Origin of the sequence: Histophilus somni, assembly GCF_014202395.1 — a bacterium.
Taxonomy (GTDB): domain Bacteria; phylum Pseudomonadota; class Gammaproteobacteria; order Enterobacterales; family Pasteurellaceae; genus Histophilus; species Histophilus somni.
Window position 1 is genome coordinate 1 of record NZ_JACHGQ010000010.1, and the last position, 57462, is coordinate 57462.

A 57462-nucleotide genomic window follows, 5' to 3' on the forward strand; every position below is an offset into this window, starting at 1 on the left:
AAAATAACGACACACTGCTTAACCTCTCACAACAGCGTGTCGTTGTGTGCCGTGCATTATAGGCATTTTATATTTCAATGCAAGCTTTTTTTATATTTTTTATCAAAATTTGATTAATTTTCTCTTTTTTTAATCTTTTTGTTTAGTTATTAAACAATTATAATAATAATGTAAACCATCGGTGGCATATTTTATCATTTCTCTAAAAAATCTAAAGAAAATAGCAAACTTTTTTATAAATTCTCGATCTCTATCACAAACTTTAACAAAATTAGAAAGTTATTTAAAATAAAATCCACTCTCTGTGTTATAACTTATCTTGATTGGAGATTTTTTCTAATCAAAAGGTTTTTATTTATTTTGTCACAATAAATGAGGTTGAATTATATATGACCAAATCATTAAAAGACACTGAAAATATTAGAAGTGAACTTACCGAATTGATAGGAACTATAACTGTGAAAAATCTTTTTTCTGGTTATGGTTTATTTAAGAAAGGTCTTATGTTTGGTTTATACCAGCAAGGAAAATTTTATATTCGAGCAGAGAAGGAATTAGCTAAATACCTAGAAAGCCTAGGTGCTTTATCATATTTAGCTTTAACCCCAAACCCTCAACTAAATATAGGAAATTATTATCTATTGCCAAAAGAAATTACACAGAATAAGGAACATTTTCGTCAAATTCTCTATCTATCTATTGCTCAAACTAGAGCAAAGAAAATTGCACAAGAACTTGCTCGGAAAAAAAGAATAAAAGATCTCCCAAATCTTTCGATAAAACACGAAAGGCTTCTTTCTAAAATACACATTAAAGATATAAAATCCTTTAAATTAAAAGGAGCAGCAAATTGCTACATAGAGTTAAAACTCTCAGGTATTCCTGTAAATCTCATTTTATTTTGGAATCTTACTGCCGCACTTTTATACAAGAATGTCAATGTATTGACTAAAACAGAAAAAGAACAGGCTTTAAAGAAACTTAATAAAGGTCTAGAGAGAGCAGGATTAAAACCTGTTGAGATTATACTTTTACAATAAAATCACCCTCCCCTGTTTAAAAGCAGGGGATTCATCACTAAATCAATATAAAATCATTTTTTATTTCATATCAAGTTTTGGGATTTTTTCATTGTCACAAAACTAAAACTAGACTCAAAAAATTATTAAGGTTAAATCAGTTATTAACCAAAGAGTATGTTATCAAAAAACTCCACCGCACTTGCGATACTGTTTTCGTTTAACTTGGTTGATGATGACCAATGATGAATCAATACCCATCCCATGAACTCACCTTGAAAATTGCTATTTCAGCATAATTTTACTGTCATCACTCATGCGAGAATAGATGATGGTTAAGGAATTTATAACCTACTACTATTAATATGAAATCATAAAAAATCTGCACTTTAATCAGATGGGAAATTAACCCTATCTTTTAGAGTGCAGATCAAAGTGCGGTATTTTTATTTGAAATTTATCATTCTTTAGGTAATCTTAATATTGATACAACTAATCCACCCCAAATAATTACCAAAGAGATGATCATCATAATAGCGCTGTTACTCATTTTTATTCTCCTTTTTTGTGTGTTAATGCTTCATCTTTCCATTTCAAACGGGAAAGTAAGAATGCTGCAACTAATAAACTTAACGACATACCCCATCCAAAAATATTTACAAACCAAGCAGGATAACCTTCATAACCTTCAGAAAATACTTTTGCACCTTCGCTAAATAACATAAAAGCTAGAATACCTGTTGTTAAAACAATACATAAACGCCAGATAAAACCAACTTTAAAAGAAGATGTTTCATTTAAGTGATTACCCAATGAAGTTAATTTTTCGTTGGAAACAATAGCAACTAATGAAACAAATGCTACAGCCACAATACCAAAATAGTTTACAAATTTATCTAACACATCAAGCATTGGTAAACCTGTAGTAGTACCAAACAAAATCACTGAACAAAACATCATTGGTAAACCAACAATAAAAGTAACTTTTACTCGACGTATTCTTAGTTTATCTTGTACTGCGGAAATAATTACTTCAATAACAGAAATAAATGAAGTTAAAGCTGCAAAAGTTAAGGAACCGAAGAATAATACACCAATAAATTCACCAAAAGGTGATTGATTAATAATTGTTGGGAAAGCAAAAAATGCTAGACCAATTCCTCCTTTTGCTACATCACTAACTTCCTGTCCTGCTGTCGCTGCCATAAAACCAAGTGCAGCAAAAACGCCTATGCCTGCTAACAATTCAAAGCTACTATTTGCAAAACCTACAACTAATCCACTACCTGTTAAATCGGAGTCTTTTTTGAGATAAGAAGCGTAGGTAATCATAATACCGAAACAAATCGAGAGTGAGAAAAATATTTGTCCGTATGCCGCAATCCATACACTAGGATCGGATAATTTAGACCAATCTGGTGAAAATAACGCATCTAATCCTTTTTCCGCACCGGGCAAAAATAATGATGAAACAACGAGAATTACAAACATTATGACAAGAATAGGCATTAAAATACTTGATGATTTTGCAATTCCTTTTTGTACACCTAGTGCTAATATTCCTAAAGCAATCAGCCAGACAGCAATTAATGGACCTGTCACCATTCCTACAAATTCAAAACTAACACCTTGAGTAATATCACCCATTTTTAAGAATTCATTCAGGAAAAACTCTATAGGCTTATCTCCCCAAAAGTTATTTATTGAAAAATAGGTATAGCTAGCAGCCCAACCCAAAATAACTGCATAATAAATACCAATAATAAAATTAACCAATACTTGCCACCAACCAAATGTTTCAAAGTGCGGGTTAAAACGACGGTAAGATAAAGGTGCACCACCACGATGACGATGTCCAATAGCATAATCTAAGAAAAGTAATGGAATACCTGCGGTTAATAACGCAATTAAATAAGGAATGATAAATGCACCACCCCCATTTTCATAAGTAGTATAAGGAAAACGCCAAATATTTCCTAAACCAACGGCAGATCCAATCGCTGCTAAGATAAATGCACGACGACCGGAAAATGTTTCTCGCTTTTGTGTTGTATCTTTCATTTTATAGACCTTTTATATTTTTTATTTCATTACAGAAGGTTTAGCAATATAACAAAATATTTTATCCAGTCAACAACAAAAATTTAGATTAAATATCTTTTTTTATTAATTAATTATATTTAATTGGAATTAAATATTGTTTATTTTTAATTATTCAGTTTTTTATATTGTTTTATTTTATATTCTAATTTTTGTTGCCAAAAACACAGTGTAACAACAGAATAAAAACTCAATTTTAGTTAGTTGAAATTTACGAGAAAAATTTACATTTCCAGTAATTTTTCTAAATGCCACAATTCAGCAAACTCCTCTCGACGTTTAATTAAATGAACTTGCTCTCCATCAACCATTATTTCAATAGCTCGTGGACGAGAATTATAAGTTGATGCCATACTTGCACCATAAGCACCGGCTGATCGTTGTACGATAAAATCTCCTTGTGCAATTGCAAGAGAGCGTTGTTTTCCTAGAAAATCCGATGTTTCACAAATTGGACCGACTACATCATATACTTTAGTTTCTCTCGACAAAGTGCGGTCAACTTCAATGATATTCATGTAAGCCTGATATAAAGCCGGTCTGATCATATCATTCATTCCTGTATCAACGATGGCAAAATGACGACTTTCATTACTCTTTATATATTCCACTCTAGTGAGTAAAATACCTGCATTTGCGGTAATTGCCCTACCTGGCTCCAAAATAATTTCCAAATTTTGATAATTTTTTAATTTTTCCAGCAAAGCTGTAGCATATTCACTTGGATGTGGTGCTTTCTCATCACTATAAGTTACCCCTAAACCACCGCCTAAATCCACGTGTTCTAATGTTATTCCATCTTTTTTTAATTGCTCCATAAGAACAATTAAACGATCTGTAGCATCTAAAAAAGGTTGAAGTTCTGTCAGTTGTGAACCAATATGGCAATCTATTCCTACAATTTTTATATTTTCCAATTGACTTGCTTGGCGATAAACTTCTCGAGCCTGTTCAACACTTACACCGAATTTATTTTCTTTTAGACCAGTCGAAATATAAGGATGAGTATGAGCATCAACATCAGGATTTACTCGCAAAGAAATAGAGGCAATTTTCCCCATTTTTCTTGCAACCTGATTTATTCTTATTAATTCAGCCGCACTTTCCACATTAAAACAGCGAATACCTACTTCCAATGCACGTGCAATTTCTTGTTCTGATTTTGCCACACCAGAAAAAACCACTTTTTTAGGATCACCTCCAGCAAATAATACTCGCTCAAGTTCACCTTGAGACACAATATCAAAACCTGATCCCAACTTTGCCATAATATTTAAAATGGCTATATTAGGATTGGATTTAACAGCAAAACAAATTAAATGAGGGTGATCTCCTAAAGCATTATCAAAAGCATGCCAATGACGCTCTAGAGTTGCTCGTGAATAAATATAAGCAGGTGTGCCAAATTGCTCTGCAATTTTTTTCACAGAGACATTTTCTGCCATTAAGTGTCCATCTTTATATAGAAAAAAATCCATAATGTTATCCTTACATATTGATTACTTTAATTTTGAATTAACTTTTTGTTGATTTTGTTCTGTTTCTGGAAAATATAATGATCCTTTAACACCACAACCTGACACACCAAAAGCTATTGCACTAAGTAATAAAATTGAAATTATTTTTTTCATTGCTTATGTCCTTGTTAATTAAAAAACTTGCACTTTTTACCATTAAAAATGCCTTTGTGCTATCACTATCTTATAAAAATATTTATAATCTTTTGTTATTCTTTTTTATTAATAGGTAAACTTTATGAACATAGCAGAATATCACCAAAATATCGAACAAGTTTGGTTGCAAATAGAAGAACAATTAGAAGAACAAGGTTGTGATGTAGACTGTGATACTCAAGGTTCGGTTTTTACTATTACTTTCGTTGATCGTAGCCAAATTGTTGTAAATAAACAAGAACCATTATTAGAATTATGGCTTGCAAGCAAGGCTGGAGGTTTTCATTTTGCCTTTAAAAATAATCAATGGATTGCTCAGGATGGAAAATTGTTTTGGCAATGTTTAGAACAAGCTTGTTTGGCTCATGGTGAACAGGTGAGTTTTTCTTAATGTCAGTTGAAGAATGGAAGCAACAAAAAAGTGCGGTAGATTTTAGCCAAGATTCTGTGGAAAAATCTACCGCACTTGATATTTTACATTCTGTTTTTGGGTATCAGTCCTTCCGTAAAGGACAACTGGAAGTTATCGAAGCAACTTTAGCTAAAAAGGACAGTTTAGTTATTATGGCAACAGGTGGCGGAAAGTCCTTATGCTATCAAATTCCCGCTCTTTGTTTCTCCGGTTTAACTTTAGTGATTTCTCCTCTAATTTCATTAATGAAAGACCAAGTAGATCAGTTATTAGCAAATGGTATAAATGCTGATTATTTAAATTCCAGTCAAACATTTGAACAACAACAGTTGGTTCAAAATAAAGCAATGTCAGGAAAATTAAAGTTGCTTTATATATCTCCAGAAAAAGCCTTAACAACCAGCTTTTTTCATTTTATTTCTCATTGCAAAGTCAGTTTTATTGCCGTTGATGAAACCCATTGTATTTCACAGTGGGGACACGATTTTCGCCCAGAATATACTCAATTAGGAGGATTGAAAGCAAGTTTTCCTGATGCACCAATAATGGCACTAACCGCAACAGCAGATCAGGCAACCCGACAAGATATCCTTATTCATCTTAAATTATCTAATCCCCATATTTATATCGGTAGTTTTGATCGTCCAAATATTCGTTACTCCTTAGTTGAAAAATTTAAACCTATGGAGCAACTTTCTCAATTTATCGCAAAACAAAAAGGGAAAAGTGGAATTATTTATTGTAACAGTCGTAATAAGGTTGAACGAATTGCAGAAAGTCTACGCCAAAAAGGAATATCAGCTGAAGCTTATCATGCTGGTATGAGTAATGAGCAACGAGAATTTGTTCAACGTGCTTTTCAACATGATAATGTACAAATTGTTGTTGCAACAATTGCTTTTGGAATGGGAATTAATAAATCTAACGTGCGTTTCGTCGCTCATTTTGATCTACCTCGAAGTATCGAGGCATACTATCAGGAAACAGGACGAGCGGGGCGAGATGATTTACCAGCTGAAGCTGTCTTATTTTACGAACCTGCAGATTACGCTTGGTTACAAAAAGTACTTTTAGAAAAACCAGATATACCGCAACGTCAAATAGAACTACATAAATTACAATCCATAGGGGAATTTGCTGAAAGCCAAATTTGTCGGCGTTTAGTTCTATTAAATTACTTTGGTGAATATCAACAAAAACCTTGTAATAACTGTGATATTTGTTTAGATCCTCCGAAAAAATATGATGGATTGGTTGATGCACAAAAAGTGATGTCAGCAATCTATCGAGTGGGGCAACGTTTCGGGGCAATGTATATTATTGCTGTACTGCGTGGTTCCCAAAATCAAAAAATTAAAGAATATCAACATGATAAACTAAGCGTTTTCGGCATTGGTAAAGATCGTAGTAGAGAATATTGGCAATCAGTTATTCGACAATTAATCCATTTAGGTCTGATAAAACAAGTAATTGACCATTTTAATATAACATTACAACTCACATTAGATTCATTGCCTATTTTACGAGGTGAACAACCATTGCAATTAGCAACACCAAGGATATCTTCTATTACTAATGCCGTTACTATACCAAAAAGAGCGGTCACAAATTACGATAAAGATCTCTTTGCTCGATTACGTTTTTTGCGTAAAAAAATAGCAGACAAAGAAAATATTCCTCCTTATATAGTATTTAACGATGCAACATTACAAGAAATGGCACAATACCAACCAATAACAGAACAAGAAATGATACAAATTAATGGTGTCGGCGATATTAAATTAAAACGTTTTGCTCAACCCTTTCTTGCGTTAATTAAAGAACATCAATTTTTTAGAACAACAAAAAAATAAAGATCCCCCTTTTTAAGGGGATCTTTTTATTTACAAATAATATTCATACAAATCAAGAGTTTATTTATTATGCTTATCACCTACGCATAATATTTATGAACAGGCTGACCTATATATTTATCTTTGATATTCTTCACTATCATTGATAAGAGATTATAATCAATGTCATCATGATGAGTACTATACAAATCATTTTTTAATTTAATCAAATAATTCTGATCCTCATTATTTTCTGCTTTAGGTTCTATTATTACATTGATCGTAGCCATAGTATTAGCAATCATTTCAATTAATACATCTTTCTGCATAACTGTACACATCAAAAACCTCTATTAATTCCAAAATTGATAAATAAAAAATAAAATTAAATATCTAAATTAGCTCTTAGTGCATTCATTTCAATAAATTCACGACGAGGTTCTACTTCATCTCCCATTAAAGTGGTAAATAATTGATCTGCTGCAACAGCATCTTTAATCGATACTTTTAACATTGTACGCTTATTTGGATCCATAGTTGTTTCAAATAACTGATCTGAATTCATTTCTCCTAGCCCTTTATAGCGTTGAATAATCAGACCTCGGCGAGATTCTTTCGTCAGCCATTCGATAGCTTGTTCAAAAGACGAAACCGATTGTTGACGTTCACCACGAGATACATAAGCTCCTTTTTCTAATAAACCCTGTAGTTGGTTACCTAATTTAACAATACGGCTATATTCAGTTCCATTTAAAAATTCAAAATTCAAAAAATAATTTTTTTCTATACCATGGGTACGAATAATTATAACTACTTCATATAAATGACGTTCATTGTTAAAAACAATACGATATTTGTAACTACTACCACTTATTTTTTTGTCAGTTAAAATATTAACTAAAGATTTAGCCCAAAAATCAACCGCACTTTCATCAGTCATCATTTCATTAGTTAATGCTTTTTGATAAATTAATGATTTCAATAATATTTCTGGATAATGAAAAGATAAACGGCTAATCATCTTTTGTACTGAATTATATTCCGAAATAAGTTTTTCTAATGCTATTCCGTTCATTGCAGGAGCATTTTCATTTACATAAAGAGAGGATCCTTCTAATGCCAAATTTAACTCAAACTGTTGCATTTCTTCATCATCTTTAATGTATTGCTCTTGTTTACCTTTTTTCACTTTATATAAAGGAGGTTGTGCAATATAAACATGACCACGTTCAATTAATTCCGGTAATTGACGATAAAAGAAAGTCAATAACAATGTACGAATATGAGAACCATCTACATCTGCATCGGTCATAATAATAATACTATGATAACGTAATTTATCAGGATTATATTCATCTCTGCCTATACCACAACCAAGTGCGGTTATTAAAGTTCCCACTTCTTGAGAAGATAACATTTTATCAAATCGAGCTTTTTCTACATTAAGTATTTTTCCTTTTAATGGCAAAATAGCCTGATTTTGACGATTACGTCCTTGTTTAGCAGAACCTCCCGCTGAATCACCCTCTACAAGATATAATTCAGATAAAGCAGGATCACGTTCCTGACAATCAGCTAATTTTCCTGGAAGACCTGCTATATCCAAAGCACCTTTTCTACGTGTCATTTCACGAGCTTTGCGAGCGGCTTCTCTTGCCCGAGCAGCTTCAATAATTTTCATTACAATAATTTTGGCATCATTTGGATTTTCTTCCAAAAATTCTTGTAAATAATCACTCATAACAGACTCGACTGGAGCTCTTACTTCAGAAGACACAAGTTTATCTTTTGTTTGTGAAGAAAATTTTGGATCCGGTACTTTAACAGAAACAATAGCAACCAACCCTTCTCTCGCATCATCACCTGAAGTTGCTATATCCTTTTTGTCTTTTTTATTCGAATTTTCTTCTACATATTTGTTTAAAACCCTAGTTAATGCACCACGAAAACCGGCTAAATGAGTACCTCCGTCTCGTTGTGGAATATTATTAGTGAAACAATAAACATTTTCTTGATAACTATCATTCCACTGTAAAGCTACTTCTACACCAATATCGTCTTTTTCCGCACTAAAATAAAATATTTTTTGATGAATTGGTGTCTTATTTTTATTTAAGTATTCAACAAAAGCCTTAATACCGCCCTCGTAGTGAAAATGATCTTGACGATTATTCCGCTTATCCAATAATTTTATTGATACACCTGAATTTAAAAATGAAAGTTCACGTAAACGTTTTGCCAAAATTTCGTATTCAAAATCAATATTAGTAAAAATAGTGGGACTAGGCCAAAAGCGTACAGTTGTACCTGTTTTTTCCGTTTCACCAATAACGGATAAAGGTTCCTGTGGATCACCTAAATGGTAAAATTGTTCATGCACTTTTCCTTGACGGCGAATAGTGAGTTGTAATTTATCCGACAAGGCATTCACAACAGAAATCCCTACTCCATGCAATCCTCCTGAAACTTTGTAGGAGTTATCATCAAATTTTCCACCAGCATGCAATACTGTCATAATAACCTGTGCTGCTGAAACACCTTCTTCAGGATGAATATCAACAGGAATACCACGTCCATCATCTTGCACAGAGACAGAGTTATCTGCATGAATAGTAACAATAATATCTTTACAATAACCTGCTAAAGCTTCATCAATTGCATTATCTACAACTTCAAAAACCATATGGTGTAAGCCTGTACCGTCATCAGTATCACCAATATACATTCCAGGTCGTGTACGTACTGCTTCAAGCCCTTTTAAAACTTTAATGCTTCCTGCACCATAATTTTCAGTTGTATTTTCTGACATAAAATTTCTCTTTTTTATAAATAAAAATTAGCTCGGATTATAGCAAAAATTTGCTTAATAGGCTAATTTTTATCAACTTACTGCTGATGTTATACTCCAATAAAACATAAAGAGCGGTATATTTTCTATTACAAATAATGGATTGATTACACAATGCCATACAACATATAAAATTTTCATAAATTTCCTTAAAAATAATAGACAACTGAGTTAGAATAACTACGCAAATTAGTTTTATTTAAAAGGAAACCATTATGTCTTTAGAAATTTTAGACCAACTAGAAGAAAAAATTAAACAAGCTGTTGAAACAATCCAATTACTTCAATTAGAAATTGAAGAATTAAAAGAAAAAAATGAGCTATCTCGTCAAACCAATGAGCAATTACGTAGCGAAAATGAACACTTAAAAACAGAACATCATAACTGGCAAGAACGATTACGTTCATTATTGGGTCGTATTGATAATATTTAAATTCATAAAATCAATGGCTTAGATTAATTCTAAGCCTATTTTTTTAGCTAAAATTAAGGTATTAAGATGAATAAACAAATTTGCATTCTAACAGGAAGTACTTTAGGAGGTGCAGAATATGTAGCCGAACATATTCAATTATTACTAGATAAGAAAGGTATATCGACTAATCTATTACATGGCCCTTCACTAAATGATGTAATTAAACATAAAAATTGGTTAATAGTGAGTTCAACACATGGTTCCGGTGAACTACCTGATAACTTAAAACCCCTATTTGAAGAAATTACACAAAAAAACTTAGATCTTTCTCAAATACGTTTTGCTGTTATTGGTTTAGGAAGCTCCGATTATGATACTTTTTGCTATGCTGTGAATCAAATTGAAGACACTTTACTGAATAAAAAAGCTATAAGAATTACAGAAAGTTTAAAAATAGATGTCATGAATGTTGATGATCCTGATCATTTTGCTGAAAACTGGTTAAAAAATGTTAATCTAAATTTATTCAATTAATTTACATTACTCTGTGGATAACTTTAATAAAAAACAAAAAATTTCCTGTTATTAAGATAAAAAAATTTTTTTATTTAAAAAGAATTGTGGATAAATCATAAAAATATCCACAGTTCTTTTACTGTAAAAGATCTAGATCATAACAATAAAAAAAAGATCCAACTTATTAATTTAAAAAATAAAAAAATACTTATTAACAAAAAAAAAGATCCTAATAATATACATAATAATACTTTTATATATAAAAAGATTCTATTTATATTAGGAAGAAGATCAACTGATGATCTTTTACTTCTTTCTTCTTTTTGTTTATCTTGTAATTTAATGTAGAATAGATCGCTATTTTGAACTCTAAAACCTTTAATAACACTTAGGCTATTATGTTTTATACAGAAAATTACGATGTCATTGTAATCGGTGGTGGACATGCGGGAACAGAAGCTGCTTTAGCGACAGCTCGTATGAAACTAAAAACGCTTTTATTAACTCATAATATAGATACTTTAGGACAAATGTCTTGTAATCCGGCTATTGGTGGAATAGGTAAGGGACATTTAGTAAAAGAAATTGATGCTATGGGCGGATTAATGGCAACTGCTGCAGATAAAGCAGGTATCCAATTTCGCACTTTAAATAGTAGCAAAGGTCCTGCTGTGAGAGCTACACGAGCCCAAGCAGATCGTGTTCTTTACCGCCAAGTTGTACGTATTGCTCTTGAAAATCAACCTAATCTAGATATTTTTCAACAAGAGGTAACCGATATTATTTTAGAAAAAGATAGAGTTACAGGTGTTGAAACAAAAATGGGATTAAAATTTAGGGCAAAGTCAGTAGTATTAACTGCAGGTACATTTTTAGCCGGTAAGATCCACATAGGATTAGAAAACTATGCTGGTGGTCGAGCAGGTGATCCTGCATCTGTAAATCTTGCTAAAAAACTTAGGGATCTAAATTTAAGAGTAAATCGCTTAAAAACAGGAACGCCGCCGAGGATCGATGCTCGTACTATTAATTTTGATATTCTAGCTAAACAATATGGCGATGAAAAATTACCTGTTTTTTCTTTTATGGGATCTGTAGAACAACATCCAGAGCAAATTCCTTGCTATATAACGCATACCAATGATCAAACGCATGATGTGATTCGCAAAAATTTAGATCGTAGTCCTATGTATACAGGAGTTATTGAAGGTATTGGACCACGCTATTGCCCATCTATTGAAGATAAAGTAATACGTTTTTCTGATCGTAATTCTCATCAAATTTATTTAGAACCGGAAGGTTTAACAAGTAATGAAGTTTATCCAAATGGTATTTCAACAAGTTTGCCGTTTGATGTTCAAATGAAAATTGTTAATTCAATGAAAGGATTAGAAAAAGCAAGAATTGTTAAACCAGGTTATGCAATTGAATATGATTATTTTGATCCAAGAGACTTAAAACCAACTTTGGAAACAAAAGCTATTTCTGGTTTATTTTTTGCTGGTCAAATTAATGGTACAACGGGCTATGAAGAAGCTGCTGCACAGGGTTTATTAGCTGGTATTAATGCAGGTTTATTTGTTCAAGAAAAAGAAAGTTGGTTTCCTCGTAGAGATCAAGCCTATATAGGGGTTTTGGTTGATGATCTTTGTACTGTAGGAACTAAAGAACCTTATAGAGTATTTACTTCAAGAGCAGAATATCGCTTATTGTTGCGTGAAGATAATGCTGATATTCGTTTAACTTCAATTGCAAGAAAATTAGGATTAATTGATGATATTCGCTGGGCAAGATTTAATCAAAAAATGGAAAATATTGAACTGGAACGTCAACGTTTGCGTTCAATCTGGTTGCATCCTCGTTCTGAATATTTAAATGAGGCTAATGAAATATTAAAAAGCCCACTTATCCGTGAAGTAAATGGGGAAGATTTATTACGTCGTCCTGAAATAAATTATCAAATTTTGACCGCACTTACTCCTTTTAAACCGGCAATGGAAGACAAAGAAGCTGTTGAACAAGTTGAAATTGCAATTAAATATCAAGGTTATATTGAACATCAACAAGAAGAAATTGAGCGTCAAAAACGCCATGAAAATACGGCTATTCCTGCTAATTTTGATTATAAAAATATATCGGGATTATCCAATGAAGTTTGTGCTAAGTTGGAACAATACCGCCCAATTTCTATTGGTCAAGCGAGTCGAATTTCAGGTATTACGCCTGCAGCTATTTCTATTTTACTCGTTAATTTAAAAAAACAAGGTATGCTGAAACGAGGTGAATAATGGCTGATTTACAAAAGAATTTAATGGAAAAACTAAATTTTTTGTTAAAAAATACCGCTCTTTTACCCACTAATTTACAAAAAGAGCGGTTAGTTCAGCTGGTTTTATTATTAAACAAATGGAATAAGGCTTATAACCTAACATCTGTGCGTGATCCCATGGAAATGTTGGTAAAACATACTTTGGATAGTATTGTTGTAAGTCCTTATTTACAAGGAAATATTTTTATTGATGTTGGAACTGGCCCAGGATTACCTGGATTACCTTTAGCTATAATTAACCCTGACAAAAAGTTTTTTTTATTGGATAGTCTCGGTAAACGTATTAGTTTCATTCGTAATGCAGTTCGTGAACTTGAATTAACTAATGTTGAACCTGTTTTAAGTCGAGTTGAAGAATTTAAACCTGATCATCAATTTGATGGGGTTTTAAGTAGAGCTTTTGCATCTTTAAAAGATATGACGGAATGGTGTCAACATTTACTAACGGATCAAGGTTTTTTTTATGCTTTAAAAGGTCAATATAATATGGAAGAAGTTTCGGCTTTATCTGCTCAATTTTCTGTGGATAAAATCATAGAATTGAATGTTCCTGAATTAGTTGGTAAGCGTCATTTAGTTTTGTTAAAAAAGATTAGAATAAATTTAATGAATTATTTATAATATGGTCGAAACTGTCATTTATAAAATGATTTTAAGTTAAAAATTCGCAAAAATAGGCTTGTAACTGGCAAAACTGGCAAGATTTTTGTAAGTAGCAAATTAGAACGATAAGATGTCTGCTGTAATAAAAAAAACTCAAAAAAGATATAAAACTTCATTATTAATTGAGTTTTTTATTTTTGTGTTTTCTTTTGTTTTACTGAGTATAGGCGGTATGAGTGATCATGAAGTGTATTTATCTTTCTTATTTGGTGCACTTTCAGTTTTTATTCCATATTGCCTTTTTGTGTACTTAATGTTTTTTACTAACAAAAAGTATAAAAATAACCTAAAAATGTTTTATAGTGGAGAATTGATTAAGTTTATCTTAACAATTATTTTGGTTGTATTCATTTTTAAAACATTTAAGGTTGATTTTAAAGTTTTTTTTGTAGGTTATCTTATAAGTATTGTATTGAATAATCTTTTGCCTTTTATGGTAAATAAATACCTTAAAATTTAGTTTTAAAAAGGATTAACTATGGCTGGCCATACTACTGCTGACTATATTAGTCACCATTTAACATTCTTAACTACCGGACAAGGTTTTTGGAATGTCCATCTTGATACTTTATTTTTTTCTTTAGTATCTGGAGTTTTGTTCCTTTTCTTTTTCTATCGTATTGCTAGTAAAGCAACATCAGGAGTTCCTGGAAAATTTCAATGTTTAGTTGAAATGCTAGTTGAGTGGGTTGATGGTGTTGTTAAAGATAATATTCACGGAAGTGATGTTCGTCATCAAATTGGATCATTGGCATTAACAATATTCTGTTGGGTGTTTATTATGAATGCTATTGATTTGATTCCTGTTGATTTTCCGCCGCAGTTTGCCGAGTTATTAGGTATTCATTATTTACGAGCAGTTCCTACAGCCGATATTAGTGCGACATTAGGTATGTCTGTTTGTGTGTTTGCATTAATTATTTTTTACACGATTAAGTCTAAAGGGTTAGGCGGTTTTGTAAAAGAATATACCTTACATCCATTCAACCATTGGGCATTTATTCCTGTAAACTTTTTATTGGAAGCAGTCACCCTTTTGGCTAAGCCTATTTCATTAGCCTTCCGTTTATTCGGTAATATGTACGCAGGGGAGCTTATTTTTGTCCTTATTGCTGTTATGTATATGGCAGATAATATTATTCCGCAAGTATTAGGTATTCCTTTGCATTTAATTTGGGCTATTTTTCATATTCTAGTTATTACTTTACAGGCATTTATTTTTATGATGCTGACTGTAGTATATCTAAGTATAGCTTATAATAAATCAGATCATTAAATCTGTTTTATGAAATTATTTTTACTAAACATTTTCGATTGATTTTTTAACAACTTAGCTTTTGGCTAAACTTTTATCTACATCTATAGGAGAATATTATGGAAAACATTATTACTGCAACTATTTTTGGTTCTGTAATTTTATTAGCAGCTGCTGCACTTGGTACTGCTATAGGTTTTAGTCTTTTAGGCGGTAAATTCTTAGAATCATCTGCTCGTCAACCTGAATTAGCAGCTAGCTTGCAAACAAAAATGTTTATTGTAGCTGGTCTTTTAGATGCTATTTCAATGATTGCAGTAGGTATTGCATTACTATTTATTTTTGCAAATCCATTCATTGGTTTATTAAACTAATTAAAGTTGGATAAATAATCATATTATTCTTTAGAAGAATAAATCCAATTTTAGGGAGGGCATTGTGAACTTAAATGCAACATTAATAGGTCAGCTGATTGCTTTTGCTATTTTTGTGTGGTTCTGTATGAAATATGTATGGCCACCGATTATTAAAGCTATAGAAGAACGTCAAAGATCTATTGCAAATGCACTAGCTTCGGCTGAAGCTGCTAAAAAAGAGCAATCCGATACAAAGGTTTTAGTTGAGCAAGAAATTAATCAAGCTAGAATTAAAGCTCAGGAAATAGTGGATCTAGCGAATAAACGTCGCAATGAAATTTTGGAAGAAGTCAAAATTGAAGCTGAGGCATTAAGAGAGAAAATTATTGAACAGGGACATGCAGAAATAGAATCTGAACGTAAACGTGTTCAAGAAGAGTTGCGTATTAAAGTCGCATCTCTCGCTATTGCCGGTGCTGAGAAAATTGTGGGTCGCAACATTGATGAAGCGGCGAACAATGACATTATTGATAAATTAGTTGCAGATTTATAGGAAGGTTGAGACTATGTCGGAATTAACTACGATAGCTCGCCCCTATGCGAAAGCGGTATTTGATTTTGCAGTAGAGCAGTCTGAAAAAGATAAAAGTGCGGTAGAAAAATGGGCTAATATGTTAGAGTTTTTGTCTGGGCTTATTCGTCATGATAAAGTTCAAACTTACTTAACAAGCACTAGTTCTACTTTTAAACTTGCTGATACTGTTATCTCAATTTGTGGCGAACAACTTGATCAATATGGGCAAAATTTAGTTAGGTTGATGGCTGAAAATAAGCGTTTAGCTGTACTTCCAGCTGTATTTAACGAGTTTAAATCTTATGTTGAAGAATATAAATCTCTATCACAAGTTGAAGTTATTTCTGCTCAACAGTTAAATGATGCACAGCAACAGAAAATTATTACCGCAATGGAAAAAAGACTTGCTCGTAAAGTAATATTAAATTGCAGAATAGATAGTTCGTTAATTGCAGGAGCTATTATTCGTACAAATGATTTTGTTATTGATGGTAGTTGTCGTGGACAAATCAACCGTCTAGCAAATGAGTTGCGATTGTAAGAGGAATAAAATATGCAACTAAATTCGACAGAAATTAGTGAATTGATTAAAAAACGTATAGCTCAGTTTGAGGTGATAAACGAAGCACGTAATACAGGGACAATTGTTTCTGTAAGTGACGGAATTATTCGTATACATGGTTTAAGTGATGTGATGCAAGGAGAAATGATTGCATTACCGGGTAATCGTTATGCCATGGCACTTAACCTTGAACGTGATTCTGTAGGTGCGGTAGTGATGGGACCTTACTCTGATTTAGCGGAAGGTATGGAAGTTCAGTGTACAGGTCGTATTCTTGAAGTACCGGTCGGTCGAGGGTTATTAGGTAGAGTAGTAAATACCCTTGGACAGCCAATTGATGGTAAAGGTGAAATCAAAAATGATGGTTTTTCACCGGTAGAAGTTATCGCACCGGGTGTAATTGAACGTAAATCTGTTGATCAACCTGTACAAACTGGTTATAAGGCTGTTGACTCAATGGTTCCTATTGGTCGTGGTCAACGTGAATTAATTATCGGTGACCGTCAAACAGGTAAAACAGCATTGGCTATTGATGCCATCATTAATCAGCGTGATTCAGGTATAAAATGTATATATGTCGCTATTGGTCAAAAAGCATCAACAATTGCTAACGTAGTACGTAAATTAGAAGAACATGGAGCATTACAAAATACTATTGTTGTTGTAGCTTCTGCATCTGAGTCAGCAGCTTTACAATACCTTGCTCCATATTCAGGTTGTGCAATGGGTGAATATTTCCGTGATCGTGGTGAAGATGCGTTAATTGTTTACGATGATTTATCTAAACAAGCAGTTGCTTACCGTCAAATTTCATTACTTTTACGTCGTCCACCGGGTCGGGAAGCTTTTCCTGGAGATGTATTCTATCTTCATTCTCGTTTACTTGAACGAGCTTCTCGTGTGAGTGAAGAATATGTAGAAAAATTCACAAAAGGTGAAGTGAAAGGAAAAACAGGTTCTTTAACCGCTCTTCCTATTATTGAAACTCAAGCAGGAGATGTTTCAGCGTTTGTCCCAACTAATGTAATTTCAATTACGGATGGTCAGATTTTCTTGGAATCCAATTTATTTAATTCGGGTATTCGTCCCGCAGTGAATCCGGGTATTTCGGTTTCTCGTGTAGGTGGTGCGGCACAAACCAAAGTAGTTAAAAAATTGGCTGGTGGTATTCGTACCGCACTTGCTCAATATCGTGAATTAGCTGCCTTTGCTCAATTTGCATCAGATCTCGATGAAGCTACACGTAAACAATTATCACATGGACAAAAAGTAACTGAATTATTGAAACAGAAACAGTATTCACCGTTAAGTGTTGCTGAACAGGCTTTGGTATTATTTGCTGTTGAATTTGGTTATTTAGATGACGTTGAATTAAATCGTATAGGTACTTTTGAAACCGCACTTTTAGAATATGCAAACTACAACTATGCTGATTTTATGGCTGAGTTGACTAAAACTGGTAATTATGATGATGAAATTAAAAATACATTGAAAACCGTTTTAGATCAATTTAAAGCAAATGTTGCATGGTAATAGTTAATTAACGGAGAAATAAAATGGCTGGTGCAAAAGAGATAAGAACCAAAATATCCAGTGTGCAAAGTACGCAAAAAATTACTAAAGCAATGGAAATGGTTGCAGCATCGAAAATGCGTAAAACGCAAGATCGTATGTCGTCTTCACGTCCGTATTCTAAAGCAATACAAGGTGTAATTAGCCATATATCAAAAGCCAATATTGATTATCAACATCCATTTTTGATTGAACGAGAAGTTAAAAACGTTGGCATCTTAATTATTTCAACCGATAGAGGTTTATGTGGCGGTTTAAATGTTAATTTATTTAAGACCGCACTTTCTGAAATAAAAAACTGGAAAGAACAAAATGTTGAAGTTTCATTAGGTTTAATTGGAGCAAAAGGTATAGGTTTTTTCCAATCTCTTGGTTTAAATATTAAAGCTCAGCATTCAGGTATGGGAGATACCCCTGTAGCTGAAGAATTAATTGGTATAGCAAATCGTATGTTTGAGGCTTATAAAGAAGGTAAAATTGATGCAATCTATGTTACTTATAATAAGTTTATCAATACGATGTCGCAAAAACCAATAATGGAAAAACTCGTTCCATTACCGGAATTAGATAATGATAGCTTAGGCAAAAATAGTGATAATTGGGAATACATTTACGAACCAAATCCTCAAACTTTGTTGGATAGTTTATTAGTCCGTTATTTGGAATCTCAAGTTTATCAAGCGGTTGTTGAAAATTTGGCTTCTGAGCAGGCGGCTAGAATGGTAGCAATGAAAGCAGCAACAGATAATGCAGGTAATTTAATTAATGACTTGCAGTTGGTGTATAACAAAGCTCGTCAAGCAAGTATTACAAATGAATTGAATGAAATTGTTGCGGGTGCAGCAGCAATTTAATGGAGATAAGGTAATGTCAGCAGGAAAAATTATACAGATTATCGGTGCGGTAATTGATGTTGAATTCCCACAAAATGCAGTACCAAAAGTTTATGATGCATTAAAAGTTGAATCAGGATTAACTCTTGAAGTTCAACAACAGTTGGGTGGCGGTGTAGTACGTTGTATCGCATTGGGTTCATCTGATGGTCTAAAACGTGGTTTAAAAGTAGAAAATACAGGAAATCCAATTTCTGTTCCTGTGGGAACAAAAACACTAGGGCGTATTATGAACGTTCTGGGAGAGCCTATTGATGAAAAAGGAGAAATTGGTGCGGAAGAATATTGGGCTATTCACCGTGCTGCACCAAGCTATGAAGAACAATCAAATAGTACAGAACTTTTAGAAACAGGTATCAAAGTTATTGACCTAATTTGTCCTTTTGCTAAAGGTGGTAAAGTTGGTTTATTTGGTGGTGCTGGTGTAGGTAAAACTGTAAATATGATGGAATTAATCCGTAATATTGCAATCGAACATTCAGGTTATTCAGTATTTGCAGGTGTAGGTGAGCGTACTCGAGAGGGTAATGATTTCTACCATGAAATGACAGAATCTAATGTATTAGATAAAGTATCGCTGGTTTATGGTCAAATGAATGAACCGCCGGGTAACCGTTTACGTGTTGCTTTAACAGGATTGACTATGGCGGAAAAATTCCGTGATGAAGGTCGTGACGTATTATTTTTCGTAGATAATATCTATCGTTATACCTTGGCAGGTACAGAAGTATCCGCTCTTTTAGGTCGTATGCCTTCTGCGGTAGGTTATCAACCGACATTAGCAGAAGAAATGGGTGTTTTACAAGAGCGTATTACTTCAACAAAAACGGGTTCTATTACTTCCGTTCAGGCTGTTTATGTTCCGGCGGATGACTTGACAGACCCTTCTCCGGCAACAACCTTTGCTCATTTGGATTCAACAGTGGTGTTAAGTCGTAATATCGCTTCTTTGGGTATTTATCCAGCTGTTGATCCTTTGGATTCTACTTCACGTCAATTAGATCCATTAGTAGTAGGACAGGAACATTATGATGTAGCTCGAGGTGTGCAGGGTATTTTGCAACGCTATAAAGAATTAAAGGATATTATTGCTATCCTCGGTATGGATGAGCTTTCCGAAGATGATAAACTAGTGGTAGCACGAGCACGTAAAATAGAACGTTTCTTGTCACAACCGTTCTTCGTTGCAGAAGTATTTACTGGTTCTCCTGGTAAATATGTATCATTAAAAGATACTATTAGTGGTTTCAAAGGTATTTTAGATGGTGAATACGATCATATACCGGAACAAGCGTTCTATATGGTTGGCTCAATCGAAGAAGTGCTAGAAAAAGCCAAAAAAATGTAGTTACTTCAAGACTGATTAACAGCAAACTTGAAGGAGAAAAAGATGGCGACATTTAAATTAATCGTAGTAAGTGCAGAACAACATATTTTTAATGGTGAAGTTAAAGGCATTCAAGCTACAGGTTCTGAAGGTGAGTTGGGTATTTTAGCCGGACATTTACCCTTACTTACCGCTATCAAGCCGGGTATTATAAAAATTACTCTTGAAGATGATACTGAGGAAGTTATTTACATTTCAGGAGGTTTTTTGGAGGTTCAACCAACAATTGTAACTGTTTTAGCTGATGTTGCTATTCGTGGTAAGGAACTTGATAGAGAACGTATTTTGGAGGCGAAACGTAAGGCTGAACAAAATATTGTTTCTGGTGCCAAAGATGCTAATTATGAAATGTTGGTATCTAAACTTTCAAGAGAATTGGCAAAATTACGTGCTTATGAATTAACAGATCGTTTAACACAAAGAAAACGTTAATCTTATAAATAAGAAAACCGCCAAAAGGCGGTTTTTTGTTGATGTAATGAAAGAGTATGCAATAAAAAAACAGAGTTGAGTAATAAAAAATCTATTTTTGATGTAAGATAAAAATAAAATCTGTTTTTTATTAATGAAAATATAGTGTTATACATCAAATATCAAATAGTAAAAATAAGGATAAACTTATGTCGATACAAAAAGTCCTAGAAAAAAAGCTATTACAAGAATTTTCACCGCACTTTTTACAGATAGAAAATGAAAGTTATATGCACAGCTCAGGTCGAGGTGCTAACTCTCATTTTAAATTAGTTGTTGTGAGCAATAGGTTTTCATCCTTGACAAAAGTCGCTCGTCATCGTTTAGTTTACTCATTGTTTAGTAGTGAGTTACAACAAGGTATTCATGCTTTAGCTTTACATTTATATAGTCCTGAAGAATGGGAAAAATTAGGCAAAGTTTTTCCAAAGTCGCCTAATTGTTCAGATATTGGTCAGTAACTCTTTAGCAATATTTTGGTTTAGAATTGATTTTTTTACAAAAATAGATCAAAAATTTCATAAAAAAACATAAAAAAAGGTGTCTAAAGTGGAATCGGAGTCATTATTTAGTTAAAATGACTCGTTGATTTTTAGTAAATTTTTAATTTATTGTTTCTATCATTAAGCTAGGTACAGTAAAAAACAGAATTTGAGTTTTATTTTTATGTGATTGATGCGGATAAATTGATTTTTAGTAGTTCGTCGGCTGAAATCATTACTCAAGACGCGGTTGTTACTTTTTTGTTACAACTATATTTTAATCTAACGAAAAGTAGTGCAAACAATATGATTACAATTAAAAAAGGCTTGGATCTTCCTATTGCAGGAAAACCAGAACAAGTAATCCATAACGGCAATGCTGTTAAAGAAGTTGCTTTGCTTGGCGAAGAGTATGTGGGTATGCGACCTTCGATGAAGGTGCGTGAAGGTGATGTAGTGAAAAAAGGTCAGGTACTTTTTGAAGACAAAAAAAATCCTGGTATTGTATTTACCGCACCTGCAAGTGGTACTGTAACTGCGATCAATCGTGGTGCTAAGCGAGTTTTACAATCTGTGGTAATTAAAGTGGAAGGTAATGAACAAATTACCTTTACTCAATATAATGAAGATGAATTGAAAAAATTGACTTCAGACCAAGTTCGTCAAAATTTACAATCTTCTGGTTTATGGACCGCACTTCGTACGCGTCCTTTCAGTAAAGTACCTGCGAGTGATGCGGTACCTTCTTCTATTTTTGTTAATGCAATGGATACAAATCCATTATCAGCAAATCCTGAAATTGTTTTAAAAGAACATTGGCAGGATTTTACTGATGGATTAACCGTTTTAAGTCGTTTACATGAAGGCAAATTACATTTGTGTAAAGCTGGTGATAGTAATATCCCAACGATTGATTTACCTAACTTAGCTGTTCATGATTTTAGTGGACCACATCCAGCAGGATTAAGTGGTACACATATACATTTTATTGATCCTGTTAGTGCAACTAAATCAGTTTGGTATTTAAATTATCAAGATGTTATTGCTATCGGTAAATTATTTACTACAGGTGAAATTTATACTGACCGAGTGGTTTCTTTAGCTGGACCACAAGTTAAAAATCCTCGTTTAATTCGTACGCAGTTAGGTGCAAATCTTTCACATTTAACGGAAAATGAATTAAGTGCGGGTGAAAATCGAGTTATTTCCGGTTCAGTGTTAAGTGGTAATACAGCAATCGGTCCATATAACTATTTGGGACGTTATGCTTTGCAAGTATCTGTTATTGCTGAAGGTCGTGAGAAAGAATTTTTAGGCTGGATTATGCCTGGAAAAAACAAATTTTCCATTACTCGAACAGTACTAGGACATTTCAGCAGTAAATTATTTAATTTTACTTCCGCAGTAAATGGTGGCCATCGTGCTATGGTACCGATTGGTGCATATGAGCGTGTTGTTCCTCTAGATATTATACCTACATTATTATTACGTGATTTAGCATCAGGTGATACGGATAGTGCACAGGCTTTAGGCTGTCTTGAATTGGATGAAGAAGATTTGGCTTTATGCACTTTCGTTTGTCCGGGTAAAAATGAATATGGTCCGATGTTACGTGCAGCATTAGATAAGATCGAGAAGGAAGGTTAAAAATGGGTTTAAAACATCTTTTAGAGAAAATGGAACCTGCTTTTTTGCCGGGTGGTAAATATGAAAAATGGTATGCATTGTTCGAAGCGACAGCGACATTTTTATATACGCCGGGTACAGTAACAGGTAAATCTTCACATGTTCGTGATGCATTGGACTCAAAACGTATGATGGTGCTTGTTTGGCTTGCATTATTCCCTGCAATGTTTTACGGAATGTATAATGTTGGTGCACAATCAATTCTTGCATTAAGTGTTGGTGATTTTTCTGCAAACTTAGCTCAAAATGTAGCTAATGATTGGCACTTTGCATTAGCAAACATGCTTGGTTTAGTGTCTATTGATGCTGGTGTTTTAGCTAAAATGGCATTAGGTGCAATTTTCTTTTTACCAATTTACATAACTGTCTTTTTGGTCGGTGGATTTTGGGAAGTTTTATTTGCAATGGTGCGTAAACATGAAATTAATGAAGGTTTCTTTGTTACATCTATTTTATTAGCATTGATTGTTCCCCCTACATTACCATTATGGCAAGCGGCATTGGCAACAACCTTTGGTGTTGTCGTTGCAAAAGAAGTGTTTGGCGGTGTTGGTAAGAATTTCATGAATCCAGCATTAGCAGGTCGAGCGTTTTTATTTTTTGCTTACCCGGCTCAAATTTCTGGAGACTTGGTTTGGACAGCTGCGGATAGCTTCTCTGGTGCGACCGCACTTTCTCAATGGGCTGCAGGTGGACAAGTTGCATTAAAACATGTTGCAACAGGCGAGCCTATTACTTGGATGGATGCTTTTTTAGGTAATATTCCAGGTTCTATAGGTGAGGTTTCTACTTTTGCTTTATTAATTGGAGCTGCAATTATCGTTTTTGCTCGAATTGCATCTTGGCGGATTATTGCTGGTGTGATGATTGGTATGATTGCAACTTCAACTTTATTCAATATTATTGGATCTGAAACTAATCCATTATTTGCAATGCAATGGTATTGGCATTTTGTATTAGGCGGTTTTGCATTAGGTATGTTTTTTATGGCAACAGATCCTGTTTCAGCCGCATTTACTAATAAAGGTAAATGGTTATATGGTGCATTAATTGGTGTGATGGCTGTAATTATCCGTGTGGCAAATCCAGCATATCCTGAAGGTATGATGCTGGCTATTTTATTTGCTAATTTATTCGCACCGTTATTTGACTACCTTGTTGTTCAAGCAAATATTAAACGTCGGAGATCTCGCAATGGCTAAATTTAATAAAGATAGTGTTGGAGGAACAATTTCGATTGTTGTTCTGTTGAGTTTAGCTTGTTCTGTTATTGTTGCTGGTTCTGCGGTATTGTTAAAACCAACACAAGAAGAACAAAAACAACTTGATAAGCAAAAAAATATTTTAAGTGTTGCAGGATTATTGCAAAAAGATACAAAAGCCGGTCAAATTAAAGATATTTTTACTAAGAATATTGAAGCTCGTTGTGTGGAATTAAATTCTGGTGATTATGTAAAATGTCCTACCGGTTTTGATGCAAAATCTGCAGCGAAAGATTCCGCTCAAAATGTTTCTATTGCCCCTCAAGATGATAAAGCTGGTTTACGTCAACGTGCTAAATTAGCGGAAGTTTATCTTGTTAAAGATGAGAACAATCAGATAAACCAAATTGTTTTACCTGTGTATGGTACGGGTTTGTGGTCGGTAATGTATGGTTTTGTTTCAATTCAACCGGATGGTAATACAATTAAAGGTATTACATTCTATGACCATGGTGAAACACCTGGGTTGGGAGGCGAAATTGAAAATCCAAAATGGCAAGCTAAATTTGTTGGTAAATTACTGCTTGATGAAGAAAATCAACCGGCTATTCGTGTAGGTAAAGGCGCATCGTCTGATGCACAACATGGAATTGATAGTCTTTCCGGTGCAACATTAACTTCTAAAGGAGTTCAAGGTACGTTTGATTATTGGTTTGGTGCTAATGGCTTTGGTCCATATTTAGCAAAACTAAAAAAGGGGGCTAACTAATGGCAAATGCAAATATTAAAAAGTTATTATTATCACCGATTACTGATAATAATCCGATTGCATTACAAATTTTAGGTATTTGTTCTGCGTTGGCGGTAACAACCAAACTTGAAACAGCAGTTGTTATGGCAATTGCGGTAAGTCTTGTTACAGCTTTTTCAAGCTTTTTTATTTCTTTAATCCGTAATTATATTCCGAACAGTATTCGTATAATTGTCCAAATGGCAATTATTGCTTCGTTAGTAATTTTGGTTGATCAAATTTTACGTGCGTATGCTTATGGGTTATCAAAACAACTTTCAGTTTTTGTGGGGTTGATTATCACAAACTGTATTGTGATGGGACGTGCGGAGGCTTTTGCAATGAAATCTGCACCAATAGAAAGTTTTGTTGACGGTATTGGTAATGGTTTAGGCTATGGAGCAATTTTAGTTACTGTCGCTTTTATTCGAGAATTAATTGGTTCAGGTAAATTATTTGGTATGACTATTTTTCAAACTATCCAAGATGGTGGATGGTATCAAACCAATGGTTTATTCTTATTAGCACCAAGTGCATTCTTTATTATCGGTTTCATTATTTGGGGTCTGAGAACATGGAAACCGGAACAGGTGGAGAAATAATTTATGGAACATTATATTAGCCTTTTCGTAAAATCCGTATTTATCGAAAACATGGCTCTTTCTTTCTTCCTTGGTATGTGTACATTCCTTGCAGTTTCAAAGAAAGTATCAACAGCTTTTGGTTTAGGTGTTGCGGTGACTGTTGTATTAGGTATTTCTGTGCCTGTAAATCAATTGGTTTATTCTCTCATTCTTAAAGATGGAGCTTTAATTGATGGTGTTGATTTAAGTTTCTTAAATTTCATCACTTTCATTGGGGTAATTGCTGCATTAGTTCAAATTCTTGAAATGATTTTAGACAAATATTTCCCCGCACTTTATAACGCATTAGGGATTTTCCTTCCTTTAATTACGGTAAACTGTGCAATCTTTGGTGGGGTATCTTTTATGGTTCAGCGTGACTATAACTTTGCCGAGTCTGTTGTTTATGGTATTGGTGCAGGGACCGGTTGGATGTTAGCTATAGTTGCTCTTGCCGGTATTACAGAGAAAATGAAATATGCTGATGTTCCGGCAGGTCTTCGTGGGTTAGGTATTACTTTCATCACTGTTGGCTTAATGGCTCTTGGGTTTATGTCATTTTCCGGTGTTCAGTTGTAATAGGGGATACTTAAATGGAAATTACTCTTGGTATTGCAATGTTTACTGTTATCGTTTTAGCTTTAGCTGTACTTATTTTGTTTGCTAAATCTAAATTGGTAAATTCAGGGGACATTACTATTGAAATTAATGATGATCCTGGTAAAGCTATTAACTTACCAGCAGGTGGTAAATTATTAGGTGCATTGGCAAATAAAGGTATCTTTGTATCCTCTGCTTGTGGGGGCGGTGGTTCTTGTGGTCAATGTATCGTGAAAGTTACTGAAGGTGGAGGAGATATTCTGCCGACAGAACTTTCACATATTTCAAAGCGTGAAGCTAAAGAAGGTTATCGTCTTTCTTGTCAAGTAAATGTGAAGAACAGTATGAAGATTGAGTTACCAGAAGAAGTTTTTGGTGTGAAAAAATGGGAATGTACTGTTATTTCTAATGACAATAAGGCAACTTTTATCAAAGAGCTTAAACTTCAAATACCTGAAGGTGAAGAAGTACCATTCCGTGCTGGTGGTTACATCCAAATTGAAGCAGAACCACACACTGTTCACTATAAAGATTTTGATATTCCAAAAGAATACCACGAAGATTGGGATAAATTTGATTTATGGCGTTATACTTCAAAAGTGGACGAGCATATTATTCGTGCTTACTCTATGGCTTCATATCCAGAAGAGAAAGGTATCATAATGCTAAATGTTCGTATTGCAACACCTCCACCACGTAATCCTGATGTACCGCCAGGTCAAATGTCTTCTTACATTTGGTCTTTGAAAGAAGGAGATAAAGTTACTATTTCAGGTCCATTTGGTGAATTTTTTGCTAAAGAAACTGATAATGAGATGGTCTTTATCGGTGGGGGTGCGGGTATGGCACCAATGAGATCACATATTTTTGATCAATTAAAACGTTTAAAATCAAAACGTAAAATGTCATTTTGGTATGGTGCTCGTTCTAAACGTGAAATGTTCTATGTGGAAGATTTTGATATGCTTCAAGCCGAAAACGATAACTTTGTATGGCATGTGGCTCTTTCTGATCCACTTCCTGAAGATGATTGGGATGGTTACACAGGCTTTATTCATAATGTTCTTTATGAAAACTACTTGAAAAATCATGAAGCACCGGAAGATTGTGAATACTATATGTGTGGACCTCCGGTGATGAATGCTGCGGTAATTAAGATGTTAAAAGATCTTGGTGTTGAAGATGAAAATATCTTATTAGATGATTTTGGTGGCTGATCTTAAATGATCAATAAAGTGCGGTCAGATTTCATAAATTTTTGAAGCTGACCGCTTTGTATTTTATTTAAACTAATTATATACTTGCATAAAGGGAATTACGTATGAGCAACAAAGCTATTTATCTTGCGGGAGGTTGTTTTTGGGGAGTAGAGGGCTATTTTCATCGTATTGATGGTGTGTTGGATGCTATTTCAGGTTATGCAAATGGTAAAACTGAAAATCCAAGTTACCAAGATGTGTTATACAATAATACTGGTCATGCGGAAACGGTTAAAGTGATCTATGAGCAAAATAAATTAAGTTTAGAGGATATTTTGCAATATTATTTCCGAGTAATTGATCCTACTAGTTTAAATCAACAAGGTAATGATAAAGGAACACAATATAGAACAGGTATTTACTATACCGATCCACAGGATAGAGAAATTATTTTAACCGCTCTTACACAAGAACAGAAAAAATACAGTAAACCAATTGTTGTTGAGGTGTTGCCTTTACAACGATTTGATCCAGCGGAAGAATACCATCAGGATTATTTATTAAAAAATCCTAATGGCTATTGTCATATTGATATTAAAAAGGCTGATGAACCTTTAGTAAAAACTTATAAATAGGATAAACCGCACTTTATGACTAAGAAATTATTATTAAATTTAATAAATATATTTGCGTTGGTATTTTTACTTAGTGCTTGCCAAAAAGAAGCTGAGTTAGTGTCATTAAATGGTAGAACCATGGGTACAACTTACCATATCAAATATATTGATAATGGCAAGACTAAGTTAAGAGTACAAAAAATGCACGAAGGCATTGAAGGTATCTTACAAGATGTAAATGCTAAAATGTCCACTTATATTCCTAATTCAGAGTTAAGTGTGTTCAACAAAAACAAGGAGATAAATAATCCTATTGAAATTTCCGCAGATTTGGCTTTTGTAGTTGCTGAAGCAATAAAGTTAAATCAAATTACTCAAGGTGCTCTAGATGTAACAGTTGGTCCTATTGTGAACTTATGGGGGTTTGGACCGGAAAAACGGGTAGAAAAAGCACCCACACCGGAGCAAATAGCTGAACGAAAAGCCTGGGTAGGTATTGAGAAAGTTAGACTAACACAAAAAGACAATAAATTCTTTTTGACCAAATCTGTGCCGCAGATTTATATTGATTTATCTTCTATTGCTAAAGGTTTTGGTGTCGATAAAGTTGCTGATTATATTGCTGAGCAAGGTATTACTGACTACTTAGTGGAAATTGGCGGTGAGATTCGAGCAAATGGTCATAATGCTGAAAATAAAGCTTGGCAAATAGCTATTGAAAAGCCAACCTTTGATGGAACTCGATCTGTATCACAAGTTGTCGGTTTACAAGATTTGGCTATGGCAACTTCCGGGGATTATCGCAATTATTTTGAGCAAGATGGAAAACGTTTTTCCCATGAAATAGATCCTACAACTTGCCAGCCCGTTCAGCATAATTTAGCCTCAATTACAGTCTTATCTAAAAGTGCTATGACTGCAGACGGCTTATCCACAGGTTTATTTGTTTTAGGTGCGGAAAAAGCACTGGAAATTGCTGAGCAAAATGATTTACCTATTTATTTAACGGTCAAAACTCCACAAGGGTTTGAAAATAAAATGTCCTCTAAATTTGCTGAAATATTATCAACTCAGAAAAAATAAGGAGTTTCTATGAAATTATTTTTAGTCACTTTTGCTATTTTTGTTTTAGTTATTTTAGGTATGTCTCTTGGTTATATCATAAAGCGTAAGTCCATTGCTGGAAGTTGTGGTGGTATATCTGCTTTAGGGATGAAAAAAGTCTGTGATTGTGATACTCCATGTGATAACTTGCAGGCTAAACTTGCTGCTGGTGATGAAGATGCAAAAACTGAATATGAAGAAAAATTTGCGAAAAAACAACCGCAGTTTTATGAGTTGAAATAACGTTAATATTCTTGATATTTTTTATCTGGAGAAGCTTTTGTGAAAAAATTACTTTTTTTGATACTTGTAATTTCTCAAATTTTTTCTATTGCTTTCGCTGTAGAAAAGAAGACTAACCCAAAGGAAATAAAGATTGATGGTTCAAGTTATGCACTTATTGCACCAGTGAAGGATGCTGAAAAAATAAAGTATAATTTTATTAAGTTAGATGAAATTTTGGCTGAGAAATGGAAAATTTCAGAGAAAATTAGTTCCACAGAAGATAAGAAAATTATTGAAGAACAATTTGATAATATTAACAAATTAATGATCGAGCAGGACAATATTTTAAAGGATATTTTTCAGCAAGGTTATTATTCTCATACATTATTAGTCAAATTTATTAATATGAGAAAATCTTTTTCCCACAGTTTGAAGAAAGATTTTGAACGATTTGTTCAAAAAGAAATTGCAGATAGAAAAGCGGCTGACAGATTTTTACAGATGTTTGATGTAAACACCTCGCAATATGAAAGCGTATTTATGTTTTTATCTAAAAATTACCTTCAATAAAAAATTAACTTGATTATTAAAAATAAATAAAAATATGAAATCCATTGTTTATGAAAAAAAACTACCAAAACTTACCGCACTTGAAATTGCTAAAAATAGTAAAAAGAAAGTGATTTGCGGTATGTCTGGTGGTGTTGATTCCTCTGTGTCCGCTTTTATTCTTCAACAGCAAGGTTATCAAGTTGAAGGATTGTTTATGAAGAATTGGGAAGAAGATGATGATACGGATTATTGTACTGCCGCTAACGATTTAGCTGATGCACAGGCAGTGTGTGATAAATTAGGAATAAAGCTACATAAAATTAATTTTGCTGCTGAATATTGGGATAATGTATTTGAGCATTTTTTAGCTGAATATAAAGCCGGAAGAACACCAAATCCTGATATTTTATGCAATAAAGAAATTAAATTTAAGGCTTTCTTGGAATATGCGGTAGAAGATTTAGGTGCTGATTACATTGCAACAGGACATTATGTTCGTCGATCCGATGTAAATGGACAAACAAAATTATTACGTGGTCTGGATAGTAATAAAGATCAAAGTTATTTCCTTTATACCTTGAGCAAAGATCAAGTGGCTCAAAGTCTATTTCCCGTAGGTGAAATTGAAAAACCGATTGTTAGGGCTATAGCAGAAGATCTCGGTTTGATTACGGCAAAAAAGAAAGATTCTACGGGGATTTGTTTTATTGGAGAACGTAAATTTAAAGAATTTTTGGCAAGATTTTTACCTGCACAACTGGGTGAAATTCGTATGGTTGACGGTAAAGTCATCGGCAAACATGATGGCTTAATGTATTACACCTTAGGTCAACGTAAAGGATTAGGTATTGGAGGAGTAAAAGGGTTAAGTGAAGATCCGTTTTATGTGGTAGAAAAAGATTTAATTAACAATGTACTAGTAGTTGCACAAGGAAATGATAATTCTGCCCTGTTATCACAAGGTTTAATGGCTACTCAGCTATATTGGATTGATCGTTTGCCAATTCGTCAAAATTTACGTTGTACAGTCAAAACACGTTATCGTCAAAAAGATGTTGATTGTGAAGTTATTCCTATAAATGATGATTGTATTGAAGTGCGGTTTGATGAGCCACAAATTGCTGTTACGCCGGGACAATCAGCTGTTTTTTATCAAGGTGAGGTATGTCTCGGTGGCGGTGTGATTGAAAGGCAAATTAAATAAAGTAAAAGCTAATCTTTTAAGATTAGCTTTTTTATATCCGGCATAAAAATCACTAACTAATTTGTTGATGATTTTGTTAAATGCTATGAGAGTTTTACATTTTTATTTAACAGCGTGATTAATATTTCTGTTATGGCTTGGTAGAACGAGGTTTCTGTTTTAATTTTTTGTACTTTTTTATTAAAAGGAATAAGCCAAGCTAATAAATAATGTTGAATAAAGTTAAAACTTTTCTCTTTTTGACCGCTCTTTTCAAGGGTTATCAGTAATTCTAAATAAACAGCGAGATGATCGCTGGGTTCACGTAGATTGTGATCAAACTTTAGCTGGTATTTAAATAGTAAATGGTCAATAAATGCAATATGTTGATTTAGTTCTTTTTCCGATAAGTAAGCGGAGGCGTAAGGCAAAGCACTATTTTCTCCATTCAACAAGAAAAGTTGGGCAAAATCCGCAGCTAATTCTAAATGAGCTAAAGGCAAATTAGATAATTGCATGAGTGAGTTTCGAACAGTATTTATTTGCTTCGCCAAATCTTGTTCTGACAAAAAATCAAACAAGGGAGTAAAAACCCCTTGTTGATATTGTTGTAGCTGCTGTTCAGTTAATTCATGGCTTAATATATTTTTAAGCCATGAATAAATAAAGATTTTTTCTTCGGTATTCAACGTTATCATAATGCAATTTCTATTGGACCTTTGAAACCATTAGGTTCAGGAGCAATGCCTTTATATTTTTCAATATTAACAAGGCATGTATTGGCAGAAACAGCTTGAGCTAAGCTAGAAGAACCTATGTCAAGAGTCATAGTATTCGGATCGCCATAAGTATCAATAGAGCCGATTTTTTCATCTAACGGTGAATACCATGCACCTTCTTGTAACCGCACTACACCGCTTGGATAGTCCTCTGAAAGGTGTGCACCTACAATAGCTTGACCTCGATCATTATAAACTCGCACAAGATCTCCATGAGCAATGCCTAGTTCTTTTGCATCATTTGGATTGATAAATAAAGGTTCTCTACCCTGAATAGTATAAGTTTCACGTAATTCTTTTGATTCACAAAGTTGTGAATGTAAACGTTGATCAGGGTGAACTGATTGCAACCAGAATTTAAATTTATCTGATTTTGGTCCGCCATGAGAACGTTCCGTTTTTTCAAACCACATTGGATGACCTTTGCAATCATCATAGCCATAAGAAGCGATTTTATTGCTATAAATTTCAATAAAACCAGAAGGAGTACCAAGTGCATGAAGTTCAGGATCTTCTCGGAAATCAGCATGTCTTACCCAAGGTTTACCTTCCGGGAAAAGTACAAATCCTGTTTTCCAAAATTTTTCAAAGGTTGGCATAGCAAATTTGCCTTCATTTTCTTTACGGCAGTCTTCGTAAAGTTTTTCTACCCATTCCATCTCGTCCATGTTACGACAATATTCTTTCTCTTTACCAAATCTGCGACAAAGTTCTTTGAAAATTTCAAAATCTGAACGGGAATCGTAAAGCGGATCGATTAATTTTTGCATAGCAATAACGCCTCGGTTGCTATATGAACCGTAAGCATCAATGTCATTACGTTCAAAAGGCGTACAGGCGGGTAACACAATATCGGAAAAACGACAAGTAGCTGTCCAGCTGTAATTAATTGATACTATGGTTTCCAGCTTTTGGAAGGCTTGTTTCATTTTATTGCGTTCAGAATGACGATGCCATTGGTTACATCCGGTGAAGATTGCCATTTTATAGGGAGCATAAACCACTTTTTGTCCGTTAAAATGAATTGTCTTATCCGGATTTAACAAGGAATCGGATAATCTTGCTACAGGAATGACCGCACTATAACCGTTATAATCGGTGCTTTCGTATTTCGGTTTTTGTCCTTCATCCACATTCAATGGAAAAGCACCAGGCATGGCTGCTCCGGATTCCGGTATACCGATGGAACTATAATGATGGGCATAACTGATACCACCTCCCGGTAGACCGATTTGTCCGAGCATAGCCGCTAAGACGGCACCCATCCAGTAAGGTTGTTCACCGTGTTGTTGACGTTGAATAGCCCAACCAAAAATTAACTGTGTCCGTTTTCCGGCAAGCATATGTGCAAACTCACGAATTTTACTTGCAGAAATACCACAGATTTTCTCTGCCCATTCAGGAGTTTTTGCTGTTTTGTCTTCCTCTTCACCCGTTAAGTAAGGTACAAATTTTTCAAATCCTATCGTGTACATTTTAAGGAATTTTTTATCGTAAAGATTTTCCGTATAAAGCACATAGGCTATGGCGAGCATAAAAGGAACATCAGTTTGCGGATTGATATATTGTTGTTGGCAACCCAAATAATTTTGAGTTTTACTTTTCACAGGATCAACACAAATTACATTAATTGAATTATCTGCTACTTTTTGTTTGAGTTGGGCTAAATATTTATAGGCTTCATGGGTTTCACAGTTCCAACCGACCTGTAAATTTTTTACCGGATCGCTTGCCCAAAAAATGATGTTTTGACTCTCTTTAAGTAAAATCTCCCATGATGTTCCTTGAGAATAAACCTCTGTTGAGCCTAACACATAAGGCATGATAATTTGTCCGGCACCGGTAGAGTAATCTCCGGCAGTACTGACACTGTGTCCGTGCATGCCGATTGCTCGGATCATATGGTTACCACAGCTGTGGAATTGTCCTGTTGAACGCCAACCTACGTTACCCGTATGCAAAGCCCAAGGTCCGTAATTTTGTTGAATTCGTTCTAACTCTTCATAGAATAAGTCAAGGGCTTCGTCCCACGTCACACGTACAAAGCGATTATCTCCTCGTTGCTCTGTATTGCTGTTGTGTCTATTTTTAAGCCAATCTAATCGTATCATTGGATAGCGAATGCGAGATTCGCTATAAATTAACCCTTTGATTCCTTTTATCATCTCGGTTGGGTATTCATCATACTCAAAAGGTTTAATTTCACTTACTCGACCATTAACGACTTTGGCACGAATTGCACCCCAATGGGAGCCGGTAATTTTCCATTGTGATAAATCTTGTTTATTTTCCACCGCACTTTTAGCAACGAGGAAGTTAGGCATTGCAAAAGTCGCAGCCATAACAGACATATTTTTCAAAAATTGACGACGTGATTGTTGCATAGTTTTATTCCTCATTAATGATTATTATCGTGTGGTTGAAAATCGGATGAATGCATTTGTAAATAGCGTAAAACACGTTTTCCTGTTGGTTTATCAATATTAGTAAAACCGACCATACCATTAAACAGTCCAATCCAAGTATTTGAATCAAAATGTTTTACATCAGGTTGTCTATGACAAGTACTACATTGCGTTTTATAAATTTTTTCCGCTTCAGCCCATAAATTATCAATATTTTCAATAAGTTGATTTTTACCAATCCATACAGAAAGTTTTACTTTTTGCCAAGTTAGACCGGTAATAGGATCTTCAACACTTTCCAATACATCATATTTAGGCTCCGCCGACATAAATTCTTTAGTTAGTATGGCATCGGTAATATTTTTTCCGAATTGGTTATACCAAATTCGTCCAAAGCCTTTGTCTTTTCGCCACATTTCCAGTTCAACCAAATCCGCGTTTGGTGTTGTTTTCACAAAATGTACTGGTACGCCAGTTTCTAACTGCCCGATTTCTTGCCCCATTGTTTCATCTGCAAAAAGAGCGACATTATTTTCCGTATAATAGATTTTATTTGCTTGTAAAGAGCTTGATGGTAAACCATTGCCTTTTGATGATGAATGTGACATTTCAGGAAGATGATGTGCAATTCCTTTATGGCAATCAATACAGCTTTGATCTTTTTCAGCTGCAGGTATCATGGCATTGCGTGCAATCTCCGACATTTTATCAAAATCCATTCGATCATAGCTGTGACAAGCTTTACATTCCGCCGAACCGTTAGCGGACATTCTCGCCCATTCCCTTTCTGCCATTTCTAGACGGTGTTTTTCAAAGTCTGTTTTCGAAGAAATTTTACCGCTTAATTCGGCAAAAATTTCCTTTGTTGCTTGAATCTTACGAATATATTTATCCACCGTATTGTGAGGTAAATGACAATCAGGGCAACTTGCGGAAACCCCTTTATCATTGGACCAATGAGCGGTTTGTTTGAGTTCTTCTAATGGATATTGCATAGAATGGCAACTTATACAAAATTCTTCTTGACTGGTATGGTCAAGAACGGCATTAAAGATAATCCAACCTACAATTCCTGCAAAGGCACCGCCGACCAAAAGGATACCTAACCCTATTTTTGCAGATGGCTTAACAAAGAATTGTTTTATTGATTTAAATATTCTCATTATTCCCCCAAAAAAAAGAAATTATTCTTAAAATTAAGAAGTTAAGAAAAAAATTAACTAACTAACCACTTAATTATACTGTTTTTTCATACTACTTTAAATTAAAAAAATAAATTACAAACAAAAACAGATCTATTTGAGAAAACGAAATAAAAGTTTTCAATAAAGTCAATTTACGCAATAGCAAATTTATGTATAATGCTTTTACCGTAAATTTTAATTTGGTTATAACCAGCGGAATATTACATAAGGAGATTGGAAATGGGTAATTATTTCAATACATTAAATTTGCGTCAACAACTTGACCAGTTAGGTCGTTGTCGCTTTATGGATCGTGAGGAATTTGCCGATGGGGTTAATTTCTTAAAAGGTAAAAAAATTGTCATTATCGGATGTGGTGCTCAAGGATTAAATCAAGGTTTAAATATGCGAGATTCCGGTTTGGATATTGCTTATGCTCTTCGTCCGGAAACTATTGAGGAAAAACGTGCTTCTTTTCAGCGAGCAAGTGAAAACGGATTTGTTGTAGGAACTTATCAGCAATTAATTCCTACGGCGGATTTGGTGATTAATTTAACACCAGATAAACAACACTCTAAAGTCGTTGCTGATGTTATGCCGTTAATTAAACAAGGAGCAGCTTTGGGATATTCGCATGGTTTAAATATTGTTGAAGTGGGAGAAAAAATTCGTCAGGACATCACTGTGGTAATGGTCGCTCCTAAGTGTCCTGGGACGGAAGTGCGGGAAGAATTTAAACGTGGATTCGGTGTGCCGACGTTAATTGCTGTTCATCCTGAAAACGATCCGAAAGGTGAAGGGTTAGCCATTGCTAAAGCATGGGCTGCGGCGACTGGTGGACATCGTGCTGGTGTTTTGGAATCTTCTTTTGTTGCGGAAGTAAAATCCGATTTAATGGGAGAGCAAACAATTTTATGCGGTATGTTACAGGCTGGTTCTTTAGTATGTTATGACAAGTTAATCGCTGATGGTAAAGATCCGGCATATGCGGGTAAATTAATTCAATATGGTTGGGAAACAATTACTGAAGCCTTAAAACAAGGCGGTATTACCTTAATGATGGATCGGTTATCTAATAGTGCTAAGTTACGTGCATTTTCCCTTTCCGAGCAAATTAAAGAAAAATTGGATTTTCTATTTAAAAAACATATGGATGATATTATCAGCGGTGAATTTTCCCGTGTCATGATGGAAGACTGGGCAAACGGTGATGCTAATTTATTGAAATGGCGTGAACAAACCGGTAAAACAGCATTTGAAAATGCACCGAAAGGAGAAAATATTAAAATTTCCGAACAAGAATATTTCGATCATGGCGTATTAATGGTAGCAATGGTTAAAGCTGGCGTTGAATTGGCTTTTGATACAATGGTAGAAACGGGAATTTATGAAGAGTCTGCCTATTATGAATCACTACACGAGTTACCATTAATTGCCAATACAATTGCTCGTAAGCGTTTATATGAAATGAATGTAGTCATCTCTGATACTGCTGAGTATGGTAATTATTTATTTGCTAACGTAGCGGCTCCAATTTTAGCTAAAGAAATTATTCCAACGTTAAAACGTGGTGATTTAGGTGAGTCAACACCAGCAACGGAAATCGATAATATTTTGTTACGTGATGTAAATGATGCAATTCGTCAGCATCCGATTGAATTAATCGGTCAGGAATTGCGTGGTTATATGACAGACATGAAACGTATTTCTTCACAGGGATAATTTTAACTGATTTTGCTGTAAAACTACCGCACTTTTGTTTCGTTATTGAGATAAAAGTGCGGTGATTTTTATATGGAGTCGATAAAATAACAGGTAGGTATAAAACGTGCTTTTGTGTTTATGCTAAATTAGCAATCCTGTTTTCCGTACTTCTCTTGTCGGAGGATTTGGCGTACGTTCTCATCAAACTCCGCTAATACTTCGTCTGCATTTTTCGGATCTGTACCGCACACATCTAAGTAGAACTTCACTTTCGGCTCGGTGCCGGATGGACGAACAATAAGGCGACTACCATTTTCAAGCACAAACACGAGAATATCGCTAGCACGATCAGTTTTACTGTGATCAATAAATTGTGTAACTTTGAAACCGCCTAATTCTGTTAGTGGTTCTTTACGAAGTGCGGTCATCATTTTGCCGATATCCGATAATTCGTTCACACGAATAGAGATTTGTCCGCTTACATATGCACCGAATTCCGCAGTAAAGTCATTAGCGTAATCTGTTAGTGTTTTACCCTCTTTTTTCAGGCTACGGACTAAATCTAAGAAGGCAATAGCTGCTGAAATCCCGTCTTTATCACGTACTTTGTTTGGATCGACTAAGTAGCCCAATGCTTCTTCAAAGCCGAACAATAAGTCGTTCACTTTGCCGATATATTTGAAACCAGTTAAAGTTTCTTCGGATTGGAAACCGTATTTTTTCGCAATTTCCGCCAGAGCAGGACTAGAAACCAGTGAGCAAGCTAATTTGCCCTGTTTGCCCTGTGCGTGGTATTGTTTTGCTAGATACCAACCTAAGAAACAACCAATCACGTTACCGTGCAAAGGTTTCCAGTTGCCTTCCGAATCAGGTACCGCAACTGCAAGACGGTCTGCGTCAGGGTCGTTGGCAATGATGAACTCGGCATTTTTTGCTTTTGCCAGTTTAATTGCTAAATCTAACGCACCTTTCTCTTCTGGATTTGGGAAATTGACCGTTGGGAATGATCCATCAGGTTGAATTTGCTCTTCGACCAAATATGGTTGTGGTAAGCCTGCTTTCGCTAAGGTTTTACTCAACACTTCATAGCCTACTCCGTGCATTGCGGTGTAAACGTAGTTAATATTTGCTTGTGGCTCTTTGGCAATAGAGGCAGTTTTTGCGATATATGCCTCTACGATCTCATCGTCTAACACTGTGTAGTGTTGGCTACGTGGTAAGTCACGAATATCGCCGTTAGCCACTTTGTCAATCAGTTTAGCGATGTCAACATCGGCTGGGGAGACGATTTGTCCCCCGCCGTTCGCTTTACCTAAATAAACTTTATAGCCGTTATCTTCAGGAGGGTTGTGGCTTGCAGTGACCATCACGCCCGCCGTAGTGTTGAGGTATTTGATAGCGTAAGCCAGTACAGGTGTTGGCAATTTTCGTGGCAAAAGGAAGGTTTTGATGCCCGCACCAGCCATAATTTCAGCGGTATCTCGTACGAACACATCAGAGTTTTTACGACCGTCATAACCTAATACGATAGAGGGTTCACTATCATAGCCTTTTAGGTATTCCGCCAAACCGCCCGCTGCTTGAGCCACGAGTACACGGTTCATACCCATAGAACCAGCTTGTAAGCGACCGCGTAAACCAGCGGTACCGAATTGCAACCGACCGTTAAAACGGTTATGTAACTCTTTCTGTGCATTCATATCGCCTGCTTTGGCTTGGTTGAGTAATGTTTGTAATTCTGCACGAGTTTCCGCATCAGGGTCTTGAGCGAGCCAGTTTTGAGCAGTGGTAAAAAGGGCAGTCATAACAGTTCTCCATGAATAAGTTTAATGAAAAGTCAGTTAAGTATATCTTAGCTTTTAAGCATGCGTAACTTAATTATTCTTTTGTTATGGTTTATTAAGGCAAATCAGATTTGCTATTCTTAATCACCCTATAACTTTTTTGTGCTTTATCTACTTTGAGTAAATAATTTCTTGCTTGCTCAGAGGGGTGCATAGTAGTAAGAATACGATATACTTGCTCCGGATATAAGCGATTAATTTTGTTAATTGCTATATCTCGATCATTATGAAACACTCGTAGTACTGCTCCGGCACCGCTATTGTAAGCGGAAATCATTGCAAAACGTTTTGAAGTTGGATTTGTTATACCATCTAAATATTTATCCCGTAATAAAGTCAAATAGGCAACACCTGTATCAATATTTTTAGCGGGATTAAAGAGATATTTTTTTGACGGTTGCCCGTTTAACCCTTTTAAATGGAATACATCTCGCCCTGCAGTATGAGGTACAACTTGCATTAAACCTATTGCGTTAGCATAACTAATTGCATAAGGATTGAAACTTGATTCCGTTTGCATAATACCAAGAATTAAACTTTCATCTATCCCATAACGTCCGGCGGCTTTTCGAATTAGAGGTAAATAGCGTTGGGCACGCACTGCAACATGGTTTGCAACCATTGGAATAATAACATACTGTACAGGATTCCCATTAGTGAGGTAACGTGTTTGCAACTTATTTTGTAAAAGATAATTTGCAAAATTACTTGCCGTCGCAATATTTTTAACTTGTGCACCTTTATGATCAACAACTAATCCGACGAGGAATGGACGAGAACTGATAGGCACATCGCCAGAGGTAAATAAATCGATTCCTTTTGCATCCGCACCCATTAATAAAGTATGAATAATCGAATGATATAAACGACTTTTATCACCCAATGTTTCAATCATAATAGAACCTTCATCAAAGCTGATATGACTGCGAGTGTAAAAATTATCTGTGTATTTTACATAGTCTTTTCTGCTTGCCACGAGGAGTTCATTTACTCCCCAAATTTGATCGATATTATGAGAAAATTGTCCGGTTAAAATATCAAGTCCTTGAGTATCTTTTGCAAAAGCTTCATCATAGTCATCATTTAGCGTAGAACTACTACAAGCAAAAAGAAAAGGAATAATCGCAAATACAATATATTTTTTCATGTTAAATTATTTTTCTGTCGGAGGCACATAGCCCTCAATATGAACATCTTTCCCTTCAAAAAGAAAATTTGTCATTTCTTGTTCTAATAACTGGCGATGTTCGGAATTCATCATATTTAATTTTTTCTCATTAACTAACATGGTTTGTTTTTTCATCCATTCCGCCCATGCCTGTTTACTGATATTGTCAAAAATCCGTTTACCTAACTCGCCGGGATATAGCTGAAAATCCAATCCTTCAGCCTCTTGATTTAAGTAAGTGCAAAACACATTTCTTGCCATAATTATTTCCTTTTTTGAAATTCGATCAATAAATTTTTAACCGGCACAGCCAAACCAATTTGGCTTGGATTGGTAGGATCATACCAATATTTGACCGCACTTGATATAGGAGAACCATATTCTACGTTATTTTCTGCAATTTTTTTCCAATCTGTGCGATCAAATTCTACTTCCTGAGTTTGTATTTGTGCATAAATTGGATAAATATCTAAATGAAAATGGCTGAATGTATGACGAAATGCCGTCCATTGTTGATATTGTTGAATACCTTGCTGAGAAAGATGAGCCAATAATTCAGTCAGGGTATCAAACTGCGGAAAACAATATAATCCGCCCCAAAGTCCTGAAATAGGGCGTTGTTCTAAAGCAACCTTACCTTGATTCTCCAAAATCAGAAAATAACTTTTTCTCTCAGGTAACGATTTCTTCGGCTTTTTAGACGGAAAATCTACCCAATTATTGTTTAAATTAGCACCGCACTTTATGGCTAATGGACACAACAAGCACTTAGGTTTTGTACGAGTACAAACCATCGCACCTAAGTCCATCATAGCTTGATTAAAATCTGCGACCTGCTCTGTAGGGGTAACCTCCGCACTCAATTGCCAAAGCTTCTCCTCTACTTTTTTATCACCAGTCCAACCTTGCACCTGAAAATAACGAGTCAGCACTCGCTTTACATTACCGTCCAAAATAGGATAAGGCTGATTAAGTACTGAAGATAAAACCGCCCCAGCTGTACTACGTCCAATACCGGGTAAAGCCCACACGTGCTGAAAATCCGTTGGAAATTCACCTTGATACTGATCTCTTATGGTTTGTGCAGCCCTATGCAAATTGCGAGCTCTTGCATAATAACCCAGTCCTGTCCATAAGTGTAGCACTTCATCTAAAGGTGCATTGGCAAGTGCGGTAATATTTGGAAAAACTTTAATAAAACGTTCAAAGTAAGGAATAACTGTCGCTACTTGAGTTTGTTGCAACATCACCTCGGATAACCAAACACCATATAGAGTTTTATTTTGCTGCCAAGGTAAGTTTTTACGCCCGAATTGCCGATACCATTTAAGTACTGTATAAGCAAAAGGATTGTTAATAGAGGATTGAGCCTGCATAATTTAGGTAATCAAAATAAAAAGAAGTGTAACATAATCAAATAAAAAGTGCGGCTTTATCTTAATTGATAAATTTAACCGCACTTTATATTTTCTATTAAACCCCTTATAATTTGCCCCCAAAATTAACAAGTAGTCAAATGAAATGACAGAACAAAAGATTACGTTTGCCGATCAAAAAAGAAAGACCGTTGAAATAGCTGAATTTACTGAAGATGGACGTTATAAACGCAAAGTTCGCAGCTTTGTATTACGCACAGGACGTTTAAGCGAATTTCAGCGTAACATGATGAATAATAATTGGGCAACATTAGGACTTGAGTATCAAACAACTGCTTTTGATTTCACACAGATTTATGGCAACACCAACCCTGTGATTTTGGAGATTGGCTTTGGTATGGGGAAATCTTTAGTAGAAATGGCACTACAAAATCCCGATAAAAATTATCTTGGCATTGAAGTACATACGCCGGGAGTAGGTGCTTGCATCGCTTATGCAGTTGAAAAGCAGGTAAAAAATCTACGTGTTATTTGCCATGATGCAACCGAGATCTTACAAGACTGTATTGCAGACAATAGTTTAGCCGGATTACAACTATTTTTCCCCGATCCTTGGCATAAAACAAAACATCATAAACGCCGAATTGTACAACCGCACTTTGTTGAAAAAATTCAACAAAAACTGGTACCAAACGGCTTTGTTCATATGGCAACGGACTGGGAAAATTATGCGGAATATATGTTGGAAGTGTTAACAAGTGCGGTCGGTTTACGCAATACTTCTGCAACGAATGACTATATTCCACGTCCGGATTTTCGTCCTTTAACCAAATTTGAACAACGTGGTCATAATTTGGGTCATGGGGTTTGGGATTTATTTTTTATTAAAAACATAACATAACGAGGTAATTTATGAAGAAAATAGCTCTTTTTTCAATACTTTTCGCAAGCCAAGTCGCAATGGCACATAGCGATGTACTTCAACCACAATCTTTTGAAAGTAAATACAGTTTTGACCAAACAATAACTGTACTTACAGATACACTCACAGAAAAAGGAATGACCATTTTTGCAAAAATCGATCATCAAAAAGCGGCTAAAGAATCGGGGCTAACAATGCAACCTGCAACGGTAATTATTTACGGTGCCCCAAAAGCAGGCACACCATTGATGGTTAAAGATCCCAGTCTTGCATTACAATTACCATTAAAGGTGTTAGTGACCGAAGCAGAAAAAGGCGAAGTGAAAGTGTTATTAAATACTGCCGAACAAGTAGTTAGCCACTCTAAGACCCCTTATTCAGCGGTGGAAAATAGTTTAGCTAAAGCGGAAAAACTAATTAAAGCAACTGTTTCTAAATAAATTCGTTTTCAAGCAACTTAGAAAAATATAAAATGCAAAGGATAAAATAAATCCAACAGAATAAACCGCACTTTAAATCCTAAACAGAGTCTATAAAGTGCGGTTATTTTTACTAAAATTTCTTCTTAGTCCGCTACATTGCTGGCGGGAATAAAACTCCCCAAATTGTAAGCCTCCAGTTTTATAGGTAGATTAGGACTGATATCAAAAATCGTCAATGTTCCTTGAGTTACAGGCAAAAGATGCTTAGTAGATAGCGATACTAAAGATTCACAAGCTGCTCGAATTACACCGCTATGAACAATAGCTAGAATATCGTCATCGTATTTATTTGCCCATTTTAGTAGTGCTTGTGAAATACGTTGACAAAATGCTTGCCAACTCTCAGCCCCATTCGGTGTGTAATCGCCATTACGCCAATCCTGATATAAAGCCGGATGTTGAGCTATTATTTCCGTTTTTCTACAACCTTCCCATTCTCCCATTGCCAACTCTCTAAGCTCACTGTCTTTAATTGGATTTTTATAACCAATAATTTCCGCTGTTTGTAGTGCTCTCCCCAAATCTGAACTGATCACATATTTAGGTGAGAATTGCTCAATCAAAGGCTTAATTGCTTTCGCTTGCTGAATACCTTTTTCAGATAACGGCGAGTTTTGGTGTCCCTGTAGGCGATGTTCTTGATTCCATAGCGTTTCGCCGTGACGTAATAAAATTAATCGCATGATTCCTCTCCGTTTTTTTATAAGGTATATCCAAGTAATTGGAACCAAGTAAAAATTGATAAACAAATGATCGAGGCACCGATAAAGCAAGTAACCAAACCGTATTTCATTTGATCCAACACACTAAAATAACCAGTGGCAAAATAAATTGTGTTTACTTTGGAATGTGGAGGCAACGTTATAGTATATGTCAGTGTAAATGACGCAGCTAAAGCTAAGGTTACAGGATTCATCCCTAAAGATTGTGCCAAGGCAATAATAGATGGAATAAGAATTGTCGTTTTGACCGTTTTACTGGTAAAAATCAAGTGGCTATACATACATACGAAGATTACTACCACATAAACAGCCGTATGGCTCATTGTTTCTAAACCTAATCCATGAACGACTTTATCCATAATCCATTGAGCACCTTTAGTCGATTCTAAGGTATTACCTGCAGCATAAGCACCGGCAGCAAACAACATTAAATCCCATTTAATTTTGGCTTCGGACCAAGTGAGTAATCCAATTCTTGGCATTAAGCAGAGAACTGCTGCTATCACAGCGGTCATATAAACACTAATTTTGAAGCCGAACCATGCTTTTTGATAACTTTCCGTTGCCCAAAGTAGAACCGTAAGCAAAAAGATTGCCATAGCTTTCTTTTCATCTAAAGTTAAAGAACCTAATTTTTTATATTCTGCTTGAAGACGAGATAAAGCTTCAAAAAAATGAGTTTCTTTCTTCATTGAGAACAGTTTAAAACCAATTAAGAAAGAAATTATCATGGTAACAAAAGCTATGGGGAAAGATGCCAAAAGCCAATCAAGATAACCAATATCTCCGCCAGCTTGATTATTAATAAATCCAACCGCAATAATATTACCGGCAGTTCCTGTCATTACACCGGATGTTGCAATTGCATCAGCTTGCACACCTTGTAACATCATTAATTTACCAAAATTGCTTTCACCCGGTACCGCACGATAAATTTCCAGTAAAATTAAACAAATAGGCACCATTAATGAAGCCCTAGCAGTTGTAGAAGGTACGAAGAAAACTAGTATAAAATTAATTAATATCAAAACAAACATAGCCTTGCGTGGTGTTTGTCCAAAATGAGTGATCATCCATAAAGCAAAACGTCGAGCAATATTTGATTTAATCATTGCTGAAGTCAGCACAAAAGCAGATACCATTAACCAAATTACATCATATCCAAGAGTAGCGAAAACAACTTTATCTTTTGCAACGGTCTGAGTTAATGGCAATAAAATAATGACTAACAAAGATGTTAAATAAATAGGAATTGAACCACATACCCAAAGGATTAAAGCACTACAGAAAATTGCAATCGCTTTTTGCCCTTGTACCGTTAAACCATCAGGTGTTGGCATGAACATCAATACAAGTAATACGATTAAAGCTAACGGGATACCGATTTTTTTCAGCCATTCTTTTCGGGCAGATTGGTGTTCTTGATTTTGAATTACTGTGTCATTCATGGTGAGTTACTCCATATATTGTCTATAGAATAATCTGATTATAGAGAGTTGATTAAACATAAAAAAATTGTATTATTCTATACAAGCTATAAATTATTTTTATGGAATTGATATGAATTTAAGTCAACTTAAAGCTTTTATAGTACTTTCTGAATGTTTAAATGTAACAGAAACTGCGAATAAACTCTTTTGCACGCAACCGTCAGTAAGTATTAAGATTAAAAAACTTGAAGAGTCATTAAATACAGTTTTATTTGAGCGAATTAATAATCGACTTTATTTAACCGAACAAGGCAAGATTTTCCAAAATTATGCAAAGCAAACACTTTCTACATTGGAAACTTCAATAGAACATCTCCATCAATACGATGATCCCAACTACGGAAAAATTACTATTGGTGCCAGCCATTTTGTGGGTGTTTATTTGCTCCCGAAAATAATTGCCGAATATAAAAAAATATCACCTAACGTTAAGCTAAGTATTGATATTTTACCTTCCCCCCAACTCATTCATAAATTAGAAAATCACCAAATTGATTTTTTGATTATGTCGGATCAAATTTATTTTGATCCGCAAACCTATCAAACTCACAGATTTTTATCTGACGAACTCATTTTAATTGCTTCACCTAAAAATCCTTTAGCAAAAAAAACAGCATGTGATTTCACCGCACTTAGCCAGCAACAACTCATCATGAAACCTAATCTTTCTGAAACAAGAAAATTTATTTTTCAACATTTTAACCATGAACAAATTACACAACTAAAAATAATGGAATTTAACAGCTTAGAAGGAATTAAACATTGTGTAATCAATAATCTAGGGGTTTCCTTTATTTCAAGACTGGCTGTAACGCATGAATTGAATAGTCAACTGTTAGTTGAAATTCCATTAAAAAACTTAACTTTTGAAAGAGGGATTAATTATATTTTTTATAAAGACAAATTTATTTCCCCTGCGATACAAAGATTTTTTTCATTACTTCACAACAAATAATTAATATAAGCTCGGATTTTGTTTTTTTATTAAGGACAGGCGATAAATATGCTATGATTGCCCAGCCTGACAAGAATAGTAACAATAGGAGAAAAGTATGGCGATTAAACGTAATCAAAGACAACGTAAAAAAATGCACTTAGCAGAATTCCAAGAGCTTGGCTTTTTAGTGAATTGGCAATTTGCAGAAAACACCCCTATTGAGCAAGTAGATGGAGTCGTTGATCGTTTTATTCGTGAAGTTATTCAAGAAAACGGACTTGCTTACGAAGGTAGCGGTTATCTTCATTGGGAAGGTTTAGTTTGTTTGGAAAAATTGGGAAAATGTGATGAAAGTCATCGCACTTTGGTGAAAAACTGGTTGGAGAAAAACGGTTTACAACAAATTGAAATCAGTGAATTATTCGATATTTGGTGGGATTACCCTACAAAGTAGTCAAATCGAAAGTTGTTTATAAGATCCCGCTTTTAGTGGGATTTTTCTTGCAAAAATCCTTGACGAACAGCTATTTCAAGCGTAACATTCCGCACGATTTAGTAACGAGAGGACATACACTTTGGACAGTCATAGTCGATACCTATTATCTTTTTTCTAAATCTCGTCTTGTCTTTCTAGCACTTATCGGCGGGATTACGCAGGTAAGTTCCATTACCTATTTTTCAGGTATCTTTTAATCAAATATAATTTTCACCGCACTTTATACGTGTCTTATTTGATTTTATTTTGTTCATTGCGTTGTTCATAATCCCTTTAGAGGAGCATGACAAAATGATTAATGCTTTTTCACTCGAAGATGCCCGTTTGGTTCGTATTGATGAAAGTGCTGATACAGAGTTGAATAATGCGGTTTGGTTGGATTTACTTGAGCCGAGTAAAGAAGAGCGTGATTTGTTACAGGAAGGACTTGGGCAAAATTTAGCCACTTTTTTAGAGTTAGAGGATATTGAAGCGTCTGCACGTTTTTTCGAAGATGAAGATGGCTTACATTTACACTCTTTCTTTTATTGCGAAGATGAAAATGATTATGCCGATTTAGCCAGCGTTGCCTTTACCATTCGTGACGGGCGATTATTTACTTTAAGAGATCGTGAATTGCCGGCATTTCGTCTATACCGTATGCGTTCACGCAATCAACGTTTAGTTGAATGTAATGCCTATGAGGTGTTATTAGACTTATTTGAAACTAAAATTGAACAATTAGCTGACGTAATTGAAAATGTGTACGCTGATTTGGAAAAATTGAGTCGTATTATTTTAGAAGGTAAACAAGGTGAGGCTTTTGATCAGGCGTTAGCAACTATCACTGAACAAGAAGATACCAGTTCTAAAGTACGATTGTGTTTAATGGATACTCAACGTGCATTGAGTTTTTTAGTGCGTAAAACACGTTTACCTACCAATCAGTTAGAACAAGCTCGAGAAATTTTGCGTGATATTGAGTCCCTACAACCGCATAATGAGTCATTATTTCAAAAAGTAAACTTTTTGATGCAAGCTGCTATGGGCTTTATCAATATTGAACAAAACCGTATTATTAAAATCTTCTCCGTTGTATCGGTAATTTTTTTACCGCCAACGTTAGTAGCATCAAATTATGGAATGAACTTTAGTAATATGCCGGAATTAGGCTTTAAGTTCGGCTATCCGCTGGCATTGGGTCTGATGGCATTAGCAGCATTTGCACCTTATTGGTATTTTAAACGTAAAGGATGGTTATAATGATTTATCAATTAAATTCAATTCAGTTTTTATTGAATACTATTTTTGACGTATTAAGTTTTCTTTTTATGTTACGTATGTGGTTTCAGTATTGCCGTGTTGATTTTTATAGTTCTTTTTCACAATCTTTGGTGAAATTCACTAATCCAATTATTTTGCCTTTGCAAAAAGTTTTGCCGACAATAAAAAATATTAATTTTGCACCGCTCTTTGTTGTCTTTGTATTAGGCGTATTAAAATATCATATGATTTTTGCGATAGTGGGTGCACGTTTTCCCATTGGACAAAGCGTAATTATTGCGTTATTACACACCTTAAGAACTTTTGGTGAATTGTTTTTATATATTTTATTTTTAGGAGCGATTTTAAGTTGGTTTAATCGTGGAGCTTTAAGTTATTTATTACATCAATTGGGAGAACCCTTGCTCAAACCTGTTCGTCGCCTACTACCTAGAACAGGGATGATTGATTTTTCCCCCATGTTACTTGCCTTTATTTTATTTTATGGCAATCGTGTAATGTATGATTTATTAGGAAATTATTGGGCGTTGGCTTAAATCGTGTCAATATTGGTAGAAATGTATGCCTGCTGTGGAAAAAATTGGAGATAATTTACGTTTGAGGATCTTTTTGCAACCTAAAGCAAGCAAAGATCACCTTATCGGACTATATGATAACGCACTGAAAATCAGTATTACTGCCCCACCCATTGACGGACAGGCAAATGCTCACTTGTTGAAATTTTTAAGTAAAACTTTCAAAGTGGCAAAAAGTCAGATTATTTTGGAAAAAGGTGAACTGAGTCGGCATAAGCAAATTCTTATTCCTCACCCCAAAAGTATTCCACCGGTTGTAGCAAATTTACTGATAGAAACTACATAAAAAACCGCACTCTTTATAAAGTGCGGTTTTTTTACCAACGTTGACTCAATTAAGCATTTAAGATTTTTTGAATTTCTGCCATGCTTAAATGATATTCATGGGGACAGGCACGCCAGGCGTCAAGCATTTTGAGGTACTTATCCCACATTGGAGTTTGGGAGTCGCAACCATGTTCACAACGCATAAACTCTTGATATTTCCCTTCGACTGAGGTGATAAAGCGTAAGTAATTAAGATATTTTTTCTCCCGCACTGCACAATAGCCCGCAAATTGTAAGCGATGCGGTGTCAAAGCGGACTTATCCGGCAAATTATTGTAAGAAATTTGTAATGCGTTATACATCTCCAAAGTATTTAATACAGTGAGACATTCCGCTTCCGAAAGATCGGAAAACTCTTTATCCAATTCTTTCAGTTCTAAGCCGAAACCGCCTTTCACAATAGCTTCTAAACGTTGGTATTTTTGTGTATTGGTCGGATCCAATAAACCCATTAATCTATATTGATTGGCTAAGATTAAGCGTTGAGTTGAGGTCATTTCCATAATAAATTCCTTCTTGAGTTTAGTCGATGTCTTTTAAGTCTTCTTTAGAAAATTCTTCTTGCGTTCTCTTTATTTGTCCATCATGAGTATGATGATCTACATTCTGTAAATAAGCTTCACGGAATGTAACATAAGGATCTTTTGATTGTTCCAATAATGTTTCTTTGCCAAGCAGATTAGCTCGAGAATCAAGGCGTTGTATACTCGATTTGAGCAGTCCCCAAGGACCTAATAAGGATAACATCGGATAAGTTACATCAACAAGATTGCCGAGATCTTGACGAGGTGTTGCCGGTCCGTAAAGCGGTAACATTACATAAGACCCCGTTTCCATGCCATAAGTACCTAGCGTATCACCGAAACGGTGTTTATTTTCAATTTGCAGAGGTTCACTATAACTTGCCCAGTCGATGAGTCCACCTAATCCAAAGATTGAATTAATCCAAAAGCGATGAAAATGCACCATTGCCTTTTTAAACTCACCTTGCAACAAACGATTAACCATGCTGGCAGGTTCATCAAGATTGTTCGCTACATTAGTCAATCCCTTTCTGATTGGTTGTGGAACATATTCTTTCCAACCCTTTGCAATCGGTTTTAGCACATAAGGATCAGCAACGTTATAGTTAAAATCCCACATCACACGGTTAAATCCTTCTAAGGGATCTTTACGTTCTCCGGTTTGCTCATCTATAGTGGCACAAGCCGAAAGTAATAACATTGCACTCAGTGCGGTGATAATTAATTTGCTTTTTTTGACAGTTTTCATTTTTTAATCCTGATGAATAAAAAATCTTTGTGCATTGTAAACAACTTACCCCTTAACTACAAAGTAAATCATGCAATTAATGAATAACTTGTATAAATTGACTATTTCTTTAATTTAAAAACATAAAAAGCGGTGATCAGTTCACCGCTTTTTTGTGTTGAGATTGAATTATACATCATAAGTCGTTGATGCAGTATTGCCACCTCGTCCTGTCCAGTTAGTGTGGAAAAACTCGCCACGAGGTTTGTCAGTGCGTTCGTAGGTGTGAGCACCAAAGTAATCACGTTGTGCTTGTAACAAGTTTGCTGGCACACGCTCAGAAGTATAACCATCTAAGAAAGTAACCGCACTTGCCATACAAGGCATTGGGATACCCACCTCAATAGATTTTGCTACCACTTTACGCCAATCACTTAACGCATTTTCTAAAATGCCTTTAAAGTATGGATCTGACCCTAAGAAAATCAGATCCGGATTGGCTTCATAAGCATCACGAATATTACCTAAGAAACGGCTACGGATAATACAACCTTCACGCCATAAAAGTGCGGTCGCTCCGTAATTGATATTCCAACCGAAGTTTTCAGAGGCTTCACGAATGAGCATAAAGCCTTGAGCATAAGAAATGATTTTTGATGCCAATAATGCTTTACGCACAGCTTCAATCCAAACGTTTTTATCGCCTTCCACTTTGCCGATAGTCTTGTTGAAGAGTTTAGATACCGCCACACGTTGATCTTTGAAAGAGGATACGCAGCGAGCAAATACCGATTCTGTAATTAAAGTTAATGGAATTCCGAAATCTAAGGCGTTGATCCCTGTCCATTTACCTGTTCCTTTTTGCCCTGCAGTATCAAGAATTTTTTCGACTAACGGCTCGCCGTCCGCATCTTTATATCCAAGAATATCTGTTGTAATATCAATTAGATAGCTATCAAGCTCAGTTTTCTTCCACTCAGCAAAGATCTGTTGCATTTCATCATAGCTTAAACCTAAGCCATCTTTTAAGAACTGATAGGCTTCACAAATTAACTGCATATCACCATATTCGATACCGTTATGCACCATTTTCACAAAATGTCCTGAACCTTCTTTACCTACCCAATCACAGCAAGGTTCGCCTTTGTCGGTTTTGGCTGAAATGGCTTGTAAAATTGGTTTTACATATTGCCATGCTTCTTCATTGCCACCTGGCATAATAGATGGTCCGTGGCGAGCACCTTCTTCACCGCCTGAAACTCCCGAGCCAATAAAGCGAATACCTTTCTCAGCTAAGGCTTTTACACGACGATTTGTATCGGGATAGTTTGAGTTACCGCCATCAATAATGATGTCGCCTTGTTCTAAGTGCGGTAGTAATGCCTCAATAAATTGATCCACCACTTCCCCCGCACGTACCATCAACATTACTTTACGTGGCTTTTCCAATTTACCGGCAAGTTCTTCCAATGAATAGGCTCCGATGATGTTCGTGCCTTTCGCCGCACCTGCTAAAAACTCATCCACTTTTGAAGTAGTACGGTTATACGCCACGACTTTAAAGCCGTTGTCGTTCATATTCAAAATTAAATTTTGACCCATTACGGCGAGTCCAATCACGCCGATATCGCCTTTTTGTGACATTGTTTGCTCCTGTTGTTTTGGAATTTAATTACTTAACTGATACTTAGTTTGTGTTATTACAAACTTGCAACAAATACTAGAATTGGCAATTACAATTCCTCATTTGTATTTTGCCTTTTCTATTTATTTAGAGGAAAGTAGTGTAAGGTTATTTGTTTTTTCAAAGCCAATTTTTCTAGCTCATCTTTGTCATCGAGCGAGCCAATCATATAAAGCTCTGTATTTTTACCTACCTTTTCAGATTTATTTAAAGCAGCAATGACAACGGCTTTATTAACCATAGAGTTCTTACCTGCAATACCAATATTAATATTATCTATATTAATTAATTGAGATAGTTTATCTACTTGATTACTCCCGATAGTTTTTACCATTCCGATATATGTTAAGTCTGATACTAAATCTCCAGTAGAGGGAACATTAAAAATAACGGACTTTTTCTCTTCAGTTGAATTAAGCATCTTACTACCAATCTCAGTTAAAGAGATTGTATTGCTGCAAGCGACGATAAGAAATGAAGAAATAATAAAAATAAACTTTTTCATAATAGTCTCTCTATGTAATTAAATATAAATGATTTCTATAAAAGAAAATAACACTTTAAAGAAACTTACCTGCATTCCTATCCAAAATCCACTCCGTTATCCCATTTTTCGCCTGAATTTTAGCCGCAGGGTAAGGCAAATTTTCCGGAAGTGCGGTCTGAATTTCTTTTAAAATTTCCGCTTTGGCTTCACCGGTCACTAAATAAGTAATGCGTTTTGCCTGTTCAATTAGTTTTGCAGTTTTTGAAATACGAATTTGCCCAGTTTCAGGGTGTTTGGCGATAACCGCAACATTTTGATCATCAAAATCCGTTTGGTGTGGGAAAAGTGAGGCAGTATGACCATCGTTACCCATTCCTAAAATAATCCAGTCAAATTCAAGGTTTGGCACGCAAGCGGTTAATTCTTGTGAGAATCTTGCGAGTTCTTGCTCTACATTCTCTTCGCCACGAATACGATGAATATTCTCAGTTGGAATGCTAATGTGGTCGAACAGTAATTTTTTCACTTCACCGTAGTTACTTTCAGGATTATTCGGTTCAACCATACGATCATCTCCCCACCAAAAATGTAAATTTTCCCACCGCACTTCGCTTTTAAACGGCTCTTGAGCAAGGGTTTTAAATAACAATTTAGGCGTTGAACCTCCTGAAAGGGAAATATGCACCGGACGATTTTGTCTGCTATATTGCACAAATTCTTGAGCGATTTGTTCGACTGCTTGTTGAGCCGTATCAAAAATTTTTTTGTTCATTTGTACTCCTTATGGCAAGAGTTATTACGTTTAATTACTATTTATTTGATTTAGACTTTTTTCTTCATCATTCCGCTAGGTTTACGCCATACTCTCCCCGTTTTAGCAATTAATTTATCTGCTTCTGTCGGTCCCCACGTTCCAGCTTCATATTCGTAAACACGCCCTTGATCTTTTTTATAATTCAAGATGGGTTGTACAAATTTCCAGCAGGCATGTACTGCATCTGTCCGTGCAAAAAGTGTCGCATCGCCTTTTATGGCATCTAATAATAAACGATCATAGGCACTTAGTAGGCTTGGTGTTGCTAAATCAGCATAGCGGAAATCCATTGACACTTCTTTTGCTTCAAAGCCAGCACCCGGTTTTTTCAAGCCGAAACGCATTGAAATCCCTTCATCAGGCTGAATTCGGATAATTAATTTATTTTCCGGTGCATTTTGACTGAAGACTGGATGGGGGGTTGTTTTAAAGTGTATGACAATTTCCGTAACACGAGTGGGTAGCCGTTTACCGCTACGCACATAGAATGGCACACCAGCCCAACGCCAGTTATCAATTTCGCAACGTAAAGCAATGTAGGTTTCTGTATTGGAGTCTGCTGGAACGCCTTTTTCTTGTAAATAACCATTCACCACTTCACCATCTATAGTTGAAGATGTGTATTGACCTAAAACAAGATTGTTTTTTATATCGTCTTCGCTGAGCGGGTGTAAGCAATGTAACACTTTTGCTACTTCGTCACGCATAGAATCAGCATTAATAATAGCAGGGGGCTCCATTGCTACCATGGCTAAAACTTGTAATAAGTGGTTTTGGAACATATCACGCATTGCACCAGAATCATTATAGTATCCGCCACGTTCTTCAACACCGATTTCTTCAGCACCTGTAATTTCTACATAGTCAATAAAGTTGCGGTTCCATAGCGGTTCAAATAAGCCGTTGGAAAAACGTAATACGAGAAGGTTTTGAACAGTTTCTTTACCCAAATAATGGTCAATACGATAAATTTGATGTTCTTCAAAAAAACGATGAATTTGCACATCAAGTTCTTTTGCTGTTTTTATGTCATAACCAAAAGGTTTTTCTACAATAAGACGTTTCCAACCGCATTCTTCCGTATTTAGTCCGTGTGTGGCAAGGCATTCAGGAATCACACCGTAAAGGCTTGGCGGTGTGGACATATAATAAAGAGTATTGCCTCCGGTCTGATATGTATCATGTAGCTCATCTAAACGAGGAACAAGTTTTCCATAATCAGAAGCATTCGAGGTATCAATCGCCTGATAATAAAGATGAGAACAAAATTTTTCCAAATGTTCTTCTGTTATATCTTCTGTTTTTCTCAACGCATTACGCATTTTTTCACGAAATTCTTCATCGCTTAAGTCAGTTCGGGAAACACCTAACACAGAGAAATTTTCTGTCAAACGTCCTATTTTGTATAAATTATAAAGTGCGGGGATTAATTTTCGGTGAGTTAAATCTCCCGAAGCTCCAAAAATAACAATACAATTATTTTCTGCATTTACGTTCATATTTTATCTAAGTCCGATATTAAAAGAAGTGAATAATATTCTGAAATCAGCTAAATTTCCAATAGTTCTCATTAATTAAATTGAAAGATTTTTTTCCAATCGGCAAATATGTCCGATACCATAATAAAATCAGGATTTATTAAACTCGGTCGTTTGTTATAAGTTAGGGCGTTGAATTGGGTATCACGGATTCCTCCGCCTATTTCGGATAAAATGGCTTCCGCAGCAGCTGTGTCCCATTCACCGGTTTGTCCCAGTCGAATATAGCAATCTGCACTTCCTTCTGCAACCAGTGCGGTTTTTAAACCGCTAGAACCATAAGTAATAAATTCGTATTGATAATTCGGGTTCAAAACTGACCGCACTTTTTGTGCTGCACTTTTTGAACCTACCGCAATTTTTACTCTGTGGTTTAAGTCAATCTCTCTGGCTGACAAGGTTTGTAGATAATGTTCAGTTTGCTTATAAGCACCATGACCTTGCAGAGCATAATAAGTTTGTTTTAATACGGGAGCATGAATAATACCTAATATGCTCCTATTTTGATGAACCAATGCAATGAGAACAGCGAATTGATCTGTTCGATTGATAAATTGTTGAGTGCCATCTAGGGGATCAATCAACCAATAAGTACTCCATTGTCGACGATGTGAAAAAGGAATTTGACAGTTTTCTTCCGATAAAACAGGGATATGTGGTGTAAGTGCGGTTAATTTTTCGATGAGAAATTGGTTGACAAATAAATCTGCGTTTGTGACGGGCGTATTATCCGATTTTGTTTTGATCTGAAACTCAATCGTTCCGTCATAAAAACGATTGAGATGCGTCCCTGCTTGATAAGCAATTTGTAAAACCTTTTCCAGTAATACCCGACTTTTCAATTCATTCATAATCTTCCCTTTTACAAATGTCTTTAATCGCCCTATCATACCCCTGATGTTAACTGAATGAAAAGACAAATATGGCAAAACAGCATTTACCCAAAGAAAAAGATGATAGCATTCGGCTCGATAAATGGTTATGGGCAGCTCGCTTTTATAAGACACGTACTATTGCAAAAGAAATGATTGACGGTGGAAAGGTGCATTATAATAACCAACGTACTAAACCAAATAAAACGGTGGAAATTGGTGCAATACTCAAATTGCGTCAAGGTAGTGAAGAAAAAGAAGTAGAAGTGCTAGCCCTATCTGCACAACGTCGTGGTGCACCGGAAGCACAATTGTTGTATCGTGAAACCGCTAGGAGTGTTGAACAGCGAGAGAAAATGGCAATCGCACGTAAGAATAATGCACTTTCTATGCCACACCCAGATCGCCGTCCAAATAAAAAAGAGCGGAGAGATTTATTGAAGTTTAAGTATCAGGAATAGCATTCAATTTATAAAGACGATAGATATTGAAAATTTGAATAAACAGGAAAAATATATGATATATCAAACAGATAATGACAAACTTTACCGTTACCTATTTAAAGATCGTGCCGTACGAGGTGAGTGGGTACGTTTGAATAAGACTTTCACCGATACACTTAACTCACATGAATATCCTCGTATTGTACGGAATTTATTAGGTGAAATGATGGTCGCTACCAATTTATTGACAGCAACTTTAAAATTCAAAGGCAATATTACCATACAAATTCAAGGTAACGGTCCGTTAAAATTATTGTTAGTTAACGGCAGTGATAGTCAACAAATCCGTGCATTGGCTCGTTTACAAGATGATGTGTATGATGATATGACCTTATCAGAGTTAGTCGGCAATGGTATATTAGTAATTACTATAGCCCCAACAAATGGGGAGCGTTATCAAGGAGTGATTGCATTAGATAAACCAACCATTGCAGAGTGCTTAGAGGATTATTTCATTCGTTCGGAACAGCTACAAACACAATTATTGATTCGTTCCGGTGAATATGAGGGAAAACCTGTTGCTGCTGGATTATTATTACAAATCATGCCTGATGGTACCGGTTCACAAGAGGATTTTGAACATCTTGCGACATTAGCTGCAACAGTAAAAAATGAAGAATTATTTGGACTAACTGCAGAAGAACTATTGTACCGCTTATACCATGAAGAAACTGTGGAGATTTATCCACCAAGTGCGGTGGAATTTCATTGTGGTTGTTCTTTAGAGCGTTCTGGATCTGCATTACTTTTGATTTCCGATGATGAAATTGAAAATATTTTAACAGAACATGGCGGTAGTATTGATATGCAATGCGAATGTTGTGGTACACATTATTTCTTTGATAAAAAAACTATTGAGAAACTTAAAGCATAGATCTTCACCCAATCTAAATGGAATCTTTCGTTATTTTTGCAGGATAGAATTGCTTAATTCTTGACAATATCACTTTGTGTGATTAGAATTCGGCGTCTATCTTTGTATAGATAGATTATTAAATATACATTTTTGTAAAAACTATTGGAGTTTTATTAATGGCAACTATCAACCAACTAGTACGCAAACCGCGTGTGAAAAAGGTTGTAAAAAGCAACGTTCCTGCGTTAGAGTCATGTCCGCAGAAACGTGGCGTGTGTACTCGTGTGTACACAACTACACCTAGAAAACCGAACTCAGCATTACGTAAAGTATGTCGTATTCGTTTAACTAACGGTTTTGAAGTAACTTCTTATATCGGTGGTGAAGGTCATAACCTTCAAGAACACAGCGTAGTGTTAATCCGTGGTGGTCGTGTGAAAGACTTACCGGGGGTGCGTTACCACACAGTACGCGGTGCATTGGATTGTGCTGGCGTTAAAGATCGTAAACAAAGTCGTTCTAAATACGGCGTTAAACGTCCTAAAGCTTAATGGTTCTCCGTTAAGTAAGGCCAAACGCTAATTAACAAATTAATTACCATAAACTCCAGTAAAAGTAAGATGTCATTTCTTACATAAAGAG

61 protein-coding genes and 1 pseudogene are annotated in these 57462 nt (G+C 35.2%); 40 read left to right on the forward strand and 22 right to left on the reverse strand.

Going from position 1 to position 57462, the window contains the following annotated elements; genetic code table 11:
- Positions 1-389 precede the first annotated feature (389 nt).
- Positions 390-1040: a TfoX/Sxy family DNA transformation protein gene (locus tag HNR69_RS07220; RefSeq protein ID WP_012340956.1), complete on the forward strand. Its 651-nt coding sequence runs from the start codon at positions 390-392 to the stop codon at positions 1038-1040.
- Positions 1041-1479: 439 nt separating this feature from the next.
- Here HNR69_RS07220 and HNR69_RS07225 read toward each other — a convergent pair whose 3' ends face one another.
- The 4 genes from HNR69_RS07225 to lptM all read right to left on the reverse strand — a co-directional run bounded on the left by HNR69_RS07225 (position 1480) and on the right by lptM (position 4750).
- Entirely contained in the window at positions 1480-1569 is a 90-nt protein-coding gene (locus HNR69_RS07225) for a methionine/alanine import family NSS transporter small subunit (RefSeq protein ID WP_075294269.1), read from the reverse strand.
- A gap of 2 nt (positions 1570-1571) precedes the next feature.
- Complete coding sequence (locus HNR69_RS07230) at positions 1572-3080, reverse strand: sodium-dependent transporter (RefSeq protein WP_011609857.1); 1509 nt, start codon at positions 3078-3080, stop codon at positions 1572-1574.
- Between the two features lie 263 nt (positions 3081-3343).
- The gene (lysA, locus tag HNR69_RS07235; protein ID WP_075294270.1) at positions 3344-4597 is read right to left on the reverse strand and encodes a diaminopimelate decarboxylase; all 1254 of its coding nucleotides are present in this window, start codon (positions 4595-4597) and stop codon (positions 3344-3346) included.
- A gap of 21 nt (positions 4598-4618) precedes the next feature.
- Complete coding sequence (lptM, locus tag HNR69_RS07240; RefSeq protein WP_075294271.1) at positions 4619-4750, reverse strand: LPS translocon maturation chaperone LptM; 132 nt, start codon at positions 4748-4750, stop codon at positions 4619-4621.
- Between the two features lie 124 nt (positions 4751-4874).
- On the opposite strand from lptM, the gene cyaY reads away from it, so the two are divergent.
- Together cyaY and recQ are read left to right on the forward strand one after the other, a co-directional pair.
- Positions 4875-5183, forward strand: coding sequence for an iron donor protein CyaY (gene cyaY, locus HNR69_RS07245; protein WP_075294272.1), 309 nt, complete (start codon positions 4875-4877; stop codon positions 5181-5183).
- Positions 5183-7057: a DNA helicase RecQ gene (recQ, locus tag HNR69_RS07250; protein WP_075294273.1), complete on the forward strand. Its 1875-nt coding sequence runs from the start codon at positions 5183-5185 to the stop codon at positions 7055-7057. Before cyaY ends, recQ begins: the two co-directional genes overlap by 1 nt.
- An 80-nt stretch (positions 7058-7137) precedes the next feature.
- Here the strand turns inward: recQ and HNR69_RS07255 are convergent, their stop codons facing one another.
- Complete coding sequence (locus HNR69_RS07255) at positions 7138-7365, reverse strand: hypothetical protein (RefSeq protein ID WP_232451450.1); 228 nt, start codon at positions 7363-7365, stop codon at positions 7138-7140.
- Between the two features lie 56 nt (positions 7366-7421).
- The gene (gene gyrB, locus HNR69_RS07260) at positions 7422-9845 is read right to left on the reverse strand and encodes a DNA topoisomerase (ATP-hydrolyzing) subunit B (protein WP_075294275.1); all 2424 of its coding nucleotides are present in this window, start codon (positions 9843-9845) and stop codon (positions 7422-7424) included.
- A gap of 254 nt (positions 9846-10099) precedes the next feature.
- Between gyrB and zapB the strand changes: the two genes are divergently transcribed.
- From zapB to mnmA, 25 genes and pseudogenes are all read left to right on the forward strand, one after another.
- A complete protein-coding gene (zapB, locus tag HNR69_RS07265; RefSeq protein ID WP_011609851.1) occupies positions 10100-10318 on the forward strand; it encodes a cell division protein ZapB in 219 nt (72 codons plus the stop codon).
- Positions 10319-10384: 66 nt separating this feature from the next.
- Complete coding sequence (gene mioC, locus HNR69_RS07270; protein WP_075294276.1) at positions 10385-10834, forward strand: FMN-binding protein MioC; 450 nt, start codon at positions 10385-10387, stop codon at positions 10832-10834.
- A gap of 380 nt (positions 10835-11214) precedes the next feature.
- The gene (gene mnmG / locus HNR69_RS07275; protein ID WP_075294277.1) at positions 11215-13104 is read left to right on the forward strand and encodes a tRNA uridine-5-carboxymethylaminomethyl(34) synthesis enzyme MnmG; all 1890 of its coding nucleotides are present in this window, start codon (positions 11215-11217) and stop codon (positions 13102-13104) included.
- Complete coding sequence (gene rsmG, locus HNR69_RS07280) at positions 13104-13766, forward strand: 16S rRNA (guanine(527)-N(7))-methyltransferase RsmG (protein WP_075294278.1); 663 nt, start codon at positions 13104-13106, stop codon at positions 13764-13766. Before mnmG ends, rsmG begins: the two co-directional genes overlap by 1 nt.
- 112 nt (positions 13767-13878) lie before the next feature.
- Positions 13879-14268 (forward strand): ATP synthase subunit I, encoded by a 390-nt coding sequence (locus HNR69_RS07285; protein WP_075294279.1) that lies wholly within the window; start codon positions 13879-13881, stop codon positions 14266-14268.
- 18 nt (positions 14269-14286) lie between these two features.
- The gene (gene atpB, locus HNR69_RS07290) at positions 14287-15084 is read left to right on the forward strand and encodes a F0F1 ATP synthase subunit A (RefSeq protein WP_012340946.1); all 798 of its coding nucleotides are present in this window, start codon (positions 14287-14289) and stop codon (positions 15082-15084) included.
- 98 nt (positions 15085-15182) lie between these two features.
- Positions 15183-15437: a F0F1 ATP synthase subunit C gene (atpE, locus tag HNR69_RS07295; protein WP_012340945.1), complete on the forward strand. Its 255-nt coding sequence runs from the start codon at positions 15183-15185 to the stop codon at positions 15435-15437.
- 64 nt (positions 15438-15501) lie between these two features.
- A complete protein-coding gene (gene atpF, locus HNR69_RS07300; RefSeq protein WP_011609844.1) occupies positions 15502-15972 on the forward strand; it encodes a F0F1 ATP synthase subunit B in 471 nt (156 codons plus the stop codon).
- 13 nt (positions 15973-15985) lie between these two features.
- Positions 15986-16534 (forward strand): F0F1 ATP synthase subunit delta, encoded by a 549-nt coding sequence (atpH, locus tag HNR69_RS07305; RefSeq protein ID WP_075294280.1) that lies wholly within the window; start codon positions 15986-15988, stop codon positions 16532-16534.
- Between the two features lie 12 nt (positions 16535-16546).
- The gene (gene atpA / locus HNR69_RS07310; protein WP_011609842.1) at positions 16547-18088 is read left to right on the forward strand and encodes a F0F1 ATP synthase subunit alpha; all 1542 of its coding nucleotides are present in this window, start codon (positions 16547-16549) and stop codon (positions 18086-18088) included.
- Between the two features lie 23 nt (positions 18089-18111).
- Positions 18112-18981, forward strand: a complete 870-nt coding sequence (gene atpG, locus HNR69_RS07315) for a F0F1 ATP synthase subunit gamma (protein ID WP_011609841.1) — start codon at positions 18112-18114, stop codon at positions 18979-18981.
- 13 nt (positions 18982-18994) lie between these two features.
- The gene (atpD, locus tag HNR69_RS07320) at positions 18995-20368 is read left to right on the forward strand and encodes a F0F1 ATP synthase subunit beta (protein WP_075294281.1); all 1374 of its coding nucleotides are present in this window, start codon (positions 18995-18997) and stop codon (positions 20366-20368) included.
- 42 nt (positions 20369-20410) lie between these two features.
- Positions 20411-20839, forward strand: coding sequence for a F0F1 ATP synthase subunit epsilon (locus HNR69_RS07325; protein ID WP_011609839.1), 429 nt, complete (start codon positions 20411-20413; stop codon positions 20837-20839).
- Between the two features lie 188 nt (positions 20840-21027).
- The gene (locus HNR69_RS07330; protein ID WP_075294282.1) at positions 21028-21339 is read left to right on the forward strand and encodes a BolA family protein; all 312 of its coding nucleotides are present in this window, start codon (positions 21028-21030) and stop codon (positions 21337-21339) included.
- A 327-nt stretch (positions 21340-21666) separates the two neighbouring features.
- Positions 21667-23007 carry a Na(+)-translocating NADH-quinone reductase subunit A gene (locus HNR69_RS07335; RefSeq protein ID WP_075294302.1) on the forward strand — a complete coding sequence of 447 codons (1341 nt, stop codon included), beginning with the start codon at positions 21667-21669 and terminating at the stop codon, positions 23005-23007.
- A gap of 2 nt (positions 23008-23009) precedes the next feature.
- Positions 23010-24248 (forward strand): NADH:ubiquinone reductase (Na(+)-transporting) subunit B, encoded by a 1239-nt coding sequence (locus tag HNR69_RS07340; protein WP_011609836.1) that lies wholly within the window; start codon positions 23010-23012, stop codon positions 24246-24248.
- Positions 24241-25017, forward strand: a complete 777-nt coding sequence (locus HNR69_RS07345; protein ID WP_011609835.1) for a Na(+)-translocating NADH-quinone reductase subunit C — start codon at positions 24241-24243, stop codon at positions 25015-25017. Before HNR69_RS07340 ends, HNR69_RS07345 begins: the two co-directional genes overlap by 8 nt.
- Positions 25017-25640, forward strand: a complete 624-nt coding sequence (locus tag HNR69_RS07350; protein ID WP_011609834.1) for an NADH:ubiquinone reductase (Na(+)-transporting) subunit D — start codon at positions 25017-25019, stop codon at positions 25638-25640. Before HNR69_RS07345 ends, HNR69_RS07350 begins: the two co-directional genes overlap by 1 nt.
- 3 nt (positions 25641-25643) lie before the next feature.
- The gene (gene nqrE, locus HNR69_RS07355) at positions 25644-26240 is read left to right on the forward strand and encodes an NADH:ubiquinone reductase (Na(+)-transporting) subunit E (RefSeq protein WP_011609833.1); all 597 of its coding nucleotides are present in this window, start codon (positions 25644-25646) and stop codon (positions 26238-26240) included.
- Between the two features lie 14 nt (positions 26241-26254).
- Complete coding sequence (gene nqrF / locus HNR69_RS07360; RefSeq protein ID WP_011609832.1) at positions 26255-27478, forward strand: NADH:ubiquinone reductase (Na(+)-transporting) subunit F; 1224 nt, start codon at positions 26255-26257, stop codon at positions 27476-27478.
- 104 nt (positions 27479-27582) lie between these two features.
- A pseudogene (gene msrA, locus HNR69_RS07365) lies at positions 27583-28080 on the forward strand (peptide-methionine (S)-S-oxide reductase MsrA); the annotation flags it as partial.
- A gap of 30 nt (positions 28081-28110) precedes the next feature.
- Positions 28111-29160, forward strand: coding sequence for an FAD:protein FMN transferase (locus HNR69_RS07370; protein ID WP_075294283.1), 1050 nt, complete (start codon positions 28111-28113; stop codon positions 29158-29160).
- 9 nt (positions 29161-29169) lie between these two features.
- Positions 29170-29424 carry a (Na+)-NQR maturation NqrM gene (gene nqrM / locus HNR69_RS07375; RefSeq protein WP_012340933.1) on the forward strand — a complete coding sequence of 85 codons (255 nt, stop codon included), beginning with the start codon at positions 29170-29172 and terminating at the stop codon, positions 29422-29424.
- A 39-nt stretch (positions 29425-29463) separates the two neighbouring features.
- Positions 29464-29976, forward strand: coding sequence for a hypothetical protein (locus tag HNR69_RS07380; protein WP_075294284.1), 513 nt, complete (start codon positions 29464-29466; stop codon positions 29974-29976).
- Between the two features lie 34 nt (positions 29977-30010).
- Positions 30011-31162, forward strand: coding sequence for a tRNA 2-thiouridine(34) synthase MnmA (gene mnmA, locus HNR69_RS07385; RefSeq protein WP_075294285.1), 1152 nt, complete (start codon positions 30011-30013; stop codon positions 31160-31162).
- 83 nt (positions 31163-31245) lie between these two features.
- Here the strand turns inward: mnmA and torD are convergent, their stop codons facing one another.
- From torD to torC, 3 genes are read right to left on the reverse strand one after another with little or no spacing between them, the layout of a single operon-like run.
- Positions 31246-31839, reverse strand: a complete 594-nt coding sequence (gene torD, locus HNR69_RS07390; protein WP_012340930.1) for a molecular chaperone TorD — start codon at positions 31837-31839, stop codon at positions 31246-31248.
- Positions 31836-34304, reverse strand: coding sequence for a trimethylamine-N-oxide reductase TorA (gene torA, locus HNR69_RS07395; protein ID WP_075294286.1), 2469 nt, complete (start codon positions 34302-34304; stop codon positions 31836-31838). Before torA ends, torD begins: the two co-directional genes overlap by 4 nt.
- A gap of 14 nt (positions 34305-34318) precedes the next feature.
- A complete protein-coding gene (gene torC / locus HNR69_RS07400; RefSeq protein ID WP_075294287.1) occupies positions 34319-35488 on the reverse strand; it encodes a pentaheme c-type cytochrome TorC in 1170 nt (389 codons plus the stop codon).
- Positions 35489-35749: 261 nt separating this feature from the next.
- On the opposite strand from torC, the gene ilvC reads away from it, so the two are divergent.
- Positions 35750-37231 carry a ketol-acid reductoisomerase gene (ilvC, locus tag HNR69_RS07405; protein ID WP_075294288.1) on the forward strand — a complete coding sequence of 494 codons (1482 nt, stop codon included), beginning with the start codon at positions 35750-35752 and terminating at the stop codon, positions 37229-37231.
- 128 nt (positions 37232-37359) lie between these two features.
- Here ilvC and HNR69_RS07410 read toward each other — a convergent pair whose 3' ends face one another.
- The 4 genes from HNR69_RS07410 to mutY form a co-directional block, all read right to left on the reverse strand.
- Entirely contained in the window at positions 37360-39018 is a 1659-nt protein-coding gene (locus tag HNR69_RS07410; RefSeq protein ID WP_075294289.1) for a phospho-sugar mutase, read from the reverse strand.
- A 94-nt stretch (positions 39019-39112) separates the two neighbouring features.
- Positions 39113-40204 (reverse strand): membrane-bound lytic murein transglycosylase MltC, encoded by a 1092-nt coding sequence (gene mltC, locus HNR69_RS07415; RefSeq protein ID WP_075294290.1) that lies wholly within the window; start codon positions 40202-40204, stop codon positions 39113-39115.
- Positions 40205-40210: 6 nt separating this feature from the next.
- Complete coding sequence (locus HNR69_RS07420; protein WP_011609813.1) at positions 40211-40486, reverse strand: oxidative damage protection protein; 276 nt, start codon at positions 40484-40486, stop codon at positions 40211-40213.
- 2 nt (positions 40487-40488) lie between these two features.
- Entirely contained in the window at positions 40489-41601 is a 1113-nt protein-coding gene (gene mutY, locus HNR69_RS07425) for an A/G-specific adenine glycosylase (RefSeq protein ID WP_075294291.1), read from the reverse strand.
- A 145-nt stretch (positions 41602-41746) separates the two neighbouring features.
- On the opposite strand from mutY, the gene trmB reads away from it, so the two are divergent.
- Positions 41747-42502 carry a tRNA (guanosine(46)-N7)-methyltransferase TrmB gene (gene trmB / locus HNR69_RS07430; protein ID WP_075294292.1) on the forward strand — a complete coding sequence of 252 codons (756 nt, stop codon included), beginning with the start codon at positions 41747-41749 and terminating at the stop codon, positions 42500-42502.
- A gap of 11 nt (positions 42503-42513) precedes the next feature.
- Entirely contained in the window at positions 42514-42963 is a 450-nt protein-coding gene (locus tag HNR69_RS07435; protein WP_075294293.1) for a DUF302 domain-containing protein, read from the forward strand.
- Between the two features lie 125 nt (positions 42964-43088).
- On the opposite strand, the gene HNR69_RS07440 is transcribed toward HNR69_RS07435, so the two are convergent.
- Positions 43089-43688 (reverse strand): histidine phosphatase family protein, encoded by a 600-nt coding sequence (locus tag HNR69_RS07440; protein ID WP_041604411.1) that lies wholly within the window; start codon positions 43686-43688, stop codon positions 43089-43091.
- Positions 43689-43705: 17 nt separating this feature from the next.
- A complete protein-coding gene (locus HNR69_RS07445; RefSeq protein ID WP_135026511.1) occupies positions 43706-45175 on the reverse strand; it encodes an SLC13 family permease in 1470 nt (489 codons plus the stop codon).
- 112 nt (positions 45176-45287) lie between these two features.
- Here HNR69_RS07445 and HNR69_RS07450 point away from each other — a divergent pair, with 112 nt between their 5' ends.
- From HNR69_RS07450 to yggU, 6 genes are all read left to right on the forward strand, one after another.
- Complete coding sequence (locus HNR69_RS07450; RefSeq protein WP_075294294.1) at positions 45288-46172, forward strand: LysR family transcriptional regulator; 885 nt, start codon at positions 45288-45290, stop codon at positions 46170-46172.
- A 97-nt stretch (positions 46173-46269) separates the two neighbouring features.
- Positions 46270-46608, forward strand: coding sequence for a YggL family protein (locus HNR69_RS07455; RefSeq protein WP_075294295.1), 339 nt, complete (start codon positions 46270-46272; stop codon positions 46606-46608).
- 47 nt (positions 46609-46655) lie between these two features.
- Complete coding sequence (locus HNR69_RS07460; RefSeq protein ID WP_135026509.1) at positions 46656-46847, forward strand: hypothetical protein; 192 nt, start codon at positions 46656-46658, stop codon at positions 46845-46847.
- Positions 46848-46941: 94 nt separating this feature from the next.
- Complete coding sequence (gene corA / locus HNR69_RS07465; protein ID WP_011609804.1) at positions 46942-47892, forward strand: magnesium/cobalt transporter CorA; 951 nt, start codon at positions 46942-46944, stop codon at positions 47890-47892.
- Positions 47892-48449 (forward strand): YggT family protein, encoded by a 558-nt coding sequence (locus HNR69_RS07470; protein WP_075294296.1) that lies wholly within the window; start codon positions 47892-47894, stop codon positions 48447-48449. Before corA ends, HNR69_RS07470 begins: the two co-directional genes overlap by 1 nt.
- Before the next feature lie 25 nt (positions 48450-48474).
- On the forward strand, positions 48475-48774 hold the full coding sequence (yggU, locus tag HNR69_RS07475; RefSeq protein ID WP_011609802.1) for a DUF167 family protein YggU: 300 nt from the start codon (positions 48475-48477) through the stop codon (positions 48772-48774).
- Positions 48775-48823: 49 nt separating this feature from the next.
- On the opposite strand, the gene HNR69_RS07480 is transcribed toward yggU, so the two are convergent.
- The 7 genes from HNR69_RS07480 to cysQ all read right to left on the reverse strand — a co-directional run bounded on the left by HNR69_RS07480 (position 48824) and on the right by cysQ (position 55440).
- Positions 48824-49318: a YfbU family protein gene (locus HNR69_RS07480; RefSeq protein ID WP_012340916.1), complete on the reverse strand. Its 495-nt coding sequence runs from the start codon at positions 49316-49318 to the stop codon at positions 48824-48826.
- Positions 49319-49337: 19 nt separating this feature from the next.
- Complete coding sequence (locus HNR69_RS07485; RefSeq protein WP_012340915.1) at positions 49338-50087, reverse strand: MlaA family lipoprotein; 750 nt, start codon at positions 50085-50087, stop codon at positions 49338-49340.
- 168 nt (positions 50088-50255) lie between these two features.
- Positions 50256-51710: a decarboxylating NADP(+)-dependent phosphogluconate dehydrogenase gene (gnd, locus tag HNR69_RS07490; RefSeq protein WP_075294297.1), complete on the reverse strand. Its 1455-nt coding sequence runs from the start codon at positions 51708-51710 to the stop codon at positions 50256-50258.
- 119 nt (positions 51711-51829) lie between these two features.
- A complete protein-coding gene (locus HNR69_RS07495; protein WP_075294298.1) occupies positions 51830-52255 on the reverse strand; it encodes a hypothetical protein in 426 nt (141 codons plus the stop codon).
- 55 nt (positions 52256-52310) lie between these two features.
- Positions 52311-53009 carry a 6-phosphogluconolactonase gene (pgl, locus tag HNR69_RS07500; RefSeq protein WP_075294299.1) on the reverse strand — a complete coding sequence of 233 codons (699 nt, stop codon included), beginning with the start codon at positions 53007-53009 and terminating at the stop codon, positions 52311-52313.
- Positions 53010-53059: 50 nt separating this feature from the next.
- A complete protein-coding gene (gene zwf, locus HNR69_RS07505) occupies positions 53060-54550 on the reverse strand; it encodes a glucose-6-phosphate dehydrogenase (protein WP_011609796.1) in 1491 nt (496 codons plus the stop codon).
- A gap of 71 nt (positions 54551-54621) precedes the next feature.
- Positions 54622-55440, reverse strand: coding sequence for a 3'(2'),5'-bisphosphate nucleotidase CysQ (gene cysQ / locus HNR69_RS07510; RefSeq protein ID WP_075294300.1), 819 nt, complete (start codon positions 55438-55440; stop codon positions 54622-54624).
- A 71-nt stretch (positions 55441-55511) separates the two neighbouring features.
- On the opposite strand from cysQ, the gene hslR reads away from it, so the two are divergent.
- From hslR to rpsL, 3 genes are all read left to right on the forward strand, one after another.
- Entirely contained in the window at positions 55512-55922 is a 411-nt protein-coding gene (hslR, locus tag HNR69_RS07515) for a ribosome-associated heat shock protein Hsp15 (protein ID WP_011609794.1), read from the forward strand.
- A 55-nt stretch (positions 55923-55977) separates the two neighbouring features.
- Positions 55978-56838 carry an Hsp33 family molecular chaperone HslO gene (gene hslO / locus HNR69_RS07520; RefSeq protein ID WP_075294301.1) on the forward strand — a complete coding sequence of 287 codons (861 nt, stop codon included), beginning with the start codon at positions 55978-55980 and terminating at the stop codon, positions 56836-56838.
- A 158-nt stretch (positions 56839-56996) separates the two neighbouring features.
- On the forward strand, positions 56997-57371 hold the full coding sequence (gene rpsL / locus HNR69_RS07525; RefSeq protein ID WP_183405662.1) for a 30S ribosomal protein S12: 375 nt from the start codon (positions 56997-56999) through the stop codon (positions 57369-57371).
- The last annotated feature ends 91 nt before the right edge of the window (positions 57372-57462 follow it).

What these genes read in the sequence shown, in the direction of transcription:
- HNR69_RS07220 (WP_012340956.1), top strand. Translation starts at nt 390, where the DNA reads ATGACCAAATCATTAAAAGACACTGAAAATATTAGAAGTGAACTTACC.
- HNR69_RS07225 (WP_075294269.1), bottom strand. Translation starts at nt 1,569, where the DNA reads ATGAGTAACAGCGCTATTATGATGATCATCTCTTTGGTAATTATTTGG.
- HNR69_RS07230 (WP_011609857.1), bottom strand. Translation starts at nt 3,080, where the DNA reads ATGAAAGATACAACACAAAAGCGAGAAACATTTTCCGGTCGTCGTGCA.
- lysA (WP_075294270.1), bottom strand. Translation starts at nt 4,597, where the DNA reads ATGGATTTTTTTCTATATAAAGATGGACACTTAATGGCAGAAAATGTC.
- lptM (WP_075294271.1), bottom strand. Translation starts at nt 4,750, where the DNA reads ATGAAAAAAATAATTTCAATTTTATTACTTAGTGCAATAGCTTTTGGT.
- cyaY (WP_075294272.1), top strand. Translation starts at nt 4,875, where the DNA reads ATGAACATAGCAGAATATCACCAAAATATCGAACAAGTTTGGTTGCAA.
- recQ (WP_075294273.1), top strand. Translation starts at nt 5,183, where the DNA reads ATGTCAGTTGAAGAATGGAAGCAACAAAAAAGTGCGGTAGATTTTAGC.
- HNR69_RS07255 (WP_232451450.1), bottom strand. Translation starts at nt 7,365, where the DNA reads ATGCAGAAAGATGTATTAATTGAAATGATTGCTAATACTATGGCTACG.
- gyrB (WP_075294275.1), bottom strand. Translation starts at nt 9,845, where the DNA reads ATGTCAGAAAATACAACTGAAAATTATGGTGCAGGAAGCATTAAAGTT.
- zapB (WP_011609851.1), top strand. Translation starts at nt 10,100, where the DNA reads ATGTCTTTAGAAATTTTAGACCAACTAGAAGAAAAAATTAAACAAGCT.
- mioC (WP_075294276.1), top strand. Translation starts at nt 10,385, where the DNA reads ATGAATAAACAAATTTGCATTCTAACAGGAAGTACTTTAGGAGGTGCA.
- mnmG (WP_075294277.1), top strand. Translation starts at nt 11,215, where the DNA reads ATGTTTTATACAGAAAATTACGATGTCATTGTAATCGGTGGTGGACAT.
- rsmG (WP_075294278.1), top strand. Translation starts at nt 13,104, where the DNA reads ATGGCTGATTTACAAAAGAATTTAATGGAAAAACTAAATTTTTTGTTA.
- HNR69_RS07285 (WP_075294279.1), top strand. Translation starts at nt 13,879, where the DNA reads ATGTCTGCTGTAATAAAAAAAACTCAAAAAAGATATAAAACTTCATTA.
- atpB (WP_012340946.1), top strand. Translation starts at nt 14,287, where the DNA reads ATGGCTGGCCATACTACTGCTGACTATATTAGTCACCATTTAACATTC.
- atpE (WP_012340945.1), top strand. Translation starts at nt 15,183, where the DNA reads ATGGAAAACATTATTACTGCAACTATTTTTGGTTCTGTAATTTTATTA.
- atpH (WP_075294280.1), top strand. Translation starts at nt 15,986, where the DNA reads ATGTCGGAATTAACTACGATAGCTCGCCCCTATGCGAAAGCGGTATTT.
- atpA (WP_011609842.1), top strand. Translation starts at nt 16,547, where the DNA reads ATGCAACTAAATTCGACAGAAATTAGTGAATTGATTAAAAAACGTATA.
- atpG (WP_011609841.1), top strand. Translation starts at nt 18,112, where the DNA reads ATGGCTGGTGCAAAAGAGATAAGAACCAAAATATCCAGTGTGCAAAGT.
- atpD (WP_075294281.1), top strand. Translation starts at nt 18,995, where the DNA reads ATGTCAGCAGGAAAAATTATACAGATTATCGGTGCGGTAATTGATGTT.
- HNR69_RS07325 (WP_011609839.1), top strand. Translation starts at nt 20,411, where the DNA reads ATGGCGACATTTAAATTAATCGTAGTAAGTGCAGAACAACATATTTTT.
- HNR69_RS07330 (WP_075294282.1), top strand. Translation starts at nt 21,028, where the DNA reads ATGTCGATACAAAAAGTCCTAGAAAAAAAGCTATTACAAGAATTTTCA.
- HNR69_RS07335 (WP_075294302.1), top strand. Translation starts at nt 21,667, where the DNA reads ATGATTACAATTAAAAAAGGCTTGGATCTTCCTATTGCAGGAAAACCA.
- HNR69_RS07340 (WP_011609836.1), top strand. Translation starts at nt 23,010, where the DNA reads ATGGGTTTAAAACATCTTTTAGAGAAAATGGAACCTGCTTTTTTGCCG.
- HNR69_RS07345 (WP_011609835.1), top strand. Translation starts at nt 24,241, where the DNA reads ATGGCTAAATTTAATAAAGATAGTGTTGGAGGAACAATTTCGATTGTT.
- HNR69_RS07350 (WP_011609834.1), top strand. Translation starts at nt 25,017, where the DNA reads ATGGCAAATGCAAATATTAAAAAGTTATTATTATCACCGATTACTGAT.
- nqrE (WP_011609833.1), top strand. Translation starts at nt 25,644, where the DNA reads ATGGAACATTATATTAGCCTTTTCGTAAAATCCGTATTTATCGAAAAC.
- nqrF (WP_011609832.1), top strand. Translation starts at nt 26,255, where the DNA reads ATGGAAATTACTCTTGGTATTGCAATGTTTACTGTTATCGTTTTAGCT.
- HNR69_RS07370 (WP_075294283.1), top strand. Translation starts at nt 28,111, where the DNA reads ATGACTAAGAAATTATTATTAAATTTAATAAATATATTTGCGTTGGTA.
- nqrM (WP_012340933.1), top strand. Translation starts at nt 29,170, where the DNA reads ATGAAATTATTTTTAGTCACTTTTGCTATTTTTGTTTTAGTTATTTTA.
- mnmA (WP_075294285.1), top strand. Translation starts at nt 30,011, where the DNA reads ATGAAATCCATTGTTTATGAAAAAAAACTACCAAAACTTACCGCACTT.
- torD (WP_012340930.1), bottom strand. Translation starts at nt 31,839, where the DNA reads ATGATAACGTTGAATACCGAAGAAAAAATCTTTATTTATTCATGGCTT.
- torA (WP_075294286.1), bottom strand. Translation starts at nt 34,304, where the DNA reads ATGCAACAATCACGTCGTCAATTTTTGAAAAATATGTCTGTTATGGCT.
- torC (WP_075294287.1), bottom strand. Translation starts at nt 35,488, where the DNA reads ATGAGAATATTTAAATCAATAAAACAATTCTTTGTTAAGCCATCTGCA.
- ilvC (WP_075294288.1), top strand. Translation starts at nt 35,750, where the DNA reads ATGGGTAATTATTTCAATACATTAAATTTGCGTCAACAACTTGACCAG.
- HNR69_RS07410 (WP_075294289.1), bottom strand. Translation starts at nt 39,018, where the DNA reads ATGACTGCCCTTTTTACCACTGCTCAAAACTGGCTCGCTCAAGACCCT.
- mltC (WP_075294290.1), bottom strand. Translation starts at nt 40,204, where the DNA reads ATGAAAAAATATATTGTATTTGCGATTATTCCTTTTCTTTTTGCTTGT.
- HNR69_RS07420 (WP_011609813.1), bottom strand. Translation starts at nt 40,486, where the DNA reads ATGGCAAGAAATGTGTTTTGCACTTACTTAAATCAAGAGGCTGAAGGA.
- mutY (WP_075294291.1), bottom strand. Translation starts at nt 41,601, where the DNA reads ATGCAGGCTCAATCCTCTATTAACAATCCTTTTGCTTATACAGTACTT.
- trmB (WP_075294292.1), top strand. Translation starts at nt 41,747, where the DNA reads ATGACAGAACAAAAGATTACGTTTGCCGATCAAAAAAGAAAGACCGTT.
- HNR69_RS07435 (WP_075294293.1), top strand. Translation starts at nt 42,514, where the DNA reads ATGAAGAAAATAGCTCTTTTTTCAATACTTTTCGCAAGCCAAGTCGCA.
- HNR69_RS07440 (WP_041604411.1), bottom strand. Translation starts at nt 43,688, where the DNA reads ATGCGATTAATTTTATTACGTCACGGCGAAACGCTATGGAATCAAGAA.
- HNR69_RS07445 (WP_135026511.1), bottom strand. Translation starts at nt 45,175, where the DNA reads ATGAATGACACAGTAATTCAAAATCAAGAACACCAATCTGCCCGAAAA.
- HNR69_RS07450 (WP_075294294.1), top strand. Translation starts at nt 45,288, where the DNA reads ATGAATTTAAGTCAACTTAAAGCTTTTATAGTACTTTCTGAATGTTTA.
- HNR69_RS07455 (WP_075294295.1), top strand. Translation starts at nt 46,270, where the DNA reads ATGGCGATTAAACGTAATCAAAGACAACGTAAAAAAATGCACTTAGCA.
- corA (WP_011609804.1), top strand. Translation starts at nt 46,942, where the DNA reads ATGATTAATGCTTTTTCACTCGAAGATGCCCGTTTGGTTCGTATTGAT.
- HNR69_RS07470 (WP_075294296.1), top strand. Translation starts at nt 47,892, where the DNA reads ATGATTTATCAATTAAATTCAATTCAGTTTTTATTGAATACTATTTTT.
- yggU (WP_011609802.1), top strand. Translation starts at nt 48,475, where the DNA reads ATGCCTGCTGTGGAAAAAATTGGAGATAATTTACGTTTGAGGATCTTT.
- HNR69_RS07480 (WP_012340916.1), bottom strand. Translation starts at nt 49,318, where the DNA reads ATGGAAATGACCTCAACTCAACGCTTAATCTTAGCCAATCAATATAGA.
- HNR69_RS07485 (WP_012340915.1), bottom strand. Translation starts at nt 50,087, where the DNA reads ATGAAAACTGTCAAAAAAAGCAAATTAATTATCACCGCACTGAGTGCA.
- gnd (WP_075294297.1), bottom strand. Translation starts at nt 51,710, where the DNA reads ATGTCACAAAAAGGCGATATCGGCGTGATTGGACTCGCCGTAATGGGT.
- HNR69_RS07495 (WP_075294298.1), bottom strand. Translation starts at nt 52,255, where the DNA reads ATGAAAAAGTTTATTTTTATTATTTCTTCATTTCTTATCGTCGCTTGC.
- pgl (WP_075294299.1), bottom strand. Translation starts at nt 53,009, where the DNA reads ATGAACAAAAAAATTTTTGATACGGCTCAACAAGCAGTCGAACAAATC.
- zwf (WP_011609796.1), bottom strand. Translation starts at nt 54,550, where the DNA reads ATGAACGTAAATGCAGAAAATAATTGTATTGTTATTTTTGGAGCTTCG.
- cysQ (WP_075294300.1), bottom strand. Translation starts at nt 55,440, where the DNA reads ATGAATGAATTGAAAAGTCGGGTATTACTGGAAAAGGTTTTACAAATT.
- hslR (WP_011609794.1), top strand. Translation starts at nt 55,512, where the DNA reads ATGGCAAAACAGCATTTACCCAAAGAAAAAGATGATAGCATTCGGCTC.
- hslO (WP_075294301.1), top strand. Translation starts at nt 55,978, where the DNA reads ATGATATATCAAACAGATAATGACAAACTTTACCGTTACCTATTTAAA.
- rpsL (WP_183405662.1), top strand. Translation starts at nt 56,997, where the DNA reads ATGGCAACTATCAACCAACTAGTACGCAAACCGCGTGTGAAAAAGGTT.